Below are 56218 nucleotides of genomic sequence, written 5' to 3' on the forward strand. Positions count from 1 at the left end.
TCGTGCAGCGCGAGCGCGAGATCGAGACGTTCAAGGCGCAGGAATACTGGTCTGTTGCCGCGCGCATGGAGCATGACGGCACGCCGTTCTTGGCGCGGCTGGTCAAGTTCGATGGCAACAAGCTGGATCGCCTCTCGCTGGGCGACGAAGGCAGCGCCATGGCCGCCAAGGCCGTGGTGGAAGCGGGCAATTTCCGCGTTGAGGAAGTGGATGTGCGGCCCACGCGGCGCAATCCCTCGCCCCCGTTCACCACCTCCACCCTGCAGCAGGAAGCCGCGCGCAAGCTGGGCTTTTCGGCCAGCCACACCATGCGCGTGGCGCAGACGCTCTATGAAGCGGGCGCCATCACTTATATGCGTACCGACGGCGTGCAGATGGACCCGAGCGCCATCGACGCCGCGCGCCGGGCGATTTCCGATCGCTACAACGGCCATTTCCTGCCCGAAAAACCGCGCATTTATGAAACCAAGGCCAAGAACGCCCAGGAAGCGCACGAGGCCATCCGCCCGACCGATTTCACCCGCGACCACTATGGCAGCGGCGATGAGGCACGGCTGTACGACCTGATCTGGAAGCGCGCGCTGGCCAGCCAGATGGCATCCGCCGCGATCGAGCGCACCACGGTGACCCTGCGCGAAGGCACCGGCCGCCACGAGCTGCGCGCCACCGGCCAGGTGGTGAAGTTCCCCGGCTTCCTGGCAGTCTATGAAGAAGGGCGCGACCAGAAGCCCGATGCCGAGGATGACGACAGCAACCTGCTGCCGATCATGAACAAGGGCGATTGCCCGAAGAAGCACGGCGTCGATGCCACGCAGCACTTCACCCAGCCGCCGCCGCGCTATTCCGAAGCGAGCCTGGTCAAGCGCCTGGAAGAACTCGGCATCGGCCGGCCTTCCACTTATGCCGCCACGCTTCAGGTGCTGAAAGACCGCGCCTATGTGCGGATCGAGAAAAACCGCTTCTTTGCCGAGGAAAGCGGGCGCATGCTCACCGCGTTCCTCGAACGCTTCTTCGAGCGCTATGTCGCCTATGAATTCACCGCGGGCATGGAAGACGAGCTGGACGACGTTTCCGGCGGCCGCGCCGCGTGGAAGCAGGTGCTGGCCGAATTCTGGCGCGATTTCAAACCCAAGTCTGACGAGGTGATGGAGAAGAAGCCCAGCGAGGTGACCGCTGAGCTCGACGTCTTCCTGGAAGACTATCTCTTCCCGCCGCGTGCCGACGGGCACGATCCGCGCGAATGCCCCAAGTGCGGCAATGGCCGCCTGGCACTGCGCGGCGGCCGGTATGGCGCGTTCGTGGCGTGCTCCAACTATCCCGAGTGCAAGTTCACCCGCAAGTTCGCCCAGCCGGGCGGCGAGGGCGATGGCGGCGAGGGCGAGGATGCCGCGCTGGGCAAGGACCCCGAAACCGGGTTGGAAGTGACCCGGCGCACCGGGCGCTTTGGCCCCTATATCCAGCTTGGCGAGGGCAAGGAGGCCAAGCGCGCCTCCATCCCCAAGGACATTCCCGAACTCGACCTGGAATGGGCGCTCAAGCTGCTCAACCTGCCGCGCGAAGTGGGCGTGCACCCGGAAAGCGGCAAGCCGATCACCGCCTCGATTGGGCGCTATGGCCCCTATCTGGCGCACGATGGCAAGTATGCCCGCCTCAAGTCGACGGCAGAGGTGTTCGACACCGGCATGAACGCGGCGGTGGTGCGCCTGGCCGAGGCGGCCAGCGGCGCCGGCGCGCGGGGTTCGCGCGCGGCGGCCGAACCGCTCAAGACCTTTGGCCCGCACCCGACTTCGGGCGGGGAAATCAAGCTGATGGCCGGGCGCTATGGCCCCTATGTCACCGATGGCACGACCAACGCCACGCTGCCGCGCGACAAGCAGCCCGAAAGCCTGACGCCCGCCGAAGCGATCGCCCTGATCGACGAGCGCGCGGCAAAGGGGCCGGCCAAGGGCAAGAAGGCGCCGGCGAAAAAGGCAGCGCCCAAGAAGGCCGCTGCCGCGAAGAAGGAACCGGCGGCCAAGAAGGCGCCTGCTGCCAAGAAAGCGCCGGCCAAGAAGAAGGCCGCAGCGGAATGATCATGCGGTTGGCAGGCCTGCTGGTTTCAGCCGGCCTGCCAACCGATCAGCGCGGGCGGTAGAGGCCGTAGCGCTCGTTCCCCAATGTCATTTCGGCAAAGCGCACATAGTCGCGGGCCAGGGCCTGGTTCATGATCGTGCGCGTTTGCCTATTGGGCAGGTAAAGGTCTTCCTCGCTGGCTTCGGAAACCTGCACCACATCCGGGCGCGCGGCCATGATCCGCGCGACTTCGGTGGCCGGATCGGCACCGACCGCCGGAGCTTCGGTCCAGGTGTTGAGATGGTTGGGAAAGGCAAAGCGCGTGGGGATGCAGGCATCCACCCCGCGATACAGCGCCGGCGCGCCGTCGAACTGGAAATAGCAGCCGCCGTGCACATTGGCGCGCAGCAAGGCGATGGCGCGATGGTATTGGTCTGCCGTGCCATGGTTCTCCACCGCGCCAGCCATCACCACCAGGCCGCCGATCGCGCTGGCCAGCAGCAGGAACCGCCCGCTCCAGCGTGCCTGCCACGGCTTGCCGCCGCGCACCGCTGCCGCCAGCGACGGGGCCGCCAAGACGGCCAGCGGTGCGAGCAGGGGCCCGGCATAGTGATCGTACCAGGTGCCGAACGCGAGGAAGCCGAGCACTGCTGCCCCGGCCCAGCAGCCCAGCACGCGGCGCGCGCGCGACCGGATAAGATCGCCCCGCGCCGCACGGCGCAAGGGATCGAACGCGATGGCCAGCGCAAAGGGCGATAGCCCCGCCGAAAGCTTGAGCAGCCGGCGCCAACTGGGGGCGCCATCGGGCAGGCGTTCGAGCACGGAGGTGAAATTGGCGAACACGAAGGCGTGGGCCTGCCCCTGCAGGGCATAGGCAGCGAAAGCCGCCAGCGTCGGCGCGAGCGCAAGGCCGCACCACAGCAGCGCCGCGCCGGCCAGCCGGGGCAGGGGCCAACGTGCGTGCCAACCGCGGGCCAGCAGCAACACCCCCAGCGCCACGCCTTCGAACACCGCCGCATACTTGATCTGCAGGGCCAGGCCGATCAGCGTCATCGCCACGCCGCCCAGACGGAGCAGCGCCGCCGTGTCTTCCTGCTGCCAGCTGCGCAGCACCAGCAGGGCCGCCAGCGCGACCAGCGGGTTGTAGAACACCGGCGACTGCCCCAGGGCGCAGTTGAATGCCGGCATCGCGCAGACATAGACCATCCCGGCGAGCCAAGCCCCGCGTGGCGGTGCCAGTTCCAGCGCCAGCCGCCTGACCACCAGCGCCGCGGCCGCGGTGCTGGCAATGCCCGCCAATTGATAGGCGATCACCGGATCGCCTGGCAGCGCGTGGAACAGGCGATAGAGCGCAAACAGGCCCAGCGGCTTGCGGTCCCAGATGTCGATGAACGGCACGGCCCCATGCGCCCATCGATCGGCCACGAGGAGATAGAACTCTTCGTCAACGTGAACTAGCGGATTGCCAAGGAGAAGTAGGCGAAATATCAGCGCAATGCTGAAATACTCAAGAAAAAGTCTGAAATGATGAATATTCGCGCCGGCCAGCGATGGCTCTATGGCGAAAGATCTTTGCTGCGGCAGGTGTAGTTGTCTGCCTGCGAATTTGATCATTTTCATTTCCGACTTTTTCAGCGATAATTATTAGGCTAAATTGTCGGATTTGGCAGGGCAAGGGCTGTGGGCGTTATTATCGCATTATAACGTCATGCGGCGCGTTTGATGCAAATATCGCAGCCGTGTGGCAGCCGCTGCCCCGCCGGGGCTGCGCCATGGCGTATCAGCGCGCGGCGAAAAGGCCGAAAGAGCGCGTGCCGAGCTTCAGCGTGGTGACTCGGCGATAGTTGCGGGCCAGTGCATCGAGCACCACGGCGCGTGTGCGCAAGTTCGGAGCATAGGGACGGGGCGATTCGTCGATCACCACCGCACCAGGGCGGGCCGCCATGATGCGCTGCACTTCCGTGCGCGTATCGATGCCCAGCGCGTCTTCCTCGAACCGGGTGGACAAGTGCGCGGGGAAGGCAAAGCGCGTGGGCAGGCACGATCCCGTGGCGCTATAAAGCGCGCTGTCGCCTTCGTAGACATAGAGGCAATGGCCCGCGTCGATATGCGGCCGGATGATCGATGCCGCGCGATCCAGATCGTTGGTCGTGCCAAACTTGTGCGCCTGCACCGCCGTTGCACCCAGGCCCGCACCCAAGCCCACCACGAACAGGGCCCGCCGCAAAAAGCCTGTGGGCCGGCACGTGCCGTCAAGCACCGGCGCTGCCAGGATGGCCAGCGGCAAAAGCACCGGCGCGACATAGTGATCATACCAGGTGCCCGGCGCGAGGAAGCCGGCAACGGACAGCCCCAGCCACAGGCACAGGCCTCGCCGAGCCGCGGCACTGCCCGAACATTGCGGATCGATCCGCGAGCCCAGTGCGAGGGCGAGGTAAAAGGGAATGAGTGCCATGGCCACCTTGAACAGGCGGAATGACGCTTCTGCCCAGTCCTGGCCACGATTGAGCACCGACAGGAAATTGGCCGTAAAGAACGTCTGTCCCTGTCCGTCGGCGGCATAGGCGGCAAAGATGATCACCGTGGGCAGCAGGGCCAGGCCGATCCAGGCAAGCCCGGCCGCGGCGATGCGTGGCCAGCGCCACCCGGCCCGCCAGGCAGTCCACAGCAGCATCAGGCCAAAGCCCATGCCCTCGATCACCACGCTGGTCTTGATCTGCAGGGCAATGCCCACCAACGCCATGGCCAGGCAGCCGCGCCGCCACAGCGCCGGATCGGCCGGCGCCTGCCCCGGTTGCGGTGCGGGCGCGCACACGCTGGCCATCGCATCGATCACCATCAGCCCCGCCAGCATCATCGGCAGGTTGTAGAACACCGGGGCCTGGCCCATGCCGCAGTTGAACGCCATGAGGTAGATCAGATAGGCCATGCCCGACAGCATCGCGCCACGTGGCCCCGCCAGATGCCGCGCACAGCGTGCGATCACCACGGCCGTGGCGGCGGCCGCTGCGATGGCCATGATCTGGTAGGCCAGCACGCCGTTGCCCGGCAGCGCCCGCGCAGCGGCATAGATCAGGAACAGGCCCAGCGGCTTGCGATCCCACAGGTCCACATAAGGCAGGACACCGTGCCACAGTTGATCGCCCATCAGCAGGTAGAACTGTTCGTCGGCGTGAAACAGCGGATCGCCCAGCCATGGGGCACGCAACACCAACGCAACCAGGAAAAACACCGCAAAGGCCCGCATGTGCAACGCTTCCGTCAGGGGAGGGCCGCTGCCACGGTATCAAGTTCGCCCTGCGGGACCACGATGGCCCCAGCGCGTGGGCGATCGAGATCGAGCACGGTGACATAGGCTGCGCAAAGCAGCACGAAAAGCGCAAGGGCGGCTGCCGCATGGCGGCGGCTGGATGCGTCCGGGCCATAGCCCAGGATGCCTGCCCCGGCACAGCAATAGAGCGCCAACAGCATCAAGACTTCGGCCGGAAGACGCGCGCTGCGCTCGGCATGGCGGGCGGTGGCGATGTCCCCCAGGCTGTTCCAGGCCGAAACCAGCACCGGCCCGCGCGTGTCGGGCGGCATGGTCCGCAAGGTGCCGATCAGGTGGTCGCCGAACATGGTGCCCAGCGTTGCCGCCCGCCCGACGGCGGCTTCCCATTCGGCATCGTCGGGGACGCGCCCGGCCTCGGCGCGGGCACGCGCATATGTGCCCAGCAGCCGCGCCAGCGGGGCGCGCTGCGCCTCATCCAACAGGCCAAGGCGCGAGGCCATGGTGCCAAAGGCGTTGGCTTCGTCCAGCGCCAACTGGCGGCGATGTTCGTAACGGCCGATCGCCAGGCTGAAGGCAAACGCCATCAACAGCGCGAGCAGCCCGAAAACCCCTGAAAGAACAGCCCCCTGGTCGCTGCGCCGGATGCCCTGATCCGGTGCGGCGGTGCCTGGCGTGGCCGCTTCGGTCCGCTCCAGCCAGGCATGCAAACGCGCCCCGCCCAAATAGGCCAGGACCATGGCCACCAGCAGAGCCAGGCCCAAAGCGCCCAGCGGTGTCCGGTCAAACACGGTCATGGATCCCGTCAACATCCCTTCAGGCTGCGCCAGCCCAGGTGGCGGGTCAAGCGCCATTACTTCACCCAGTCGAGACCGATTTCCTCGTAGATTTCGCGGCTGTCGGCCCAGTTCTCTTCGACCTTAACGTGGAGGAAGAGATGAACCTTCGCACCCAAAAGATCGGACAACTCTTTTCTCGCGGCTTCGCCGATGGCCTTGAGCTTGGCGCCACCCTTGCCGAGCACGATCCCGCGCTGGCTGTCGCGCGCGATGACGATCTGCTGGTGAATTTCCACCGAGCCGTCGCGGCGGTGCTGATAGCTTTCGGGGCGCACCGCGCTGTCATAGGGAAGTTCGTCGTGCAACTGGCGATAGAGTTGCTCGCGCGTGATTTCGGCGGCGAGCAGGCGTTCCGAGGCGTCGGACACCTGGTCTTCGGGATAGTGCCAGGGGCCCTGCGGCATCAGACCGGCCAGCCGCGTCTTCAGTTCGGCTACGCCATCGCCGGTCAGCGCCGATACGAAGAACACTTCGTCGAACTGTCCGGCGCCGCTCAGTTCCTCGGCCATGACCAGCAGCGGTTCCTTGGGCGTGGCGTCCACCTTGTTGAGCACCAGGAACTTGCGTTCGGGCCGTCCGGCCAGCGAGGCGAGGATCGGTTCGAGGTATTCGCGCTTCTTCTTGCGCGCGTCCACCACCAGCAGGATGGCATCGGCCTCGCTTGCGCCTTCCCAGGCGGCGTTGACCATCGCGCGGTCGAGCCGGCGCTTGGGCTGGAACAGGCCGGGCGTGTCGGCCAGGATGATCTGCGCCGGGCCTTCCAGGGCAATGCCCATCAGGCGGGCGCGGGTGGTCTGCGCCTTGGCCGAAACGATCGCCACCTTCTGGCCGACTAAGGCATTGACGAGCGTGGACTTGCCGGCATTGGGCGCGCCGATCACGGCCACCAGGCCGCAGGATTGTTCGGATTCGGCGGGGTTGGAAACGATATCGATCATGGAAACAGGATGAACCTCATCGCGCCCGGCCGCAATGGCCGAGCGCAGGATATGGGAATTGGGCGTGTGGCTTTGTTCAGGCGAACTGCTTGAGAAAATCGCGGGCGGCTGCCGTTTCGGCTTCCTGCTTGCTGCTGCCGCGGGCCTGTGCTTCGCCCACGCCTTTCACTTCCACGCTCACCGTGAAAATCGCGGCATGGTCGGGCCCGTCGCGGCTGACCAGGGTATAGACCGGCGGCTTGCGGCGGTTGCCCGCCGCCCATTCCTGCAAGGCGGCCTTGGGATGCTTGCGCTGCCCGGCACCGGTCCGCATCGGCTTGTCCCAGCAGCGGCGCACGAAATCGCGCGCGGCGGGAAAGCCGCGTTCCAGGAACAGCGCGCCGATCAGGGCTTCCATCACGTCGCCCAGGATATTGTCGCTGTCGGCGCCGCCATCATCGCGCGCCTGCTTGCCCAGGCGGATATGTGTCGGCACGCCCAGCGTGCGGGCCACGTCGGCGCAGGTTTCACGGCTGACCAAGGCGTTGAGGCGTTGCGACAGCTTGCCTTCGGCAGCGTCGCTCGCTTCGTGCAGCCAATCGGCGATCGCCAGGCCCAGCACCCGGTCGCCCAGGAATTCCAGGCGCTGGTAATCGCGGCTTTCGCCGAGCGAACCGTGGGTGAGCGCTTCATGCCAAAGCGCCGGCTGTTGCACCGGCGCTTGGGTCAATTCCGCCAGGAAGGCGGCGGTCTCGGGGGACAGGGGCGTGCTCAGAACAGGCCCCCGATGCGGTTCCAGCGCAGCGCGGTAAACCACGTCCAGGGCAGGAACCAGTTAGCCGACCCGTCGGTGGACCACATCACGATGGTGGCGCGGCCGACCAGGTTGTCCTGCGGGACCAGGCCGATGCCGCCGCCTTCGATGGCGGGGAAGCGGCTATCCATGGAGTTGTCGCGATTGTCGCCCATCAGGAACAGCTTGCCTGCGGGCACGACGACCGGCGGCGTATCGTCCTGCGGGCGATAGCCCAGGTCGAGCACGTTGTAGGTCTTGCCGCCCGGCAGGGTTTCCTGGAACTGCGGATAGTGGCAGGTCTGCGTGCCATCGGCCTCGGTCACCGCGAAATCGGGCGAGATGCATTCGGTGTTGGCCGAAACCCGGATCACGAAATCGGCGATCTTCACCTTGGGCACGGCCTTGCCGTTCAGGTGCAGCACCCCGCCGATCATCTGCACGGTATCGCCCGGCACGCCGATGACGCGCTTGATATAGTCCACGTCGTTGCCCGGCGGAGCCTTGAAGATCACCACGTCACCGCGATTGGGCTGGCCGGCGAAAATGCGCTTGGGCAAGAGCGGCACGCTGAACGGCAGGGAATACTTGGAAAACCCATAGGGCCACTTGGCCGCCAGCAGGTAATCGCCGTTTTCCAGCCGGGGCAGCATCGATTCCGACGGGATGTTGAAAGGCGAGAAGAAGAAGCTGCGGAAGATCGCCACGATCAGCACCAGCTTCACCAGGAACACCGGGAAGCTGTCTTCCTTCTTCTGCTTCTTCGCCGGCGCGGCCGGAATGGGCTGCGGGGCCGTGGGCTGTTCCACCGTCGGGCTGGCGGGTTCGGGCGTGTCGTTCATCGGCTGGGTCATGTGGAGGGCAAAGGCATCCGTCAAGAAGGAATGCACCTGCCATAGTCCCAGGCAAATACGTTTGCACGATCCGTTCGTCGAGCCACGCGCCCGCTTGGAAGATTGTGTGCAAGCGGGCATGAGGGGCGCGACCCCGCAACCGTTAAAGGACACCAGGACAATGGCAGCACAGGACCAGGCCACGCTGTGGCACGCGCTGGAGACGCTGGAGGTGCCCACTCTTGCCGCGCTGTTTGACGATGCCGCGCGCTTGGATCGCTATGCCACCACGCTCGATCTGCCCGGTGGCCCGATTCGCTTTGACTGGGCCAAGACCCATCTTTCCGCGCCAGTCGAAGCCATTCTGGCCGATCTGGCCCAGGCCACCGATCTTGTCGGCAAGCGGGCGGAACTGCTTTCGGGCGCCAAGATCAACAACACCGAAGGCCGCGCGGCCGAACACACCGCCCAGCGCGGCGTGGGCGCCGAAGCCAGCGTGGAAGAAGCCCAGGCCCTGCATGCCCGCATGGCGCTGCTGGTCGACGCCATCCACGAAGGCGTGCTGGGCGAGGTGAAGAGCCTGATCCACATCGGCATCGGCGGTTCGGCGCTGGGCCCGGCCCTGGCGATCGATGCGCTGGCGCGCGAAGAGGCCAAGGTGGCCGTGCACGTGGTGTCCAACATCGATGGCTGCGCGCTGGAGCAGGCGATGTCGCGCTGCGATCCGGCGACCACCCTGGTTGCCGTCGCGTCCAAGACCTTCACCACCACCGAAACCATGACCAATGCCCACAGCGCGCTGGAATGGCTGCGCGAAGGCGGCGTCGCCGATCCCTATGGCCGCGTGATCGCGCTGACCGCCGCGCCGGAAAAGGCGGTGGAATGGGGCGTGGATGAAACCCGCATCCTGCCGTTTTCCGAAACCGTGGGCGGGCGCTATTCGCTGTGGTCCTCGATCGGGTTCCCGGTGGCGCTGGCGCTGGGCAACGAGGCGTTTGCCCAGTTCCTGGCGGGCGCCAAGGCGATCGACGAGCATTTCCGCGACGCCCCGATCGGTGAGAACGTTGTGGTGCGCGCCGCCTTTGCCGATCTGTTCTATACCCAGGCACGCGGTTGCCAGACCCGCGCGGTCTTTGCCTATGACGAGCGCCTGGCCCTGCTGCCCGATTATCTCCAGCAACTCGAGATGGAATCCAACGGCAAGCGCGTGCTGGCCGACGGATCGCCGCTGACGCGGCCCAGCGCCCCGGTCACCTGGGGGGGCGTCGGCACCGATGCGCAGCACGCCGTGTTCCAGTTGCTGCACCAGGGCACCCACCTGATCCCGGTGGATTTCCTTGCCGTCAAAGTGCCGGGCCACGATCTTGATCCGGTGCACCACAAGATCCTCTTGTCCAACTGCTTTGCGCAAGGCGCCGCGCTTATGGCGGGCCAGGCGAGCGAGGATGGCGCGCGCGCCTATCCGGGCAACCGCCCTTCGGCCACGATCCTGTGCGACGAACTCAACCCCGCCACGCTCGGCGCGCTGATCGCTTTCCACGAACACCGCGTGTTCGTTTCGGCGATGCTGCTGGGCATCAACCCATTCGACCAGTTCGGCGTCGAGCTGGGCAAGGCGATCGCCAAGAAGATCGATGCCGGCGGCGGCGAAGGGTTTGACGCCAGCACCGAAGCGCTGCTGGCCGAAGCCGGGATCGGCGTGGATTGAAAGTTAGCTGACCTAATCAATTAATCGCCATGCAGGGACTGGCGCCGGAGGGGCATCGTTGCCATATCCGGCGCCAGTTTTCGATTCAGCAAGACGAGGCCCTGCCATGACCGATCCCGCTTACGACTATGACCTGTTCGTGATCGGGGCCGGATCGGGCGGGGTGCGCGCCAGCCGCATCGCCGCCGGCTATGGCGCGCGCGTTGCCGTGGCCGAGGAATATCGCGTGGGCGGCACTTGCGTGATCCGCGGCTGCGTGCCCAAGAAGCTGCTGGTCTACGGCTCGCACTTTGCCGAGGAATTGCAGGACGCGGCCAATTACGGCTGGACCGTGGAAAAGATGACGTTCGATTGGCCCACGCTGCGCGATGCCGTGGCCAAGGACGTGGATCGGCTGAACGCGGCCTACACCAACACGCTCAATTCCAACAAGGTCGAGCATTTCCTGGAACGCGCCACGATCACCGGGCCCAACAGCGTCAAGCTGGCCAGTGGCCGCGAGATCACCGCGAAATACATCCTGGTGGCCGTGGGCGCCTGGCCGGTGATGCCCGAGATCGAGGGCGTGGAGCATTGCATCACCTCGAACGAGGTGTTTCATCTCGAAAGCCTGCCGCGCCGCGTGGTGATTGCCGGCGCTGGTTATATCGCGCTGGAATTTGCCGGCATCTTCAATGCCCTGGGCAGCCACGTCACGGTGGTGAACCGCAGCGAGACAATCCTGCGCGGCTACGACGCCGCGCTGCGCGATCGCCTGCTGCAGATTACCATGGCGCGCGGCATCGAATACAAGTTCAACTGCGGGTTCGAACGCGTGGAAAAGCAGGAGGATGGCAGCCTGCTGGTCTTCATGAAGGGCCAGCCCGATCCGCTTCACGCCGATGCCGTGCTGGTGGCCACCGGCCGCCGCCCCAAGACCGATGGCCTGGGGCTGGAAAACGCCGGGATCGCGCTTGGCGCGCACGGTGAGATCGTGGTGGACGAGGGCGCGCAAACGTCGTGCCCCAGCATCTTTGCGGTGGGCGACGTCACCAATCGCGTGCAACTGACGCCGATCGCCATCCGCGAAGGCCATGCCTTTGCCGATCGCGTGTTCGGCGGCAAGGACACGCGCGTATCCTATGATTGCATTCCCAGCGCCGTGTTCTCGCAGCCCCCGCTTGCCAGCGTGGGCCTTAACGAAGCGCAGGCCCGCGAAAAGCTGGGCAGCAACGTCAAGATCTTCACCTCGGATTTCCGCCCGATGAAGAACATTTTCGGCCATCGCCCCGAACGCGGGCTCTACAAGCTGGTCGTCGATGCCCAGACCGACAAGGTGCTGGGCGTGCACCTCATCGGCCCCGATGCGCCCGAAGTGCTGCAGGCGGCCGCCATCGCGGTGAAGGCCGGGCTGACCAAGGCCGATTTCGACGCCACCGTGGCGCTGCACCCATCGATGGCCGAAGAGCTTGTGCTGATGCGATAAACCGGTAACTGCCGCGTTAACCCAACTTGGCCGTTGAACTGTGGCGCAGGTGCGGTAGGCTGTGCGCGAAGATGGGTTGGGGGCAGGAACCATGGAAGATGTCGGCGGGACCGTGCTCGTCACGGGCGGGTCTGGCTACATTGCCGGATACATCATCCGCGCGCTGCTGGACGATGGCTGGACCGTCAATACCACGGTCCGCGATCTGGGCCGCGAGGCGCAGTTGCGCGCCCAGCTGGGCGGCAGCTATGCCTCGCTGCGGTTCTTCCAGGCAGACCTGATGGCCGATGCGGGCTGGCGCGCGGCACTGCACGGATGCAGCCACGTCTGCCACGTCGCGTCACCGTTGCACGTCAATGCCCCGCGCCACGAAGACGAACTGGTGGTGCCGGCGCGTGAAGGGGTGCTGCGCGCCTTGCGCTTTGCCCACGCGGCCGGGGTGAAGCGCTTTGTGCAAACCTCGTCGGTGGCGGCGATCGCCTATGGCCATGGCAAGGGCATCCGCCGCTATACCGAGGCCGACTGGACCGACCTAGATGGCCCCGGTGTCCACGCCTATGCCAAGTCCAAGACCGTGGCCGAACGCGCCGCGCGCGAATGGATCGCGCAGTATGGCCAGGGCATGGAATTCGTCTCGGTCAATCCCTCGGTCGTGCTCGGCCCGGTGTGGAGCCGGGACTATTCCGCCTCGATCGAACTGGTGCGGCAATTGCTGGCCGGCACCGTGCCGGGCTGTCCGGACCTGGGCTTTGGCGTGGTGGACGTGCGCGATGTGGCTGCCTTGCACCTGCGCGCGCTGACCGAGCCCGGCATCGACGGCGAGCGCTTCATCGCCTCCGGCCCGTTCCTCAAGATGATCGACGTGGCGCGCATCCTGCGCCAGGAACTGGGCCGCGGGGCACGCCGCGTGCCGATGCACCGGGTGCCCGACTGGATGGTCCACGCCATGGGCCTAGTCAGCCCGATGATCCGCCAGGTCACCAGCGAACTGGGCAATGTGCGCGATACCGACGCCGGCCATGCCCGCACCCGCCTGGGCTGGGCCACGCGGCCGGTGGAACAGACCATCGCCGATTGCGCAAGCAGCCTGATCGAAACGCGCGTGGTGGCGGCCTGACTCTGCGTCAGATCCCCGCCCACCATTGGTAGCCGGAGTGGTCTTCCCAATAGCCGCCCTTGCCGCCGTAAAGCCCGGCGAGCGTAGCGACGAGCTCCACCCGCATGACGTATTTCGCCTGCTTGTAGCCAAGCTGCCGTTCCACGCGCAGGCGCAGCGGCGCGCCGTGGCCCACTGACAGCGGCTGGCCGTTCATGGTGTGGGCCAGGATCGTCTGCGGATGCAGCGCTTCGGCCAGGTCGATCGATTCGTAATAGGGCGTGCCGGAAAAATCGTCGGCACAGTGGAACACGGCGTAGCGTGCCTGGGGCAGGGCGCCGGCGCCGTGGAGCAGCAAGCCCAGTGGCAACCCGGTCCACTGGCCGATCGCGCTCCACCCTTCCACGCAATCGTGCCGGGTGATCTGGGTGCGCTGGGGTAAGGCCCGCAATTGCGCCATCGTCAGGTCCATGGGCCGCGCCACCAGGCCGTCAACACGCAGGCGCCAATCGGCAAAGCCACGCTCCAGCTGCGCGAGATACGCCGCCGCCGTCGGGCGGGTGTTGCCGTTGACGCGGAACACCGGGGAAATGTCTGCGGCGGAAAATTCCGGGGCCAGGGCATTGCCGGCCACCAGTCGCTGCGCGCTGCGGCTGGCCTTTTCGCCCAGCGAAAGCACGCTTTTTGCCGTGGGCGAGGCAACGATGCGGTCGCAGCCCGACAGCAAAAGGCCGCCCGATCCGGCCAGCAGCGCACGGCGGGAAAAACCGCTCATGGCGTGCGCTCCGGCGGCAGGCGATACCAGCCGGTGATCATCGCGCGCAACTCGTTGATCGGCCCGGCGAGCACCACCATGACGAGGTGTACCAGGATGAACAGCGCCAGGCCGGCCGCGCACAGGAAATGCAGCGAGCGCGCCGATTGCCGCCCGCCCAGCACATCGAGCAGCCAGGGCAGCGCGGCATTCATGGTGGGCGACATCGCCAGGCCCGTCGCCACCATCATCGGCAGTAGTACGAAAATGACGGAGAGATAGGCGATCTTCTGCAGCGGGTTGTAGCGCCGGGCCGCTTCGCCACGTGGCAGGCGGCCACGCAGATGTTCGGTCACGTCATGCCACAGCGCACGCGGGCGCCGTTCTTCGCGCGACAAGCCCAGATCGCGGCGCAAGTGCCCGGAAACCAGTGCATAGACCAGGAACCCAGCCAGGCTCGCCACCAACACCCACGCGCCCAGGAAATGCCACCCGCGCGCCAGCGAGAGGTTGTAATGCCCCGGCAGCGTGACCAGCGGCGGAAAGGCCAGTGCGGTACTCTGGGCATAGCCGACCAGGCCGGTGCTGGGAATCTCGTGCCCGCCCAGGGCCACGAAACCGTGCGTCCCATGATTGCCGATTTCCAACCAGGCGGGATCGAAATTCGCCCCGTCCTTGCCCCAATAGAGCCGCGGATGCGCGTTGAAGATCATCATTCCGCTCATCAGCATGATGAAAATGGTCAAGGCATTGATCCAATGCCACAGGCGCACGGGCCAGCGAATGCGCAGGATGAGGGGTGAGCGGTTCACGGACCGGGTCATGCCATGAAGCGGGCCTGGCGTCATCCCGTGTTCGACGAACGCCCAGCGAGGCGTGGGTTCAGCCCCAGGGCTTGGCCTCTGCCAGCGCAATCAGGCTTTTGCGCGTGTGCCGGCGCGCCTGGGCACCGCGGTGGCAACTGGCGGGCACGGGGCGCAGCGCCCGCCAGCCGGCGCGGCCGATCCAGGCGAGCTTGGCCTTGGCCGAAACCACGGTGCGGCTGTGCCACGCCTTGTCCCCGCGCGCGGCCACCTTGCGGGCAATGTCGCCATAGATCCCGGCCGCCGCCAGGATCGCCCAGCGCTGGCGCGCGCGCAACCGCCCGGCGCCAACGCGCGCCGAACATTCGTGCGCCTGTGCCATGTCACACAGCCGGCGGGCCAGGCCAGCGAGCGTCTCGCGGTATTGCGGTTTCAACTGCTCGCCGGGCGGCAGATCTGCTTCGGCCAGCCATTCGGCCGGCAGATAGCAACGCCCGGCGGCATCGTCTTCGGCCAGATCGCGCGCAATATTGGCCAGCTGGAACGCCAGCCCCAGGTCTGCCGCGCGGTCCAGCGTGTCTTCGTCATCGGGCGAAACGCCCATGACCACGGCCATCATTACCCCCACCGCGCCTGCCACGTGCCAGCAATAGCGCATGAGGTCTGCCTCGGTGCGTGGCTGCCAATCGGCTGCGTCGAGCGCGAAACCGCCGATCACCGCCTCGGCCATGGCCATGGTCAAACCCGTTTCGCGCGCCACCAGGCCCAGCGCGTCGAACGCAGGGTTACCCGTGGCTTGCCCGGCCATGGCCTGCGCGGTCAGCCGCCGCACCAGGGCAAGCCGCTCGGCCGCGCCGGATTGGTCCCCCAGCGCGCCGCCCATGTCCTGCGCATCGACAATATCGTCGCAGGCGCGGCACCAGGCATAGAGCAGCCACACCCGCTCGCGCGTGACGCGATCGAACAGGCTGGAGGCAGCCGCGAAACTCTTGGAGCCGCGCCGGATCGTGTCGCGCGCGGCGGCGACCAGCGCGGCGCGATCGGGGATGGCGGAAACCATGGGGTTTACAGGTCCGAAGCCTGCATCGCGATGATCGGGCGGTGCGGCTCGTGCGCGGTCATCCGCGCCAGCAGCAGGTCAAGATCGTGTTCGGCCACCATGATCCCGGCATGGGCCGGACGGATGAAGCCCACTTCGATCATGTGGCGGTTGAACGCGAGCAGGTGATCGTAAAAGCCAAAGGCATTGAGCACGCCCACCGGCTTGGTGTGATAGCCCAGCTGCGCCCAGCTGATCGCTTCCCACAGCTCGTCCATCGTGCCAACGCCGCCCGGCAGCGTGAGAAACCCATCGGCCAGATCCACGAAAGCCTGCTTGCGCGCGTGCATGCCCGGCACCACGTCAAGCCGGGTCAGGCCATGGTGCGCCACTTCCGCGCCGACCAGGGCCTGCGGGATCACGCCGATCACTTCGCCGCCGGCGGCCAGGGCGCCGTCGGCCACCGCACCCATCAGGCCCAAGCGGCCACCGCCATAGACCACGCCGATGCCGCGTTCGGCCAGTTGCCGGCCGACATCTGCTGCGAGCGCCACATAGCGCGGATCGGTGGGACTGGCCGAGCCGCAGTAAACCGCAATGCGTTTCATCGCAGATCCTCCAGCATCAACTTGGCTGTGGCCTTGGCGCTGCCCACCACGCCGGGGATGCCGGCGCCGGGATGGGTGCCGGCGCCCACCAGGTAGAAATTGGCAATGTCGTCGTCGCGGTTGTGCGCACGGAACCAGGCGCTTTGCGTCAACAGCGGTTCCAGGCTGAACGCCGCGCCCTGATAGGCCGAAAGGTCGGCCGCGAAATCGGTGGGCGCATAGTGGAACTTGGTCACGATGCGGCTGTGGATGTCGGGGATCAGGCGGCGGCCCACTTCATCGAGGATGCGCTTTTCCAGAAGCGGCCCCACTTCGGCCCAATCCACCGGCAGCTTGCCCATGTTGGCCACGGGCACCAGGGCATAGAACGTGCTCATCCCCTCGGGCGCCATGCCTGGATCGGTGACGGTGGGATGGTGCAGGTAGATCGAGAAATCCTGCGGCAGCACGCCGTGCTGATAGATATCCTCGAGCAGTCCCTTATACCGCGGGCCGAACAGGATCATGTGGTGCGGGATGCCCGGCCAGGTGCCTTCGATGCCGAAGTGCACCACGAACAGGCTGGGCGAAAATTTCTTGCGCTTGAGCGCGCGGGCCCGCTTCTTGCCGGTGGCGCTATCGCCCAGCAGGTCGCGATAGGTGTGCATGATATCGCCGTTGGAGGCGACGGCATCGAAATTGCCGTGCCAGCCGCTGGCGGTGTGTACGCCGGTTACGCGGTTGCCCAGGGTTTCGACGCGCACCACCGGGTCGCCCATGCGCACTTCGCCGCCGATCCGCTGGAATTGCGTAACCATGCCGGCGATCAGGCGGTTGGTGCCACCCTTGGCCCACCACACGCCGCCATCCTTTTCCAGCTTGTGGATCAGGGCATAGATCGCGCTGGTGCTCATCGGGTTGCCACCCACCAGCAGGGTGTGGAAGCTGAACGCTTCGCGCAGCTTTTCGCTTTCGATGAATTTCGACACCATCGAATAGACCGAGCGCCAGGCCTGGTACTTGGCCAGGGCAGGGGCGGCTTTGAGCATGCTGGCAAAGTCAAGGAACGGCACCGCGCCCAACTTGACATAGCCTTCCTCGAACACGCCGGCGGAATAGTGCAGGAATTCCTCGTACCCGGCCACGTCACGCGGGGAAATCTTGGCAATCTCGGCGCGCAGCGAGGTTTCGTCGTTGGAATAGTCGAAGTTGGTGCCATCGGCCCAGTTGAGCCGATAGAACGGCATGACCGGCATGAGTTCGACATCGTCGGACAGCTTGTGCGCCGTCAGGCCCCACAGTTCCTGCAGGCAGGCCGGATCGGTGATCACCGTGGGCCCGGCATCGAACGTGAAGCCATCGCGCTGCCAGTGATAGGCACGGCCGCCCGGCTTGTCGCGCGCTTCGATCAGGGTGGTCTGGATGCCGCCCGCCTGCAGGCGGATGGCCAGGGCCAGGCCGCCGAAACCGGCGCCGATCACGCATGCTCGTTTCATCTACTTGCGCATCCCTGCCAGAGTAAGAGGCCGTGGGCGCGGCCCCGAACCGGCCAGCACCGCCAGGGCGCGGGAAACCGGAACCGGGGGACGGCCCAGGAAAATACGGGCACGATCCAGCACGGTGCTGCGCCCGGCATAGAACCGTTCGATCAACGCCGTGTCGAGACGATAGAAATGTTCCATCATGCGATAACGCGACAGTGGCTCTGCCGCCTGGAACAGCATGGCCGACAGCAGGCGGCCAAACCCGCTGCGTTGCCAATGGCGCCGTGACCAGGTTTCGCTGAACGCCGCGAGCGCCGCGTGGCTCAGGTCCGGCTGCTGGGCCAGGGCCAGGGCAAAGCGCACCGCTTCGGGCACGGAATAGCTGGTGACGGGATGGAACAGGCCAGCGCGAGTGCCGGCGCGGGCGATCTGCCCGCCCGATGAACGCCAGAAGGCGTCCCAATCGCCTGCTGCCACCACCGGCAAGACCCCTTGCTCTTCGTGCAGCACGCTGGCGACCGTCCAGCCCTGGCTGCGGGCATAGGCGCCGATCCGTCCGGCCAGCGCGGGCTGGTCGATGGTCGGACTGTCGGAATAATAGGTGTCTTCGATGAAGATTTCGTCCGGCCCGAACGGCAGGCAATAGACGAAGCGATAGCCATCGACCTGCTCGACCGTGGCATCCATCACGATCGGTTTGGCCAGGCCATGCGGCTCTGCCAGCTTGACCCGCTGGCCCAGGAATTTCTGCCACCCGCCCGAAAGCTGGCCCTGCAGGCGGATGCCGCGCGCATCGATCACCGCGCCACATTCGATCCGCGTGCCGTCGGCAAGGGTGACCGCGCCAGTGCCCGCGGCCAGCACGCGCGCGCCGGTCAGGATGGCATCGGCCGGCAGCGCGGCGCGGATGGCCGCGTCAAAACGGGCCGACGTCATCGAATAATAGCTGGTGGCAAGATCGCGCCGATACTTGGGAAAGCGCACGCTGTAACCTGACCATGCGCCATCGACCATGGCGGCCAGCAGGTCTCGCCCGGCCTTGCCCACGTCCGATCCAAAGAACGACCACACGTGGTTGCCGCCCAGGACATGGTCCTGTTCAACCAGGACGAGTTGGCAATCGGGACGGGCCTTGCGCAGGGCAAGCGCGATCAATCCCCCGGCAAGGCCCCCGCCCAGGATCGCGATGTCGGCATGGCGTATGCTCATCACCATGGCGTTAAGCCAGGCGGGCCGCCCATGCAACCGCCCCAAAGGGCCTTGCTGTGGAGCGGGCCGTTTTTCTGGCCTAAGCCGATGCATTCATGCCGGAAGCGGGCGCCGCGCGGTCTTGAACTTGCGCCCGGCGCGCGCCGATCGCTTGCGCAGCCAGATCAGCACGCCGGTGACCGACAATATCGTGGTGCCAAAGCCGATCACGGTCACCGCAATGCGCCAGGCCAGCCCGCCCACCTGCGCCATGTGCAGTGCCACGATCCAGGTGGTGAAGGTATCGGCGCCGTTGGCACCGGTGGGCAGCGATACCGCCCGCAGGGCGCCGGTTTGGCCATCGAACACGATGCGGGTGCCGCCGCCGTCGCGCGTTATGTCGGCACTCGATTTGACACCATAGATATAGAGGCCAGAGGTCGGCACGTACCACAACCAGGCGCGTCCATCGCCGGGCAGGGCCAGGCCGCGCCGGGCGGCTTCCTGCTGCGCCAGATCCGCGCCGCGCCGCGCGGCTGCCGAAAAATCCAACGCCGGGGTCCAGCGCGGGGTGGGCAACACGGCCTGTTCGACCAGCGCCTCGGCGTCTTGCGCACCCAGCAGGTCCATGACCGGGCGATAGACCTGCGGCAGGTTGAACGACACGCTCGACAGCGCAAAGACCAGCAGGATCGGCCAGAGCCACAGGCCACCCGCGCGATGCAGGTCGAACGTCAGCTTGTAGCCCGTGGTGGGGCGGCGCACTTTCCAGCTCGGCCGCCAGCGCCGCCAGAACCCTGCCGCTTTCAGCGCGCCGGGCGGAAGCGTCAGGTAGAAACCCACGAAGCAATCGACCGTCCACACCAACGCTGCCAAGCCCATCGCGAACAGGCCCCAGGGTCCCAGCGCCAGCGAATAGTGCAGGCGATAGAGAAACGGCATGAGGTTCACGAGGCCCTGTTCGATCGCGCCGTTGCGGCGATGGCCTTGTTCCTCGCCCGTCCAGGGATTGATGAACACGTCGTCCCAGTCGGGGCGGTCGGCGCGTTCCAGGCCGGTCTGCGGGTCGATCCAGGTGGCATAGAGCCGGTCGGCCCGCCCTTCCTCGCGCGTGAGATAGAGGAAATCGACGCGCGCGGAAGGATGCCGGGCGAGCATGGCAGAGCGCACTACCAGCGGATCCATCGCTGCCAGGCCCGGCTGAGGCGGCGCGGCGTTTTGCATGGCAGGGGCCATCGCCGCGTCGAGTTCCGAAAACCACGGCAGCAGGGAGCCGGTCAGCCCCGCCACCGCCAGGAACAGGGCCAGTGTCAGCCCCGCCCAGCGATGGACGATGACCCAGAACGGACGGCCGGGCAGCGCCATGGCGATCAGAACGTCACGCGCACAGAGCCGGTCACGTTGCGCGGCGCGGCGTAATAGGCCTGGGTCCAATAGAGGCTGGTCAGGTACTTGTGGTTGGTCACGTTGGCCACGTTCAGATTGAACTGAACGTTCTCGTTCAATTTATACCCTGCCTGCAACTGCAGCGTGGCATAATCGCCCTGGCGCACCGTGCCCGAATAGATCGTGTCCTGCCACTTGACCGCCGCACCGAGCTGCAGCGGCTCGACCGGGTTCCAGCGCAGCGCCAGGTTGGCGGTGTTGCGCGGCACATAGGTGCGCACTTGCGTGCCCGCGCCATCGTCCATCTTGAGCGTGGTGGCGCCGGCCTGGATGGTGAGGGTGGAGGTGATCTTGCCGCCCACTTCGGCTTCCACCCCGCGGCTCACCGCGCGGATGCCGTTGTAGAGAGTCTGGCCTGTGGCGGTGTCATAGCTGCCGGCGTCGGCCAGGTTGCTTTGTTCCGCGCGGAACCAGGCGACCGAGCCGAACAGGCCGCCGCCGGGCGTCTGCGCCTTGATGCCGGCTTCATAGCTCTTGCCCTTGGCCGCGCCCAAGGGCTTGCGATCCAGGTCGAGATTGGCCTGGGGGGCGAAGATGCTGGAATAGCTGGCATAGAGATTGACGCCGGGCAGGGCCTTGTAGGTCACGCCGACGAAGGGGCTCAGCGCCTTTTCATTCTTGTCGGTGCTGACGCCGAAGCTGATGCCCCGCGTCTTTTCCACCAGGTAGTTGGCACCCAGCAGCACGCTGAGTTGGCCGGTCAGCGCCACATCCGTGGCCCCGCGCAGGCGCCATTGGCGATCTTCGGTATGTTCCTGCTGCACCAGGGCACCAAAGGAGGGCAGGGCCACTTCGCTGCCGGTCCAACTGCCGGGCAGGCCGGGGATTTCGCCCCAGGACGGATCGCTGGTATCGGCCGGGCGGCCATAATATTCATAGGTGCCCACGGTGCGCTGCACGCCCAGGGTCAGCTGCTGGTCGCGGCCGAACAGGCGATAATGGCCCTGCACGCTGCCGTCATAGATCCAGCCCTTGGCAACCGGCGCATAATAGCCGGGATAGCCGTAGAGCCCGCCCCACGCACCGGTCTGGCTATCCTGCGTGGGGGTGCCATAGACATAGAACAGGCGGGAGTCTTCGGAATGGTATTTGCGCGTGACATGCGCGCGCGCGCTCCAGCCGGGCGCAAAGTCCCAGGTCAACTGACCATAGGCGGTCTGGTCGTGGGTGGTCCAATAGGTCCAGTCCATCGTCGTGGAGGCGCTGCTGTCGAATTCCAGCTGGTTGCCGTTGCTGTCTTGCAGCGGCAGGGCGCCCCACATCACGCCGGTGGACTTGCCATCCTGGCGCATGTAGCCGGCCGAAAGGTGCAGGTTGGGCGTGATTTCCCCATCAAGCACGCCCGAAATCGCGGTGCGGCGATGGTGGTAGCTGCGCAGGTAGGAATCGCCATCCTGCGCCGCGCCGGTCACCCGCACGGCCCACTTGCCATCGGCGGTGAGCGGCAGGTCGAGATCGAATTCGGCGCGCTTCTTGTTCCACGAGCCATACGACAGTTCGGCCGACATGTGGCGCTCACCGGTGGGATGCCGGCGGTGGTAGTTGATCGTGCCCGAAGGGTTGCCCGCCCCGGTCAGCAGCGCGTTGGCGCCGCGCACCACTTCCACATTGTCCCACATCACCGAATCCTGGGCGCCGATCGTCGGGCCCCAGATATTGGGCAGGCTGATGCCGTCGATCATGGCGTCGATGATGTCGAACCCGCGCGCGTTGTAATAGGTGCGTTCGGTTTCGACCTGGTCGACGTTGACGCCGGTGACATAGCGCAAAAGCTGGTTCGTTTCGTCGAGGGCGAAGTCATCGAGGAACTTGCGGTCGACGACGCTGACCGATTGCGGCGTATCCATGATGGTAAGTGCCAGGCCCGTGGCACCGGTGGCCACGGTCTGGCCGGTCTGGCCGTTGACCACGATGGTGCGGTCCTTGGCCGCGTCCGCTTCGGCAGCGCTTTCGGCGCCTTCTGCGCGGGCCGGGCTGGTAGCGAGCACTGCCATCGACACGCCGCAAGCAAGCGCTGCGCGCCGAAATTGCGAGGGGGCCATCATGTTTATCCTTCCTGAACAACGATCCGTGAAGGCCCGCTAATGCGAATGGTTATCACGTGTCAAGGCGAGTGATAATCATTTTCAATAAATGTCAGCGGAAACGCGCAGGTCGTCCCGGGCAGGGCGGTGGGCTTGCAGGGCGCCATGCTTGGCCCTAGAATGGCTGCACCCCGGGGAGCCAGTGGCCGGGCGGTGCGCAAGCATTGCCAGGTTGATCGATAGGCTGAGAGGGGCTGGTCACGCAGCCCGACCCGTTGAACCTGAACCCGTTAGCACGGGCGGAGGGAGGGCCGGCCGACGCGTTTTCGCCCAGTGCCACAAGCCTTTCGTTCGTCCACACGAAAGGAACCTCGTGTATGGCCGATCTCAATTCCCCCCTCGAAATTGGCGTCACCACCGGCCCGATCCGCGGCAGCCGCAAGATCCATGTGGAATCGCCGCGCTTTCCCGGCCTGACCGTGGCGATGCGCGAAATCGCGCTGGAGCCTGACTGCGGCGAGCCACCGCTGCGTGTCTATGATACCTCAGGTCCCTACAGCGATCCGCGCATCGCGATCGACATTCGCGCCGGCTTGCCGCGCCTGCGCCACGATTGGATCGTGGGCCGGGGTGACGTGGAAACGTATGCAGCGCGCGAAGTGAAGCCAGAGGACAATGGCCTGAAAGGGCCCGACCGTTCGGGCGGCGTGCCGGCGTTCCCCAACGTGAACACGGCTCCGTTGCGCGCCAAGGCCGGCGGCAACGTGACGCAGATGCACTATGCCCGCAAAGGCATCGTCACGCCCGAGATGGAATACGTGGCGATCCGGGAGAACCTGGGTCGCAAGCAGTTGAAGGAAGCGCTGGTGCGTGACGGGCAGGACTGGGGCGCCAGCATTCCCGATTACGTCACCGCCGAATTCGTGCGCGACGAAGTGGCCCGTGGCCGTGCGATCATTCCCAGCAACATCAACCACCCGGAAAGCGAACCGATGGCGATCGGCCGCAATTTCCTGGTCAAGATCAACGCCAATATCGGCAATTCGGCGGTGGCATCCGATGTCGCGGCCGAAGTGGACAAGATGGTCTGGTCGATCCGCTGGGGCGCGGACACGGTGATGGACCTTTCCACCGGGCGCAACATCCACGACACGCGCGAATGGATCCTGCGCAACAGCCCCGTCCCGATCGGCACCGTGCCGATCTACCAGGCGCTGGAAAAGGTGGGCGGCATCGCCGAAGACCTGACCTGGGACATTTTCCGCGACACGCTGATCGAGCAGGCCGAGCAGGGGGTTGACTACTTCACCATCCACGCCGGGGTACGCCTGCCGTTCATCCCGATGACCGCCAAGCGGGTCACCGGGATCGTCAGCCGGGGCGGCTCGATCATGGCCAAGTGGTGCCTCGCGCACCACCGTGAGAGCTTCCTCTACGAGCATTTCGACGAGATTACCGAGATCATGAAGGCCTATGACATCGCCTATTCGCTGGGCGATGGCCTGCGTCCGGGCAGCGTGGCCGATGCCAACGACGAAGCGCAGTTTGCCGAGCTTTATACCCTGGGCGAACTGACCAAGCGCGCCTGGGCGCACGACGTGCAGGTGATGATCGAGGGGCCGGGCCATGTGCCGATGCACAAGGTCAAGGAAAACATGGACAAGCAATTGGCCGCTTGCGGCGAAGCGCCGTTCTACACGCTCGGGCCGCTCGTCACCGACATTGCGCCCGGCTATGACCATATCACCAGCGGCATCGGCGCAGCCATGATCGGCTGGTTCGGCACGGCAATGCTTTGCTATGTCACGCCCAAGGAGCATCTGGGCCTGCCCGATCGCGACGACGTGAAGGTTGGCGTGGTCACCTACAAGCTGGCCGCCCATGCGGCGGACCTGGCCAAGGGGCATCCGGCGGCCAAGCTGCGCGACGATGCACTGAGCCGCGCCCGCTTTGAGTTCCGCTGGCGCGACCAGTTCAACCTCAGCCTCGATCCCGAAACGGCCGAGCAGTACCACGACCAGACCCTGCCCGCCGAAGGGGCCAAGACCGCGCATTTCTGCTCGATGTGCGGGCCCAAGTTCTGCTCGATGAAGATCACGCAGGAAGTGCGCGAATTCGCCTCAAAGCAGAACCAGGCCGCCGACGCGTTCTTGGCCGCTGACGAGGCCGAAGCCGGCATGCAGGCGATGAGCGAGAAGTACCGCGAGGCGGGCAGCGAACTCTATTTGCCGGCGGCCGAATAAGCCCGGCGAATAACGAACCGCGGCAGGAACCGCTACGGTTTCCGATCATTGCCTGTCCATAAGGAAGGCGTGCTGCCTGCCCGGCGCACGCCTCATTCCTGTCAATGGAGATCAAGCCATGAAGAAGGCTTTGCTGGCAATGGCGCTTGCCGCATCGGGGCTGACTGCCGCCTGCACCGATGACTATGCCTATGGTGGCCGCCCTGGATACGACAACGGCCATCACGGTGGTCGCCATCGTGGCGGTTATGGCGGGGTTGAAGGCGGCTGGGCCTATCGCGACGACGGCTATTACCGCCAATATGGCAACTATGACTACAACCGTCCCGACCCGAGCTATGGCGGCTATTACGCCGATCGCTATTACCGCGAAGACCCGCGCTATGGCGAACACCGCGTTTCGATGGACGAACGCGTCTATCGCGGGCGTGACGGCCGCTATTACTGCCGCCGTTCCGACGGCTCGACCGGCCTGATCGTGGGCGGTGTTTCTGGCGCGCTTCTGGGCTCGGTCATTGCCGAAGGCGATTCCCGGCCGCTCGGCGCGATCATCGGTGCGATCGGTGGTGCAGCTGCTGGCGCTGCAATCGACAGCAACAACGTGCGCTGCCGCTAAGCGCGTTCGACGTTCCAAGCCGATCGGAAAAGGCCCTTTCGCGCATCCGCGAAAGGGCCTTGAAGCATATCGGGTGCGGCAAGAGGTGCGCCTCTTGCCCGATCCGCCAATTACTTGGCGGCGTCGACGTTGATGCCGAGCTTCTTCACGTCGTTGAGCGTGAAGCTGACCGGACGATCGTTGAAGGTGCCTTCCACCGACTTCTTGCGGATGTGCAGCTCGAACGGCACCTTGCCGGCATAGGCCGTGCCACGGACGATCTTTTCTTCGCCCTTGGTTTCGGTGGTGTAGGAATAGCTCACGCCCTTGTAGGCGAAGCTGTCGGCCTGGTTTTCAGCGGCGGCGACGGCGGGAGCGGCAAGCACGAGCGAAGCAGCGGCGGTGGCAATGAAAGAACGAAGCATGGCAATTTCCCCTGATGAAAAAGGTGAGATTGCCTTCGGACACCCGTCTATTGTGTTCTTGTTGCAGCGCGTTTCGCGCATGCTGCGCCTGCGAGCAATTGCTTAGGTTGCGGGCTTGGTTGCGCGAAACGCAACTGCATTCTCGCCTTTGGGCAAAAGCCTTCGTTTTCAATCGCCCCGTGCTGCGCCGGGCTGCCAGCAAGGCCGCCCGGCGCATACGAAAGCGCCAGAAATGGCGCAATAGCTCAGGATTCGAGCGTACGTTCGAGCGTCACTTCGCAGTTCAGCAGCTTGGAAATCGGGCAATTGGCCTTCGCCTCGTCGGCGATGCGGGCAAAGTCCGATTCGGAGATACCGGGCACTTGAGCCTTGAGTGCAAGTGCGCTGCGCGTGACCTTGAACCCGTCGCCATCGGCGTCCAGCGTCACTTTGGCCGTGGTATCGAGCGTGCCATCGGCAAAGCCGGCTTTGGCCAGGGCAAAGCTGGTGGCCATGGTAAAGCATGCGGCGTGCGCGGCGGCGATCAGTTCTTCCGGGTTGGTGCCCGGCTGGCCTTCGAAGCGCGTGCCAAAGCCATAGGGCTGGTTCTTGAGCACGCCCGAAGCCGTGCTGATCGATCCCTTGCCGGGCTTGCCGAAGCCCTGGTAGCGGGCGGAAGCGGTGCTGGTGGGCATTGGAGGCGTCTCCTTGAATTGGGTTCGCCCGTGCAACGCCCCGGCCAGCCGCCCGTTCCGTTCAACGCTTGCGCACGAACTCTGCGCGCAGCACCAGCCCCTTGATGCCATCGAACTTGCAGTCGATTTCCTGCGCGTCACCGGTGAGCCGGATCGACTTGATCAGCGTGCCACGCTTGAGCGTCTGGCCCGCGCCCTTGACGTCGAGATCCTTGATCAGGGTGACCTGGTCACCATCGTGCAGCACGTTGCCGACCGCGTCGCGCACTTCCACGCTGTTTTCCGCAGCACGGCGGGTGGCCAGTTCTGCAGCCGTCATCCATTCGCCGCTGTCTTCATCGTAGACGTAATCGTCGTCGCTCATGTCCCGTCCTTGCCTTGGCGTTCCCGGTTGATCCCGGGGCGGCCATGACAGGTTGCGGGCAGCGACGCCAGCCCTTGCCGGGCCGGATCACCACACGGCGGGAAAGAGTTCAACCGCGCCGCCGTCACGCGGTTTCCACGGCATCTGCGCCAGCACGTCGTTGCTTTCGCGGGGGCTGCGCCCTTCTGCCAGCGACCAGGTGATGTGCCAGGTGCCGCCATCGGGACGGTTGGTGCTGCCATCAAGCGCCACGACCAGCGCTTCTACCCCCGATCCATCGTCGACATGGCCCACCACGCGGGCATGGCGGATCAGGGGTGGCAAGGGTTCGCGAGGGCCAGCGCGCACGTTGCGCGTGACATGGCTGGCCACGATCTGGGCATAGCGCGGCGGAAACAGCGCCAGAAGGCGATCGCGGCACTCGGGTTCCAGTTTCCAGCCGCTGGGCATAGCGATCGTCCCGTCAGGAAGAGGGGGTGGCCTGTCCGCTCACCACGCCGTTCTGGTCGGGCTGAGCACTGTTCAGGGCACCCGTGATCCAGATGGCGGACAGCGCGAGGATGGCCAGCACGAGGCTGATCAGCAAGACCCAGCGCACGACGTTGAGGCCGGTACCGCCGCGGGCTTCTTCGGTAGACAGATGCGCCGAGGGCGGTTGCCCCGGGGTATGGTCGTTCTGCATGGCGACGTCTCCTGCGTCTGATCCGGTTGGGGCGTGCGCCTGGCACGCCCCTTTGCCCGATTCTACGCGCGGAGAGGCCGCGTGTTCCGCGCCCGGTCGCGCAGCGCTGTCGAACTTGATCGCGCAGCGCTGTCGAACTTGATCGCGCAGCGCTGTCAGACTTAGTCGCGCAGCAATTCGTTGATGCCGGTCTTGCTGCGGGTCTGCGCGTCCACCGTCTTGACGATCACGGCGCAATAGAGCGAGGGGCCGGGGGTGCCATCGGGCAGCGGCTTGCCCGGCAGCGCGCCGGGCACGACCACGGCGTAGGGCGGCACGCGGCCGATGTGCACTTCGCCGGTGGCGCGATCGACGATCTTGGTGCTGGCGCCCAGGAACACGCCCATTGACAGCACCGCGCCTTCGCCCACGATCACGCCTTCGGCCACTTCGGAACGGGCGCCGATGAACGCGCCATCCTCGATGATCACCGGTCCGGCCTGCAGCGGTTCGAGCACGCCGCCGATGCCGGCGCCGCCCGAAATGTGCACGTTCTTGCCGATCTGTGCGCACGAACCCACGGTCGCCCAGGTATCGACCATCGTGCCTTCATCGACGAACGCGCCGATGTTGACGAAGCTGGGCATCAGCACCACGCCCTTGCCGATGTGTGCGCCACGGCGCGCCACGGCGCCGGGCACCACGCGGAACCCGGCCTTGCGGAACGCGGCATCGTCCCAGCCGGCAAACTTGCTCGGCACCTTGTCGAACGCCGGCGCGCCGCCGCTGCCGTTGTCGATCACCACGTTGTCGTTGAGGCGGAACGAGAGCAGCACGGCCTTTTTCAGCCACTGGTTCACGTGCCATGCGCCGTCCACCTTTTCGGCAACGCGAGCCTCGCCGGAATCGAGCAGCGCGAGGGCCTGTTCCACCACCACGCGCACATCATCGCTGGCCGGCGTCACGTCCGCGCGGTTTTCCCAGGCGGCTTCGATGGCGGCTGCAAGCTGTGCGGTCATGGGTAGGTCTCCAGGCAATACGGTCTCTATCGGCTGGCCGCCTAGCCGAGGTGGCCGCCCTCGGCAAGCGCATCGAGCCAGGCGGCAAGGTCGTCGATCGTCTCGTCGATCGCGGCCTCGTCCTTGGCGCGCGCACCCCAGTCGGTGCCGAAATCGAGCCACACCGTCTGCATGCCCATGGCTTTCGCCGGGGTGAGATTGCGGGCCGAATCCTCGAAGAACACCGATCGTTCCGGCGCAACGCCAAAGGCCGAGACGAAGCCGCGATAGGCCGATGGCTCTGGCTTGGGCTTGTATTCCATGGCGTGGATGTCCCACAGCCCTTCGAAGCAGTGGGTGATGCCAAGCGCATCAAGCACGCGGGTGGCATAGGCCGCGTCACCATTGGTGAACACCAGGCGGCGGCCGGGCAACCGCATCAGCCGTTCTTCCAGGCGCGGCGCGCGTGCCAGTGGCGCCATGTCGACATCGTGGACATAGCCCAGGAATTCATAGGGATCGACGCCATGGAAGTGCATCAGGCCGGCCAGCGTGGTGCCATGATCGTGGAAATACATCTTCTGCACACGCCGCGCTTCGGCATGGTCGCAACCCAGCAGATCGGCGATGTAGGCGCCCATGCGCACATCGATCTGGTCGAACAGGCAGGTCTCGGCCGGGTAGAGCGTGTTGTCCAGATCGAAGATCCAGCAATCGACACGCGTCGGGTCAAAAGGCATCCGTCATCCTTGCAAGGCCATCGTGTTGCTGCGGCCTGCCTTGGCGCCTGCCCGCAAATTCAGCGCGGGGCAAGCCTCCTTAGCCGGGCGTTTTCGCCGTCTTCCAGGATCCATAGCGTACCATCGCCCGCTTCGCGAATCTCGCGAATGCGCGTGCCCAAGTCGATGCGTTCAAGTTCCTTGCCCACGGGCCGCCCGCCGGGGCCGGCTTCCAGACCCACGCGCACGATGCCGGCCGCGCCCAGCGCCGCGATGAGTGCTTGCCCGCGCCATTGCGGAAAGGCCTTGCCCGAATAGAAGATGAAATCGCCCGGCGCGATCACCGGGTTCCAGCTGATCACCGGCGCGGCGAAATCGGGCCGCGTGGCATGGCGCGGGATTGGCGTACCATCATAATTGTCGCCATCCGAAACCACGGGCCAGCCATAGTTCTTGCCCGGTTCCAGCAGGTTGAGTTCGTCGCCGCCGGCCGGGCCATGTTCCAGGTCCCAGAGCCGCCCTTGCGCATCGAATTGCAGGCCGAGCGGATTGCGATGGCCCAGCGTCCAAACTTGCGCGGCAACGCCGCCCTGCGCGGCAAACGGATTGCCCGGCGCGGGCTGCCCATCGAGCGTGAGGTGCAGGATCTTGCCCAGGTTCGTGCCCATGTCCTGCGCCGGGGTGAACTTCTGCCGCTCTCCCGACGACAGGAACAGGCTCTTGCCATCTGGCGCAAAGGCAATGCGGTGGCCGAAATGGCCGCGCCCGGGAACCTTGGGCGTCTGGCGCCAGATCACTTGCAAGCCTTCCAGGCGGGGTGCCCCGGCATCGAGCACCAGCCGGGCGCGGCCCAGCGCTGCGCCGCGCGTGTCGCCAGGGCCCGCCTCGGCCCAGGTCAGATAGATCAGCCCGCTCTGCGCAAAATCGGGAGCTGGGGCCACGTCGCCCAGCCCACCCTGGCCGCCGGCATCGACTTTGGGCGTGCCGCCCACCACCTGCGCCTTGCCGCCTTCGCGCCACAGCTTGAGCGCGCCGGTGCGCTCGGTCACCAGCATGTCAGGCCGGCCGGGCAGGAACGCCAGCGCCCAGGGATCATCGAAGCGCGCCAGGTCGGTGATGGTAAAACCGTCGCGTTGCTCGGCCCCAGCGGCAGGGCCGGGCGTGCCGTTATCGGCCTGGGCCGAAGATCCGCAGCTTGCAGCCAGGAACGCGAGAGGCGATAGAGCCAGGAGGATCGCTTTTGTCATGACCGCTACAATGCCTGAAATCGCCCGACGTGCCACCAAAATTGCTCGCGTTTCCGGGCATGTGATCGGCGTGGATGAAGCCGGGCGCGGCCCATTGGCCGGCCCCGTGGTGGCCGCCGCCGTGGTGCTGTGCCGCCGCCCGCCCGAGGGGTTGGCCGATTCCAAGAAGCTTTCGGCCAAGCGCCGCGCCGTGCTGGAAGAACAGATCAAGGCGCGCTGCCGCTGGTCCGTGGGCGTGGTGGAGCCCGAGGATATCGACCGGCTCAACATCTTTGGTGCCACCATGCTGGCGATGACGTTGGCCGTGAAAGGCCTGGTTGCCTCGCTGAGCGATGCCGTGGGCGAAGTGCGCGTGGACGGCAACCTGACGCCGCATGGCCGCCATGCCGACTGGTGCTGGCCGGCGCGCGCGATCGTGGGCGGCGACGCGATCGAACCCTGTATTTCGGCCGCCTCGATCATCGCCAAGGAGCATCGCGACCGCCTGATGCGCGCGGCAGCCGAAGAGCATCCGCATTACGGGTGGGAACGCAACGCCGGCTATGGCACGGCCGAACATCTCGCGGCGCTGCGCACCCATGGCCCCACGCCGCTGCACCGCCGCAGCTTTGCCCCGGTGGCGCAACTGGTGTTGATCTGAAGCGCGGTTTGACGCGACTCGGCGCAAGCCCGGCAAATAAATTTTCCACAGTTGCGTACACCATATCTAGAGTCAGGGGTGCCGGTGCAGACTCAAGATGTGGTTTGCGGACTCGTTCCGTTCCGCTTTCCTGGCGACGCGACTCGGCGCAAATCCGCGAGTCGCGCCTTGACCTGCGAGTCCCGATGATTCAGATTCCAGGCCAACAGAGCAGTTGGAAGGAATGATCATGGTTACGGCAGTGAAAACGCGCACCCGCGCCTTGCGGGCCAAGATGCCCACCAAGGTCCAGGCGCCCGCGCTGCCCGTCAACCGCATTCTCAAGGGCGATTGCATCGAACTGATGCGGTCCTTGCCCACCGGTTCGATCGACATGATCTTTGCCGATCCCCCTTATAACCTGCAACTGGGCGGCGATCTGGCCCGCCCCGATGGCAGCCATGTCGACGCCGTGACGGACCATTGGGACAAGTTCGACAGCTTTGCCGTCTATGATCGCTTTACCCGCGAATGGCTGAACGAAGCCTATCGCCTGCTCAAGCCCAACGGCTCGATCTGGGTGATCGGCAGCTATCACAACATCTTCCGCCTCGGCACGATGTTGCAGGACATGGGCTTCTGGATCCTCAACGACATCATCTGGCGCAAGACCAACCCGATGCCCAATTTCAAGGGCACGCGGTTCACCAATGCCCACGAAACCCTGATCTGGGCGGCCAAGAGCGAAAAGGCGAAGTACACCTTCAACTATCGCGCGATGAAGACGCTCAACGACGAACTCCAGATGCGGTCCGACTGGGTCCTGCCGATCTGCTCGGGCAAGGAACGCCTCAAGCGCAACGGCACCAAGGCGCACCCCACGCAAAAGCCGGAATCGCTACTCTATCGTGTGATCCTGGCCACCACCAACAAGGGTGACGTGGTGCTCGATCCGTTCTTCGGCACCGGCACGACCGGCGCCGTGGCCAAGCGGCTGGGCCGCAACTGGATCGGCTGCGAGCGCGAGGACGACTATATCGAAGTGGCGCAGGAGCGTATCGACCTGGCCCTGCCGCTCGACGAAAGCGCGCTCAAGACCATGCAGTCCAAGCGCGCCGCGCCCAAGGTACCGTTCGGTTCGCTGGTGGAAAGCGGCTGGCTGGCACCGGGCACCGTGCTGGCCGACAAAAAGCGCCGCTGGCAAGCCGTGGTGCGCGCCGATGGCAGCGTCGCCGTGGGTGAAGACAGTGGCTCGATCCACGGCATGGGCACCAAGGTGCAGAACGCGGCCTCGTGCAACGGCTGGACGTTCTGGCACTTCATGGACAAGGGCGAGATGAAGCCGATCGACGTGCTGCGCCAGCGCTACCTGCTGGCCGTGGAAGACTGATTTCGCTAGGGGCGCGGGATGAACGAGACGGTTTACCTGCGCCCCATCGCGCTCACTGAAAGTCCGCAGGCGGATGATCCAGCCGCCGTGCGCCTGGCCGGTGGCCTGGCCTGCGCCAGCCGCTTTGCCCTGTTGGTGCGCAAGGATGGCAGGATCGTTTCGCGCCAGGTGGTTGGCGCCGGTGACATGCCGGAGGCGATTGCGCGTCTGCCCGATGCGCTAGTCGAAGAAGCCCGCGCGCAGTGGGTGAACCTGCGCAAGAGCCACGCGCCCATCGGCTGCGGGGAGCGCGTGCTGCGCCTGGACCAGCCCTTGGTCATGGGCATTCTCAACGTCACGCCCGACAGTTTTTCCGATGGCGGCCAATTCCTCGATAAGCCGGAAACCGCCCTGGACCATGCCGCGGCGATGCTGGCGGCGGGCGCGGCCGTGATCGACGTGGGTGGGGAATCCACCCGGCCCAATGCCGCCGCCGTGTGGGAAGGGGACGAGGTCAAGCGCGTGGTGCCGGTGATCGAGCGGCTCGCCGCCACCGGCGCGGCCATTTCCATCGACAGCCGCCGGTCGAGCGTCATCGCCGCCGCGCTGGCGGCCGGCGCGCATATCGTCAACGACGTCTCCGCCCTGCGCCACGATCCGCGCAGCCTGGAAATCGTCGCTGCCAGCGGCGCACCGGTCGTGCTGATGCATGCGCCGGGCGGGGCAGACGATCTGCACGCCGACGGCCATTACCAGGACGTGGTGCTCGACGTGTTCGACGACCTGCGCGCGCGCCGGGATGCCGCGTTGGCTGCGGGTATCGCCGCGGAAAAGATCCTGCTCGATCCCGGCATCGGCTTTGGCAAGACGCTGGCCGACAACCTTGCGCTGATCAACGCCTTGCCGTTGTTCCATGCACTGGGCCAGCCCGTCCTGTTTGCCGCCAGCCGCAAGCGCATGATCGGCGCGCTTTCGAACGAGGCGCCCGCGCACCAGCGGCTGGGCGGTTCGATCACGCTGGCGGTCAAGGCATTCGAGGCCGGTTGCCACATGGTGCGCGTGCACGACGTGGCCGATACCGTGCAAGCCATGCGCGTGTGGCGCGGGTTGCGCGATGCGGCGCTGACCGACTTTTCGCAGTTGGCGTGAGGCTGTCCAAGCCCCTTTCCCGCGCAAGCCCTCAAGCCGCGTTGTCGATGCCCAGTTCCGACAGCTTGCGATAGAGCGTGGATCGGCCGATGCCCAGCCGCCGTGCCACTTCGGTCATGCGCCCGCGATAGTGGCCAATCGCCAGGCGGATGACGTCGGCCTCGATTTCCTCCAGCGGACGCAAGTTGCCATCGGCGGTGAACAGCATCACCCCGGCACCATCACTGATCGGGGCGGCGGTACGCGGCGTTTCACCCACCATCGTCGAAAGGTTGGGAAAATCCTGCGCGGTCAGGGTTTCGGCGTCGCAAAAGACCGCTGCGCGGAACAGCGTTGCCTGCAACTGCCGGACGTTGCCCGGCCAATCATAGGCCTTGAGCAGTGCCAGCGCGCCATCGGTGACGCCCAATGGTCGCAGTCCCGGCTGTTCGCCAATCCGCGCCAGGAAATAGCGGGCAAGGGCGGCAATATCGCCCGCCCGCTCGCGCAGGGCCGGCAGGTGCACGTGCACCACGGTCAGCGCGTCGACCAGCGGCGCGTGATAGAGGCCGGCGTCGGCGAGATCGCGCAAGGGGGCGTTGCTGCAGGCAAACAGGCGTACGTCGATGCGGAAGGAATGGCGCGCGCCGATCGGCTGCACGTCGCCGCGCGTCAGGAACTGAGCCAGGCGTTCCTGCACATGGGTGGGCAGGCGGTCCACCTCGTCGATCACCAGGGTGCCGCCATCGGCGTGCTGCAGGGCGCCGATGTGCCGGTCGAACGCGCCGGGAAACGCGCCCTTTTCGTGGCCGAACAGCACGCTTTCGATCTGGTTGGCGGGAATGCCACCGGCGTTGACGATGCGCAGGGGCGCCTTGGCGCGCGGGCTGGCGGCATGCATCGCGCGCACCAGCATTTCCTTGCCGGTGCCGCTTTCGCCTTCGATCAGCACGGTCTGCTGGGTGCGGGCGGCCTTGGCGGCAACGGCAAGCGCGGCACGAAAGGCAGGGGCGGCGCCGATCATCGAATCGAAATCGAGCGTCGTGCCGATCTTTTCGGTGAGCGGTTGCAACTCGGCGACCGGCGCTTCGCGCAAGGTAGCGCTGCGCAGCGCCTGGAGCAGGCGATCGGGCGCCACCGGCTTGATCAGGTAATCGGTGGCCCCGGCGCGCATTGCCTCCACCGCCAGCAGAGGCGACGCGCTCGTCGTGAGCATCAGGATCGGCAGGGCCGGTCGGCGGGCCTTGAGTTCGGCAATCAGGGCGCAGGCGTCGTCACCCGGAACCCATTGATCGAGAATGATCGCGCCCAGTTGCATGCCCTGGCGCGTGCCGAGCGTGGCAATCGCGGTTTCGGAATCGCGCGCCACGATGGTGCGCCAGCCCTCGCGCGCGGCGAGCGCCGTGATCAGCCGGCATTGGGCAGGCTCATCATCGATCAGCATCAGCAGGCGGTCGTCGGCGTCGGCCATGGTTTTCCCGTCATTGCAACACCCCCGGCTTAGGCTTTTCTGGTAAAAACCTGATTAAACAATCAGGCCGTTCAATCGCCCTTGAGGCACGCCGTGCTGCGGGATAAGGTGCCCGACAAGATAATGACGAGGGATGAGTGAGCATGACGTCTGCCAACGACTTGAAGGCCGCACGCGAAACCTATGAAGGCTTTCTTTCCCTGATCAAGGTGGCCGTACCGGTGATCGCGTTGATCGTCGCCTTCGTGATCCTGATCATCCAATAAGGAATGTCACATAATATAACGATCGCCGTTCTTGCCGAACGCGCGACGGGAGAGAGCCGCGTTGCCGCAACGCCCGAAACGGTGCGCAAGCTGGCGGCGTTGGGGGCAAGACTGGTGGTGGAAAGCGGCGCAGGGAAGGGCGCCGGCATTTCCGACAATGACTATGCAGCCGCGGGGGCAGAGATCGCCAGTTCCGATGCTGCCGCCGGCGCTCAGATCGTGCTGGGCGTGCAAGGGCCCGATCCAGCCGCGGTGGCGTCTGCGGCGCCGGGGGCCTGGATCGTCGCTTCGCTCGATCCCTTTGGGCAGCGTGCGCGGGTGGATGCCTATGCGGCGGCGGGGCTGGAAGCGCTGGCGATGGAATTCATGCCGCGCATCACCCGCGCGCAATCGATGGATATCCTTTCGTCCCAGGCGAACCTTGCCGGGTACAAGGCCGTGCTCGTGGCGGCCAACCTCTATGGACGCGCCTTTCCGATGATGATGACGGCGGCCGGCACGGTGAGTGCGGCCAAGGCCTTCATCATGGGGGTGGGCGTGGCGGGGCTTCAGGCCATCGCCACGGCCCGGCGCCTGGGCGCGCAGGTTTCGGCCACCGACGTGCGCTCTGCCACCAAGGAGCAGATCCAGTCGCTCGGCGCCAAGCCGATCTTCGTGGAAAACGTGGCAGGCATCGAGGGTGAGGGCGCCGGCGGTTATGCCACCGAGATGAGTCCGGAATACCAGAAGGCCCAGGCCGAACTGGTTTCCAGCCACATCGCCAAGCAGGACATCGTGATCACCACCGCGCTGATCCCGGGCCGCGCCGCGCCCCGCCTGATTACCGATGCGCAGATTGCCACGATGCGGCCCGGCTCGGTGATCTATGACTTGGCGGTGGCGCAAGGTGGGAACGTGGAAGGCAGCGTGCCCGACCAAGTGGTGGAACGCCACGGGGTAAAGATCGTAGGCTACGCCAACACGCCCGCACTGCTTCCGGCCGACGCTTCTGCGCTGTTTGCGCGCAACTTGTTCAATTTCCTCTCTGCGTTCTGGGACAAGGACCAGGGCCGCCCGGTGCTGGACGAGGAAATCGGCAATGCCATCCGCCTGACGCAAGGCGGCCAGGTGGTGCACGAAAGGCTGAAGGGGTGAGTGTGTTTCCTCCCCGGCACGGGGAGGGGGACCGCCCGCAGGGCGGTGGAGGGGACTCGCGGCCAATACCACGCCGCGAAGTCATACTCGCCCGAAAACTGCGCCGCACCATGAGCGTGCCCGAGCGTTTGCTGTGGCGGCAATTGCGGCAAAGGCCCTATGGCCTGAAGTTTCGCCGCCAGCATCCAATCGGGCCCTATGTGGCCGATTTCTGCTGCCTGTCACACCGCCTCGTGGTCGAGGTGGACGGCATGGCCCATGACAACAAGGATTGCGCAGCCCGCGATGAAACGAGGCGGCGCTTCATGAACGAGAACGGGTTCAGGGTGTTGAGGGTTTCTGCAAGGCGCGTGCTGGCCGATGCCGTGGGAACGGCAGAAGCGATCGTCGCGCGCGCGGCCAGTCCCCTCCACCGTCCTGCGGACGGTCCCCCTCCCCGTTCCGGGGAGGAAACCTGATGGACTTCATATCGATCCTGAGCATTTTCGTGCTCGCCTGCTTTGTCGGGTATTACGTGGTCTGGTCGGTCACGCCGGCGCTGCACACGCCGTTGATGGCGGTGACCAACGCGATTTCCTCGGTGATCATCGTGGGGGCGCTGGTCGCTTCGGCGGCGGCGGGGTCGCCTTTGGCCAAGTTCCTGGGGCTGGGCGCGGTGGTCTTGGCTTCGGTCAATATCTTCGGTGGCTTTGCCGTCACCCAGCGCATGCTCGCGATGTACAAGAAGAAGGAGAAGAAGTGATGGAACATGTCACCTCTTCCCCCTGGGTGGGCCTGGCCTATCTGGTTGCCGGCGTGCTGTTCATCATGGCGCTGCGTGGCCTCTCGTCGCCGGGTACGAGCCGGGCGGGCAACCGCTATGGCATGATCGGCATGACCATTGCCGTGGCGACGACGCTGGTCACCCATTCCATCGCCAGCCTGCCGGAAATCGCCGTGGCCATCGCCATCGGCGGCGGCATCGGCTTCGTGATCGCCCGGCGCATCCAGATGACGGCGATGCCGCAACTGGTTGCCGCGTTCCACTCGCTGGTGGGTCTTGCCGCCGTGCTGGTGGGGCTGGCGGCCTATGCCAATCCCGAGGCATTCGGCATTCTCAACGCCGAGGGGCTGATCGAGCCGCAGAGCCGCATCGAGATGGGCCTGGGCATTGCCATCGGCGCGATCACCTTCTCCGGTTCGATCATCGCCTTCCTGAAACTGGCCGGCAAGATGAGCGGCGCGGCGATCCTGCTGCCGGGGCGGCACGTGCTCAACCTGGGCACGCTGATCGCCATCCTTGGGCTGGTGGCCTGGTTCACGCAGGATCAAAGCGCCTGGGTCATCGCCGCGATCACCGCGCTGTCGTTTGCCATCGGCTTCCTGCTGATCATCCCCATCGGTGGGGCAGACATGCCGGTGGTGGTCTCGATGCTCAACAGCTATTCCGGCTGGGCGGCAGCGGCGATGGGTTTCACGCTGCACAACACCGCGATGATCGTGACCGGCGCGCTGGTCGGCTCTTCGGGCGCGATCCTGTCCTACATCATGTGCAAGGCGATGAACCGCTCGTTCCTGTCGGTGATCGCCGGCGGCTTTGGCGCCGAGGCAGCGGCCAGTGACGGCGCGGCCAAGGAGCAGCGCCCGTGGAAGCGCGGCTCGGCCGAAGACGCCGCCTTCCTGATGAAGGAAGCCGAAACCGTCATCATCATCCCGGGCTATGGCATGGCCGTCAGCCAGGCGCAGCACGCGCTGCGCGAGATGGGCGATGTGCTGAAAGCCAATGGCGTCAGCGTGAAATACGCGATCCACCCGGTGGCGGGGCGCATGCCGGGGCACATGAACGTGCTCTTGGCCGAAGCCAACGTGCCCTATGATGAAGTGTTCGAGCTGGAAGACATCAACAGCGAGTTCGCGCAGGCCGATGTCGCTTTCGTGATCGGCGCCAACGACGTGGTCAACCCGGCGGCCAAGACCGACAAGTCCAGCCCGATCTATGGCATGCCGGTGTTCGACGTGGACAAGGCCAAGACGATCTTCTTCGTCAAGCGCTCGATGGGCGGGGTTGGCTATTCCGGCGTCGACAATGACGTGTTCTACATGGACCAGACCATGATGCTCCTGGCCGATGCCAAGAAGATGGTCGAAGACATCGTCAAGGCGCTGCAGCACTGACGTTGACAGACCCGGTGCGCCGGGGCGAGAAGGCGGGCATGAAGCCCATTGCCCTTTTCGCCCCCACGCGCCTGGTCTTGATCGCGCTGGCCCTGTCGTCCTCCGCTTGCGTATCCAAGCTGGCCGAGGGCCGCGTGCGCAGCGCGCTGGTCGATGCCGGCGTTTCCCCGTCCAACGCGGCCTGCATGGCAGAGCGGATGACCGACCGGCTTTCCATCGGCCAGTTGCGCCGGCTGGAGGCCTTGCGGGCGCCCAAGCGCAGCCTGAGCGACTATGTCTGGACGGTAAAGCGGCTGGATGATCCGCAACTGGTGGATGTGACGGTCAGTGCCGCGGCCCTGTGCGCGATGGGATTGGCCCCGGAAAAGCGGTGAACCGTGCGCGCGGGCGGGGCGGATTGCCGCCTGCGCCCGCTGGACCTGGGATCGGGCCTTGCCTAAGGCTTGGGGAACGGGAATGGCCGGAATGGGACTGGCCGGCAGGAGAGACACGTTTTGCGCAAGATCGGCCTTATCGGCGGCATGAGCTGGGTTTCGACCCGCACGTATTATGAGCATATCAACAAGCTGGTCCAGGCGCGCACGAGCACGCTGTCCAGTGCGCCCTTGATTATCGAAAGCCTTGATTTTGCAGGGCTGGCACGGCTTTCCTCGGCTGAGGAATGGAACCGCGCGGCGCAAGTGCTGGTAGAGAGCGCCAAGCGCCTGGAGCAGGCTGGGGCCACGGCGATCCTGATCGGCGCCAATTCGATGCACAAGGTCTATGACCAGATTGCCGCGTCGGTGGGCGTGCCGGTGATCCACATTGCCGATGCCGTGGGCGCGCGGATGCAGGCCAACGGCGTGAAGACCGCCGCGCTGATCGGTTCGCGCAATGTCATGGTCGAAAGTTTTTACCGCAAGCGGCTGGTGGCCCATGGCGTCACGCTGCTGCCGCCGGTGATGGACAATGTCGATGAAATCGACCGCATCATCTACGAAGAACTGATGCAGGGCCGCGCCACGCGCTCGGCCGAGCGCACGTTCAAGACGCTGCTGACCACGATGGGCCAGGCCGGGGCAGAAGGCGTGGTGCTGGGCTGCACCGAACTGGACATGGTGATCGATGTCGACGCCAATGTGCTGCCGATCTATGACGGCACGCGCATCCATGCCGAGGCGGCCGTCAACTGGATCCTGGACGAAGGGTGACAGCCATGCGCGCGCCCTGGGCCTGCGATCCGGCCGCTTCGCGCGGGCGGGAATTCGCGCTGGAGCAGGGCGGTGTGCGCGGGCCACGCAGCGAATTCCAGCGCGACCGCGATCGCATTATCCATTCGATCGCGTTCCGCCGGCTGCGCCACAAGACGCAGGTGTTCATCGCCCCCGATGGTGACCACTATCGCGTGCGGCTGACGCACAGCCTGGAAGTGGCGCAGATCGGCCGGGTGATTGCCCGCGCGCTGGGGGCCGACGAAGACCTGACCGAGGCGTTGTGCCTGGCCCACGATATCGGCCATCCGCCGTTCGGCCATGCCGGGGAGGATGCGCTGCAATCCGCGCTCGCCGATGCCGGCGGGTTTGATCATAACGCCAACACCTTGCGCGTGCTGATGCGGCTGGAAAGCCCCTATGTGGAGCACGATGGCCTGAACTTGAGCTGGGAAATGCTCGAAGGGCTGGCCAAGCACAATGGCCCGGTGAAAAAGCCCACCTGGGCCTTGGCCGAACTCGATGCGGTGTTCCCGCTCGATCTGGCCAGCCACGCTTCGATAGAGGCGCAGATTGCGGCGATTTCCGACGATATTGCCTATGACAACCATGACATCGACGATGGCCTGCGCGGCCGCTTCCTGACGCTGGACGACCTGCTGGAGCTGCCGTTCGTGGCCGAGCAGTGGTATGCGATCGAAGCGCGCCATCCCCGCGCCCCGCGCGAACGGCTGTTGCGCGAATTGGTGCGCGGGCAGATTGGCCGTATGGTCAACGACGTGATCGGCGAAACGCAGGCTCGCCTGGCGAGCAGTGGCGTGGACAGCGTGGCAGCCGTGCGCGCGGCTGGCCGTGCGCTCTGCGGCTTTTCGGAAGCCGTGCGGCGCGAGGAGCGCACGCTCAAGCAGTTCATGTATACCCGGCTCTACCTGCATCCCGAACAGGTCGCCGCCGCCGACCGCGCCCGCGCGGTGATCGAAACGCTGTTTGCCGCCTATCGCGCCGATGCCGCGCTGATGCCGCCCACCTGGCATGCCCGCTTACCATTGGACGAACCGGCACGCAGCCGCGCGATTGCCGATTTCATCGCCGGCATGACCGATCGCTATGCCATCGACAACTACGTGAAGATCACTGGGCAAGTACCTGAAGGACTTAGCAATGTCTGATCCGGTCCGGGTCCTGCTGATCGGCGCGACCGGGCTGGTGGGGCAGGGCGTACTAGCAGCGGCGGTGGATCGCCCTGCCCTGCGCCTTGTTGCCCTGGGCCGCCGCGCAGCACCCCTGCCGCCGGGAGCGCGGATGGAGCAGCTGGTGATCGAGCCGGCGCAATGGCCCGATGCGATCGCGGCAGCGCGTCCCGGCGTGATCTTGCTGGCGCTTGGCACGACGATTGCGGCCGTCGGGGGTGATCGCGCGGCGTTTCGGGCGGTCGACCATGACCTAACGCTGCGCTGCGCGGCGGCGGCGCGCCAGGCCGGCGTGGCCCATGCCATCCTCGTCTCCTCGGTGGGCGCCGATCCAGACGCGCGCGCCTTTTACCTTGCGACGAAGGGCGAGGTGGAACGTGACGTGGCGGCGCTGGGCTTTGCCCGGCTTGACGTGCTGCGCCCCGGGCTGCTGCTGGGCCGCCGCCAAGGCCCGCCGCGCCCGGCGGAGCGGCTCGGCATGGCGTTGGCGCCGTGGCTGGATTGGGTGCTGGCGGGCAGCGTTTCGCGCTATCGCTCGATCCCGGCTGCCACTGTCGGCCGGGCGATTGCAAGCCTGGCGCAAGCCCAAGAGACCGGGCATTTCGTGCACCACTTTCGCGAAATCCACAGTGCCGCGCTCGGCAGGCCTGGCGGAACCGGTTGACTTGCATGGCTGCCTTGCGCGAAAGGGCAGGCCTGTCGCTGACCCGCGCGGGAGAGTTCGCTGCCGATTCGCATATGTGAAATGGTAGTGGCGCCGAAGGAGCAACCGCCCCGGAATCTCTCAGGCCAAAGGACCGCACGGGGTCTATAGCGACACTCTGGAAAGTGCTGCCACTCCCGCAGAGGAGAGGAGCCGCCGAAGGGGTAACCCCATGATGCGCCGCAGGAGGGCGTGGGGGAAAGCTCTCAGGTTTCCGTGACAGAGGGGGCACCGTTGGGTGCACCTCTGTGCGGAGTTGAAACTTGTGAGTGACACATACGATCTCGCCCGTTCTGCGGGCGAAAAGCCGCCTGTCCTAGCGCTCCCCCTCGATGCCTGGCACCGTGCACGCGGCGGCCGCATGGTCGAATTCGCCGGCTATCACATGCCCGTGCAATACGAAGGCATTCTGGCCGAACACCTATGGACCCGCGCCCATGCCGGGCTGTTCGATGTGTCGCACATGGGCCAATTGGTCTTGCGCGGCGCCAATGCGGCGCAAGCGCTGGAAAGCCTGTTGCCCGGCGCCTTTGCCACGCTCAAGCCGGGCAAGCAGCGCTATTCGCTGCTCATGGGCGACGATGGCGGTATCCTCGATGATCTGATCGTCACCAACCGCGGCGATCACTTCTATGTGGTGGTCAACGGCGCGACCAAGCATGCCGACATCGCGCATATCGCAACGCGCCTGCCCGCAGGCGTGACGCTGGAGCATCTGGAGCACCACGCGCTGCTGGCGCTGCAGGGGCCGGACGCGGCCCAGGCGCTGGCCGCGCTTGGCCTGGCGGTGGAAAGCCTGGCCTTCATGGAGGCCGCCGCGTTCGCGTGGAACGGGGTGGAACTGGGCGTCAGCCGCTCGGGCTATACCGGCGAGGATGGTTTCGAAATCTCGGTCCCGGCATCGCATGTCGAAGCCTTGGCCGATGCCCTGCTGGCGCAGCCGCAAGTCAGGCCGATTGGCCTAGGCGCGCGGGATTCGCTGCGCCTGGAAGCGGGCCTGCCGCTCTATGGCCATGATCTTTCGCTTGATATCGACCCGGTCGAGGCTGACCTCGGCTTTGCCATTCCCGCCCGCCGCCGCGTGGCCGATGCCGGCTATCCCGGCGCCGCGCAGCTGGCACAGGCTTTTGCCCAGGGCCCGGCGCGCCGCCGCGTGGGCCTGCTGATCGAAGGCCGCATGGCCGCGCGCGAAGGCGCCGAAGTCCTGGCCGATGGCCGCACGGTGGGCACCGTCACCTCGGGCGGTTTTGCTCCCAGCCTGGAACGCCCGATCGCCATGGCTTTCGTGGAAACCGCGCTGGCCGTGCCCGGTACCGCGCTGACTCTTTCGGTGCGCGGCAAGAGCCTTGCCGCCACCGTTACCCCGCTTCCCTTCATCCCCCACCGTTACGTGCGCAAAGGAGCCGCCTGATGACCCGCTATTTCACTGCCGACCACGAATGGCTTGCGGTTGAGGGCGACACCGCCACCGTTGGCATCACGGACTATGCGCAAAGCCAGTTGGGCGACATCACGTTCGTGGAACTGCCCGCCGTGGGCGCTGCTCTGGCCAAGGGTGACAGCGCCTCGGTGGTCGACTCGGTCAAGGCCGCGTCGGACGTCTATGCACCGGTTTCGGGCGCGGTCACCGAAGTGAACCCGGCGCTGGAAGAGGCGCCCGAACTGGTCAACTCCGCCCCCGAAGGCGAAGGCTGGCTGTGGAAGATGACGCTGTCCGACGCCGGCGAACTCGACGGGCTGATGGACGAGGCGGCCTATGCCGCCCATGTCGCGGGGCTGTGAACGCATGCGCTATCTTCCCTTGAGCGACCATGATCGTGGCGAGATGCTCGCCACGATCGGGGTTCCCGATGTGGACGCGCTGTTTGCCGATGTGCCGGCCGACGCGCGCCTGACCGGGCCGATTGCCGGCCTGCCCAGCCATGCCAGCGAAATGGCAGTGGAACGGCACATGGCGCGGCTTTCGGCCGAAAGCCTCACCGCCGGCCAAGTGCCGTTCTTCCTGGGGGCAGGGGCCTATCGCCACCACGTGCCCGCCACGGTCGATCACCTGATCCAGCGCGGCGAGTTCCTCACTGCCTACACTCCCTATCAGCCGGAAATCGCGCAGGGCACCTTGCAGGTGCTGTTCGAATTCCAGACCCAGGTGGCGCGCCTCTTCGGCACCAACGTGGCCAATGCCTCGCTCTACGATGGCTCCACCGCGTGCTGGGAAGCGATCGCCATGGCGGGCCGCATCACCCGCCGCAGCAAGGCCGTGCTTTCGGGCGGCCTCCACCCGCATTACGTGGGCACGGCGCAGACCATGGCGCGGTTCACCGGCGATACGCTGGTGACGGCCAAGCCGGAACTGACCGCCACGCCTGACGACAACGCGCTGATCGCCGCCATCGACGGCGAAACCTCGTGCGTGCTGGTGCAATACCCCGACGTGCTCGGCCGCATTCCGGATGTCGCCCGCATCGCCGCCGCCGCCCAGGCCAAGGGCGCGCTGCTGATCGCCGTGGTGACGGAGCCTGTGGCGCTGGGCCTGATCGAAAGCCCCGGCACGCTGGGTGCCGATATCGTGGTGGGCGAAGGGCAATCGCTGGGCGTGGGCCTGCAATTCGGCGGGCCGTACCTGGGCCTGTTCGGCTGCCGCGAAAAGTTCGTGCGGCAGATGCCGGGCCGCCTCTGTGGCGAAACCGTGGATGCCGATGGCAAGCGCGCCTTCGTGCTGACGCTGTCGACGCGCGAGCAGCATATCCGGCGCGAGAAGGCGACGAGCAATATCTGCACCAATTCAGGGCTTTGCGCCCTGGCGTTCAGCATTCACCTGAGCTTGCTGGGTGGGGAAGGGCTGGCCGGCATGGCCCGCGCCAGCCACTTGCGCGCGGTGCAGACCGCCCAGGCCCTGGCCGCCGTGCCGGGCGTGGCGCTGGTCAACGATACCTACGTCAACGAATTCACCGTCACGCTGCCGCGCCCGGCGGCCGAAGTGGTCGATGCCCTGGCCGCGCGCCGGGTGCTGGGCGGCGTGGCGCTCTCGCGCCTCGTGCCGGGCCAGGCAGACCTGGCCAATGCGCTGATCGTGGCGACCAGCGAGTTGACGAGCGAGGAAGACATCGCGGCCCTGGCGGCCGTGCTTGCGGAGGTATTGGCATGACCGTTCTCAATCCCTCGGGCTGGCGGCCCGAAATGGGCGAGCGCGTTGCCGCCGCCCTCGATGCGCCCGAAACCGTAACCGGCAACCGCGCGCTGCACCTGGAAGAGCCGCTCTTGTTCGAAGTGGGCCGCATGGACCACTGCGGCGTCGATTTCGACCAGGTGCCCGGATCGCCGCTGGCGGCCCTTGCCCTGCGCGCCGCGCCGGTGGACTTGCCGGGCCTGAGCGAGCCGGAAGCGGTGCGCCACTACACCCGCCTGTCGCGCCAGAACTATGCGATCGACCTGGGGTTGTTCCCGCTGGGCAGTTGCACGATGAAGCACAACCCGCGCCTGGACGAGAAAGTGGCGCGCATGCCCGGCTTTGCCGATGTGCACCCGTTGCAGCCGGTGGGCACGGTGCAGGGTGCGCTCAAGGTGATCGACCAACTGGCCGATTGGCTGGTCAAGCTGACCGGCATGGCCGCCGTGGCGATGACGCCCAAGGCCGGCGCCCATGGCGAGCTGTGCGGCTTGCTGGCAATCCGTGCCGCGCTGGGTGCACGGGGCGACAAGCGCGATGTGATCCTGGTGCCCGAAAGCGCCCATGGCACCAATCCCGCCACCGCCGCCTTTGCCGGGTTCAAGGTGGAATCGATCCCCGCCAGCGACGATGGCCGGGTGGACACCGCCGCTTTGATTGCCAAGCTGGGCACGCATGTGGCCGGCGTGATGATCACCAATCCCAACACCTGCGGGTTGTTCGAGCGCGATCTCAAGACCATTGCCGATGCCGTTCATGGCGTGGGTGGTTATGTCTATTGCGATGGCGCGAACTTCAACGCCATCGTCGGCCGGGTGCGGCCGGGCGACCTGGGCGTGGACGCCATGCACATCAACCTGCACAAGACCTTTTCCACGCCGCACGGCGGGGGCGGGCCAGGTGCTGGGCCGGTGGTCTTGTCGGAAGCGTTGGCGCCTTTTGCGCCTTTGCCCTTCGTGGTGGCGGGCGGCAACGGCATGCTGCGCCTGGTCGAGGAAGCCGAAGGGGCGGCCGAGGCACCTGAGGCCTTTGGCCGCATGTGCGCGTTCCATGGGCAGATGGGCATGTTCAGCCGCGCCTTGGCCTATATCCTCAGCCACGGCGCCGATGGCCTGGCCCAGGCTTCGGGCGACGCCGTGCTCAACGCCAACTATGTCTTGCGCCGGCTGGAGCATGTGCTCCACGCGCCGTTTGGCGCGGCCGGCCCCTGCATGCACGAAGCGCTGTTCAGCGATGACAACTTTGCCGAAGGCTTTGCCACGCTGGACCTGGCCAAGGGGCTGATCGACGAGGGCTACCACCCGATGACGGTCTATTTCCCGCTGGTGGTGCACGGGGCGATGCTGGTGGAGCCGACCGAAACCGAAAGCAAGGCGGGGCTGGACCAGTTCATCACCGCGATGGAAAGCCTGGGCGCCCGCGCCAAGGCGGGCGATCCGGCGCTCAAGACCGCGCCGCACTTCGCCCCGCGCCGCCGCGTCGACGAAACCCGCGCCGCACGCAAGCCGCGCCTGGTGTGGAGCGCGCAGGGCGCCTGAAGACCTGACGTAACGACGTGAAAAAGGCGCCGCAAGATGCTGATCTTGCGGCGCCTTTCCATTTCAGTCGAGAGCGCGATTACTTGCCGTTGATCGCGTCAGACCCGGCCTGGCCAACCGATTGCACGTCCTTGCCGGCGCCCTTGACGGTATTGCACGCTGCCGTGCCCAGCAGCAGGCCGCCCATGGCGGCGGCGATGATGATCTTGCGCATCATAAAAAGGCTCCCTTGCCTGTGGGACGAAAGGCCGATCGAGCCTTTCCGAACGCGCACAGAACGAGCCAGCCTGCTTGCGGTTCCTTGCCCTTTCAGGCGATCGACGGGGCCGGGGGCACCGGCGGCGCAGGAGCCATGCTGTTGCGGGCACGATGGCGCACGTGCTCGCGCCAGGCGATGATCAGGCCCGCGGCAATCACGACCGGCGCGCCCAGCCAGGTCGTGGGCGGGGGCAGGTGATCGAACACGATCCAGCCCCACAGCGTGGCCCAGCCAAACTGCGAATAGTCCATGACAATCACGCTCGATACCCGGCCAAAGCGCAGCGCTGCCGTCATCAACAGCTGTGCCGCCAGCCCGGTGACGCCGATGCCGACGAGCATGAGCCAACCCAGCGCGTCGTGGTGCACGCCGGTGTGCAGCAGGAATGGCGCCAGCACCGGCACGCTCATCGCTGAAAAATAGAACACGATGGTCAGGGGCTCCTCGGTCCGTCCCAGGTCGCGCAACTGGATCGATACGAGCGCGACCATGAACGCCGCGCCAATGCCCACGCACAGGCCGAGCACGGGCAGGTCGGCCTCGGCCGGACCCGCAATCACCACGATGCCCAGCAGGCCGATGGCCACCGCCGTCCAGCGCCAGGGCCCGACTTTTTCCTTGAGCAGGACCGCAGAAAGAATGACTGCAAAGACCGGTGCGGTGAAGCCCAGGACGGTGGCTTCGGCCAAGGGCAGGATCTGCACGACGCCCAGCGTAAGGAACATGCCGGCGGTGCCGATCATTGCGCGGCGGAAATGCACCCAGGGCCGCGCCGTGCGCAGCCGCCGCAATTCGCCGCGCGCACCCAGCCAGCCGAGCAGCATCAGTGCCGGGAAGGCCTGGCGCCAGAACATCGTTTCGGGCAAGGGCATGCCCCGCTCGCCCGTCAGCTTGACCAGCAGCAGCATCAGCGACAGCATCGCCATGGCCGCCAGGCGGAGCCCAAGGGCCAGGAACGGTCTTTCGTGCGCGCGCATGGCTCGCGCGCCTAGGGAGCAGCGGCGCTCTATGCAAGCCCATTGCACAGGCGCAGACATCGGCCCTCTTGCGCGGGCGCCGGACGGTCGCCATGGCGCAGCCATGATGGAACGTTGGCTTGCGATTGATTGGGAAGGGCTGTGGCAGCGGCTTTGGACGGGCCCGTGGCAGGGCACGGCCACGGTGGGCGGCGCGCTGCTGGCCATTGCATGCTGGGCTGGAATGGCGGAGCGCCGGCGCGCCAAGCGGCAGAACCTCGATCGCGTGGGCTGCATGCCCTGGACGATGATCTACGTGCTGTGCTTTTTCCTTGGCTGCGTGCTGGTGGGCGGTGCCTTGCACACCGCCCTGTCCGGCTGACGCTTAGAGGCAGGCCTCCAGGAATGCCTGGTCGAACCCGAACTGGCGGGCCTTTTCCAGGGTATAGGGGCGCAAGCCCGAAGGGCGGAACTCGCCGATGATCTTGCCCTCTTCGGTTTCGTCCAGGTATTCGAACTTGAACAGTTCCTGGGTCACGATCACATCGCCTTCCATCCCGATCACTTCGGTGATGTTGGTGGTGCGGCGCGAACCGTCGCGCAAGCGCTTGACCTGAACGATCAGATCGACCGATTCCGCAATCTGGCGGCTGATTGCTTCCTTGGGGATCTTGATGTCCCCCATGAGGATCATGTTTTCCATACGGCCCAGGCATTCGCGCGGAGAGTTGGCGTGGAGCGTACACATCGAGCCATCGTGGCCGGTGTTCATCGCGGCCAGCAGGTCAAAACATTCCGCGCCGCGAATTTCGCCCAGGATGATGCGGTCAGGGCGCATACGCAGCGCGTTCTTCACCAGGTCGCCGATGGTGATCGCGCCCTGGCCTTCCAGGTTCGGCGGGCGGGTTTCCAGCGGCAGCCAGTGCGGCTGTTGCAGGCGCAGTTCGGCCGCGTCTTCGATGGTCAGCACGCGCTCGCCCGGATCGATCATCTTGGACAGCGCGTTGAGCATCGTGGTTTTCCCCGACCCGGTACCGCCCGAGATGACGATGTTCATGCGGCAGGCCCCGGCGATTTTCAGCGCGGTGCACATCTTGTCGCTCATTGAACCGAAATCGCGCAGCATATCGAGCGTGATCGGCTTTTCGGAGAACTTACGAATGGAAATCGCGGTGCCGCGCAAGCTGAGCGGGGGCACGATCACGTTGACGCGGCTGCCGTCCTTCAGGCGGGCGTCGGCCAGCGGCGTCGTCTGGTCCACGCGGCGGCCCACCTGGTTGACGATGCGCTGCGCGATCTGGAACAGGTGGCTTTCATCGCGGAAGCGGATCGGGGCGAGTTGCAGCTTGCCCTTCTTTTCGATGTAGGTCTGTTCCGGCCCGTTGACCATGATGTCCGACACGTCGGGATCGTTGAGCAGCTCTTCCAGCGGGCCGAAGCCGAGCAGTTCGTCGATCAGCACCTTTTCGAGCGCGAACTGTTCGCGCCGGTTGAGCGTGACTTTCAGTTCCGCCAGCACTTCCATGATGATCGGGCGGAATTCCTCCGACAGTTCATCCTTGGTCAGCGTGGCGGCCGCTTCGGGATCGACACGTTCGAGCAGGCGCGGCAGCACCTGTTCCTTGATCTTGTGGACCGAGGCTTCGAAGCCTTCGGCCTGGTAGGTGTTGTCGACCACGCCGTTGATGCGTTCGGCCAGGCGGCTCATGGCGTCGGCGTGCTTGCCGCCCATGTCGTCGTTCGCACCGGGCAGCGGGCTGGGTTCGGGAATGCCCATCGGCACCGGAGCCGCCGTGTCACCGGCCTTCATCGGTCGCGCAACGCCGAACGAAGGGCGCGCGGCGGCGGTCCCACCCAAACCTGTCTTCCGGCCAAAAGCGCTCATGCGTCTTTTCCTGTCAACTCGTTCCATGGCGCCGTAGCCTGACAATGGTCAGGAACGGCTTGGTAGACGTAGTGAATACGGGGGAAACCTTCAGGATTTCCTAAAATAGCGGTGATCGGGTGACGCCGGCACGACTCCGGCGAGGCTGGGCCCGCCATCAGAACCGGCCGATCGGGCGCAGCACTGGGCCACACCAGGGCGCACGCGCCCGGCCTTCGGGCGCGTCGCTGCCGATTTCGTAAAAGTGAAAGTCGGATACGCCCAGGCCGCCGGGCACCATTCCCAGGTGGCGGATCAAGGGCGGGTGATCGGCGATCTTCATTTCCGACAGCAGATAGAAATGTCCGTTGGTGGCAACCGCTTCGCGGAGCAGCCGTGAAAAGGCGGCATCGCGCACGGGGGTTCGGTTGACCGGATTGTCCCAGCGCACCCATTGCTGCCCGCAGGGACGGCCAAGCCGTTCGAACACGATGCCGGTCTGCATGTGGATGCGCTGCCCGTTGCCGTCGGGGTAGGAGAACCAGCGAACCTGGGCGAGGCCATGGCTGCGAATGAGCGCGCCGGCTTCGGCAGAGCGATCGAACGGCACGGCCAGCGCGGCTGCGGCCCAGACCAGGCCGCAAGCCCCTGCCGCATAGGCCCAGGCGCGCAGGCCATAGGCGGGTGCAGGGCCGCCGCGCTGCCGCCGATGCCATAGCAGCAAGACCAGCAGCAGCACGCCAAGCATCAGGTGGCGCGGCGACAAGACATAGACCATGACGCCAAAGGCCATGGTGAGCAGCATGAAGCCGGCCATGATCCAGGCGTCCTGCGGCCGGCGGCGCAGTTCCATCGTGATGATGAAAGCAAACACGCATAGCGCCAGCGCCCCCAGCACGGGCGGTGGAGGGCTGTTCCAGTGCAAGCCACCGTCACGCCATTGCAGCGGCAGCGCCAAAGTGCCGATGTTGGCCAGCCAGGTGGCAAAGCCCGTCAAGGGGCCGAGCAGGGGCGCTGCCGGCACCATACCGGGCGCGGGCCGTACGGTCCAGGCGGCCAACATGCCCGATGCCGCAAACACGATCGACCAGGGCCACGACCAGCGGCGATCCTGCCAGCGCAGCCCGACCAGAACGAGGCCAATGACGCCGAACAGGAAATCGCATTGTGGCAACAGCACGAGGAACGGCCAGGCCCACTGTCCGCGCTGCCACAGCGCCATGGCCAGCAGCGCGCATGCCACGCCCAATGTCAGGCTGCGCGACAAGGTAAAGAATTCGAACAGGAAAAACGGGCTGATTGCGAGCGCAAGGCGCAGCGTTCGAGCAAACGGGGCGCGGGCAAGGATAGCCAGTTGCGCCGGCAGGGCGAGAAGCCCCGCTGCCAGCGGCAGCACCCAGCGCGGATCGGGCAGCACCGCCGCAAGAGCACGGAGCAGCGCATACCACAGCGCGGGATGCCCTTCATAGCGCAAGGTCGCCAGCAGGTCGCTCCAATCGGCCGATTGCGCGGCGATTTGCAGGGCCTGGGCTTCATCCAGCCAGGGGCGATGGGTGGCGATCAGCACGATCTGCAGGCAGAGCACGGCGGCCACTGCCACCGCCCAGGCTGCGTCGCGCGCCAGCCAACGCCCGCCCACTTGATCGATCCGCGCCACCGCTGCGCGCAACCGGCGGTCGGTAGCCAATAGGCGGGGGCCAACGCCCGGCAGATGCCTGCGCATCCAGCGGCGCAGCGCAAAGCGGCGCGACGCGTCGCAGCCCTGGCGCCTCTTGTCGCTGATGGTTGCTGCTGGCATCGTGGAATGCACTGCCCCGGCTGTTGATCGAGGCCGAGACCTAGGGCGGCTTGGTTCAAGGAATGGTTAATGCGCAGTGACCCGCGCGGGCGCAAGCAACGCATTCGGCCCGATGCGGAAGGCCCGGAAAACGGCAGCCCGCTATCGGCCGATGGAGCGTGCTGGCTGTGCCAGCGGCCGCTGGGCCGCAAGGTGGAATGGCATCATCCCGTGCCAAAAAGCCGGGGCGGGCGCGAGGTCGTGCCCTTGCATCCGATCTGCCATCGCACGGTTCACGCCTGTTTCGACAATGCGCAACTGGCAAGGCTTGGCTGGGACCGGGCTGCATTGTCGCAGGATGCAGCCCTTTCCCGGTTTCTTGCGTGGATCGCGAACAAGCCGCCCGATTTCCACGCGCGAACCGCACCGCGGCGCTGAGGGAGGCGCCGGGTGCGGGGAGTTCAGATGCGTGCCGCGAAAAGATAGCCTTCGCCGCGCACGGTGCGGATCAAGGCGCCGCCGCCGTGACGCACCAGCTTGGCGCGCAGGCGCGAAACCGCCACGTCGATCGCGCGATCGAACGCTTCGGCTTCGTCGCCATGAACCAGGCGCAGCAGCGCTTCGCGGCTGACGACCTGGCCCGCGTTGGTGGCGAGGGCGTGAAGCAGCTTGAATTCGCCGCTGGTCAGGTCAACGTCGCGGCCGGCCGCATCGCGCACCACGTAGAACGTGGGATCGAGCACCCAACCGGCAAAGGTGAGCACCGGCGTGGCGGCCGCGCGCGCGTTGGCGGCATGGCCACGGCGCAGCACCACGCGCAGGCGGGCCAGCAACTCGCGCGGGTTGAACGGCTTGGCCAGGTAGTCATCGGCACCCAGTTCGAGACCGACGATGCGATCGATGTCGCTTGCCACGGCAGACAGCAGCATGACCGGGGGCGTGCCGGGCTGTTCGGCCATTTCACGCAGCAGGCCGAGCGAATCTTCGCCACGCGCCATGACATCGAGGATCACCGCGTCGATCGGTTCTTGCGCCACCAGATGGCGCAGTTCGGTGCCGTTGGCGACGGAGATCACATGCATGCCCTGGCCTTCCAGGTATTCGCGCAGCATGTCGCGGGTCTGCTGGTCTTCGTCGAGCAGGGCTATGCGCGCGTCGTGCGTGCGGCGGGTTGCCGGCTCATAGCCGTTGGCCGCAGCCGAAGCGGGCATGGCCCCCTCGTTGCGGGCAAAGCGCAGGCCGGCGTGGTTGGGGTTGGGGTTTGGGCGGAATTCGGAGTGAGCAAGGGGCATTCGTCAGGGTCCATCAGTGGGAGGGAGGGATGAGGGACACCCGCTTAACGAGGGGGTCGGGAAAACCCTTCGCGGGAAATTTCTTATTCTTGCGGTTCGCGCTGCTTTCCTGCCGAAGATGTATGGTGGATGAATGCAATCGATTGTTGTAAGGCAAAGAACTCTGTGCCATGGTGCTTGCGAAGGGCCGGTGAAGCCCCTTGGGAGAGCGTCATGGAAATTGCCCACAATCCGGCCGAAACAGGGCCCAGCAGCGCCGGAGCCGGCATCGCGGGCCCGGTGCGGCCGCATCTGTCGTTGGCGCGGATTCTGGAAATGAACCTGGGTTTCCTGGGCTTGCAGTTCAGCTTTGGCCTGCAGCAAGGCAACATGGGGCCGATCTACAGCTATCTGGGCGCGAACGAGGCGCAATTGCCGTTGCTGGGCCTGGCCGGGCCGATCACCGGCCTGCTGGTGCAGCCGCTGATCGGCGCACTGTCGGATCGCACCGCCAGCCGCTGGGGCCGGCGCACGCCCTATTTCCTGATCGGCGCGGTGCTGTGCGCGCTGGGCCTGTTCCTGATGCCCCTGTCATCATCGGTGCTGATGGCGGCGTCGCTGTTGTGGCTGCTTGACGCGGGCAACAATATCACGATGGAGCCCTATCGGGCCTATGTCTCCGACCGGCTCAATCCCAAGCAGCGGCAGACCGGCTTCCTGTCGCAAAGCGCCTTTACCGGTCTTGCCCAAATGCTCGCGTTCCTGACGCCCTCGATCCTGGTGGGGCTGGGCATGAACCAGGACTGGGTCGATGCCCATGGCATTCCCTATACGGTGCGCGTGGTCTTCACGCTGGGCGCGGTGCTCTCGCTGGTCACTATCCTGTGGTCGGTGTGGCGCGTGCCGGAACTGCCCTTGACCGTGCAAGAGCGCGCGCAGATCGAAGCCGCGCCCAAGGGGTTTGGCGCGGCCCTGGCCGAAATTGCCGACGCCATCGCCACCATGCCGGTAGCCATGCGCAAGCTCGGGCTGATGAGCCTGTTCCAGTGGTCGGCCATGTCGGGCTATTGGCTCTACGTCACCTATTCCATCGCGCGCACGGTCTATCACACTGCCGACGCCCACAGTTCGGCGTTTCACAGCGCCGTTCTGACCAATGGCGAGATGGCTGCGTTCTATAACGGCATTTCGTTCGTCACCGCCTTTGCCATGGTGCCGCTGGTGCGCCGCATCGGGCCCGGGCCGCTGCACGCGTTGTGCCTGATGGCCGGCGGCCTTGGCATGCTGGCCCTGCCGCACGTGACCGACAAGGCGCTGCTGTTCGTGCCGGCCGTGGGCGTGGGCCTGGCCTGGGGCAGCATCATGGGCAATCCCTATGCCATCCTGACCAACTCCATCCCGCCGGCGCGCACCGGGGTTTACATGGGCATTTTCAACATGATGATCGTCATCCCCATGTTGCTGTTCGCCGTGGTGATGAGCGAGCTTGACCTGGGCTTCGTCAAGCTGGGCATGGGCGTCTATGCCCATGTCCTGGGCAGCGATCCGGGCAATATGCTTTCACTGTGCGGTGCCTTGCTGATCGCGGCGGCGTTTTCGGTGCTGTGGGTGCGCGAAGGGCGCCCGCAGGCGCTGCGCCTGGCAGAGGCAGCCGCGTGAGCCCGCTCTTGCTCAACCTGACCAGCGGCGCGGCGGCCATCGTGCTGGAGCCGCGCGCCGGCCGCGCACCTGCGTGGCGCCACTGGGGCGCGTTCGCCGATCCGGCCGGGCTTCCTTCGCTGGCCGACATGCGCGGGCCAGCCTCGTTCTCGCTGGATGAGGACGTTCCGCTCGATACCGCACCGCTGAATGGATTGGGCTGGTTCGGCCCTGCCGCGCTCAGCCTGCGCGATGGCGCGGGCAGGGGCATCGCCGTGGCCTGGACCGATTGCGATTGGGCGCGCACCAGCGACGGCGCGATGATCCGCCTGGAAGATGCGGCGCGCGGCGTGCGGCTGGTGCAGACGGTCATGGGCGATGGCCGGGGCGGATTTCGCCTGGCCGCCACGCTGACCAACACCGGCCCCGCGCCCGTCACGCTCGATTGGCTGGCAAGCGCGGTGCTGCCGCTGCCGGCCGATGCGACGCGGCTGGTATCCTGGCGCGGGCGCCACAATGCCGAACTCGTCGAGCAGGTAGAGCCGATGCCGGCGCAGGCGTGGGTGCGTGAAGGGCGGCGCGGGATTGCCGGCCACGGCGGGCCGCCGGGCCTGTTCGTGCTGGGGGAGGGCGCCGGCCACGCCACGGGCGCGGTTCATGGCCTGCAACTGTGCTGGTCGGGCGACAGCGTGATCCGCGTGGAGCGCGACGACGAAGGCTTTTTCGTGGCTCTCGCCGGGGCAAGGCTCGCGCCGGGCGAAGTGGTGCTGCACCCTGGCGAGAGCTGGTCAGCGCCCGAGGCGCTGGCCGTCTATTCTGACGAGGGGCGCAACGGCGCAACGGCGGTGTTTCACGCCGCCGTGCGCGCCATGGTGCGCTGGCCGGGTGGCGCCATGGCGCCGCGCAAGGTGCATCTCAATTCGTGGGAAGCCTGTTATTTCGATCACGACGAGGCGCGCATCCTGGCGCTGGCGCAAGCCGCCGCGCAGATCGGGATCGAACGTTTCGTGCTGGATGATGGCTGGTTCGTGGGGCGCGGAGACGATACCGCTGGCCTGGGCGACTGGACGCCAGACCCGGCCAAGTACCCACAAGGCCTGGCGCCGCTCGCCAACCAGATCACGGCCATGGGCATGGAATTCGGCCTGTGGGTTGAGCCGGAAATGGTCAATCCCGACAGCGCGCTGTATCGTGCGCATCCCGATTGGGCGCTGGCGCTGCCAGAGCGCGCGCGGCCCACGGCGCGCAACCAGCTCGTGCTCGACCTGTCCCTGGGCGCGGTGCGCGATTACCTGTTCGGCTGCCTCGATCGACTGCTGCGCGAGGTGCCGATCGGCTATCTGAAATGGGACCACAACCGCGACCTAGCCCCTGCCGGTGGAGCCGCCCAGGTGCGTGGGCTCTACGACCTGCTGGCCCGGCTACGCGCCGCCCATCCCAAAGTGGAGATCGAGGCTTGTGCGGGTGGCGGCGGACGCAGCGATGCCGGCATGGCGCCGTTCGTGCATCGCTATTGGACGAGCGATAATATCGACGCGGTCAGCCGTGTCGCTATCCAGCGCGGCTTCCTGGCGTTCCTGCCACCGGAAATGATGGGCAGCCACGTCGGCGCCAGCCCGGCCCATGCCACCGGGCGGGCCCAGGCGCTGGCGTTCCGCGCGGCCGTGGCCCTGCCGGGGCACTTTGGCGTGGAAATGGATCCGCGCACGCTCGCGCCTGCCGAGCGCGATGACCTTGCCGGCTGGATCGCGTTTCACCGTGAATGGCGCGATCTGCTGCATGGCGGCCAGGTCTGGTTGGGCGAGGGCAACGATGGCCTGGTTTGGCAGGCGCAAGGGACGCTGGACCGACAATTGCTGTTCGTGATCCGCCGTGCGCCAGCCCAAGACCGCCGGCCCCAGCCGCTGCGCCTGCCCCATCTGGCCGGGCAGGGCGTGCTGAACGTGCGGCTGCTGCGCCTGGCCGGCGGCACCGGCGGGCACGCTGCCCCCACCACGGCGCTGCACCGGGCGATGCATGATGCCCGGGTGGCGATGACCGGCAGTTGGCTGGCCCATGCCGGCCTGCCGCTGCCGCCGATGAATGCCCAGACCGTGGCGATCTTTGCCATCGAGGCCACGTGACAATGCCCCGATCCCCACGCCCCTTCTCTCCTTCCTTGCGCGCCTGACGCGCCAACCTGCACGAGGTCGCATGTCCGCCGATCCCCTTTCGTCCGTTTCCGATGCGCAATCGATTGCTCATATCTTGCGCCGTCAGCCCAGTCGGTGGGAGCCCCATGGCTATGACCCGGTCCCGGAAAT

55 protein-coding genes and 3 riboswitches (2 of these 58 running past the window's edge) are annotated in these 56218 nt (G+C 66.1%); of the genes, 27 read left to right on the forward strand and 28 right to left on the reverse strand.

Translation table 11 applies throughout. The features are described 5' to 3' along the window. Positions 1-2072: the 3' portion of a type I DNA topoisomerase gene (gene topA / locus FHW94_RS06385; RefSeq protein ID WP_168554850.1), read on the forward strand. The gene continues 526 nt to the left of window position 1, outside the view; 2072 of the gene's 2598 nt are visible here — the last part of the coding sequence; its start codon lies beyond the left edge, outside the window; its stop codon occupies positions 2070-2072. 46 nt (positions 2073-2118) lie between these two features. On the opposite strand, the gene FHW94_RS06390 is transcribed toward topA, so the two are convergent. The 6 genes from FHW94_RS06390 to lepB form a co-directional block, all read right to left on the reverse strand. After that, on the reverse strand, positions 2119-3477 hold the full coding sequence (locus FHW94_RS06390; RefSeq protein ID WP_349237449.1) for a glycosyltransferase family 39 protein: 1359 nt from the start codon (positions 3475-3477) through the stop codon (positions 2119-2121). 355 nt (positions 3478-3832) lie between these two features. Continuing rightward, positions 3833-5299 (reverse strand): hypothetical protein, encoded by a 1467-nt coding sequence (locus FHW94_RS06395; protein ID WP_168554852.1) that lies wholly within the window; start codon positions 5297-5299, stop codon positions 3833-3835. A gap of 14 nt (positions 5300-5313) precedes the next feature. Beyond that, a complete protein-coding gene (locus tag FHW94_RS06400; RefSeq protein WP_168554853.1) occupies positions 5314-6117 on the reverse strand; it encodes a hypothetical protein in 804 nt (267 codons plus the stop codon). Positions 6118-6173: 56 nt separating this feature from the next. Beyond that, the gene (era, locus tag FHW94_RS06405; protein WP_168554854.1) at positions 6174-7097 is read right to left on the reverse strand and encodes a GTPase Era; all 924 of its coding nucleotides are present in this window, start codon (positions 7095-7097) and stop codon (positions 6174-6176) included. A gap of 76 nt (positions 7098-7173) precedes the next feature. Continuing rightward, on the reverse strand, positions 7174-7815 hold the full coding sequence (gene rnc / locus FHW94_RS06410) for a ribonuclease III (RefSeq protein WP_246866012.1): 642 nt from the start codon (positions 7813-7815) through the stop codon (positions 7174-7176). Positions 7816-7847: 32 nt separating this feature from the next. Next, a complete protein-coding gene (gene lepB, locus FHW94_RS06415; protein WP_168555511.1) occupies positions 7848-8723 on the reverse strand; it encodes a signal peptidase I in 876 nt (291 codons plus the stop codon). 160 nt (positions 8724-8883) lie between these two features. On the opposite strand from lepB, the gene pgi reads away from it, so the two are divergent. The 3 genes from pgi (at position 8884) to FHW94_RS06430 (ending at position 12992) form a co-directional block, all read left to right on the forward strand. After that, a complete protein-coding gene (gene pgi, locus FHW94_RS06420) occupies positions 8884-10410 on the forward strand; it encodes a glucose-6-phosphate isomerase (protein ID WP_168554855.1) in 1527 nt (508 codons plus the stop codon). Positions 10411-10516: 106 nt separating this feature from the next. Continuing rightward, positions 10517-11875, forward strand: a complete 1359-nt coding sequence (gene gorA, locus FHW94_RS06425) for a glutathione-disulfide reductase (RefSeq protein ID WP_168554856.1) — start codon at positions 10517-10519, stop codon at positions 11873-11875. A gap of 91 nt (positions 11876-11966) precedes the next feature. Further along, positions 11967-12992, forward strand: coding sequence for an NAD-dependent epimerase/dehydratase family protein (locus FHW94_RS06430; protein WP_168554857.1), 1026 nt, complete (start codon positions 11967-11969; stop codon positions 12990-12992). A gap of 7 nt (positions 12993-12999) precedes the next feature. On the opposite strand, the gene FHW94_RS06435 is transcribed toward FHW94_RS06430, so the two are convergent. The 8 genes from FHW94_RS06435 to FHW94_RS06470 all read right to left on the reverse strand — a co-directional run bounded on the left by FHW94_RS06435 (position 13000) and on the right by FHW94_RS06470 (position 22266). Beyond that, positions 13000-13746, reverse strand: coding sequence for a molybdopterin-dependent oxidoreductase (locus FHW94_RS06435; RefSeq protein ID WP_168554858.1), 747 nt, complete (start codon positions 13744-13746; stop codon positions 13000-13002). Beyond that, positions 13743-14537, reverse strand: coding sequence for a cytochrome b/b6 domain-containing protein (locus tag FHW94_RS06440; RefSeq protein WP_349237450.1), 795 nt, complete (start codon positions 14535-14537; stop codon positions 13743-13745). The genes FHW94_RS06435 and FHW94_RS06440 overlap by 4 nt, the downstream gene beginning before the upstream one ends. 70 nt (positions 14538-14607) lie before the next feature. Continuing rightward, positions 14608-15588, reverse strand: coding sequence for a phytoene/squalene synthase family protein (locus tag FHW94_RS06445; RefSeq protein WP_210425462.1), 981 nt, complete (start codon positions 15586-15588; stop codon positions 14608-14610). Positions 15589-15593: 5 nt separating this feature from the next. Then, positions 15594-16175, reverse strand: coding sequence for a TIGR00730 family Rossman fold protein (locus FHW94_RS06450; protein ID WP_168554860.1), 582 nt, complete (start codon positions 16173-16175; stop codon positions 15594-15596). Then, the gene (locus tag FHW94_RS06455) at positions 16172-17650 is read right to left on the reverse strand and encodes a phytoene desaturase (RefSeq protein WP_168554861.1); all 1479 of its coding nucleotides are present in this window, start codon (positions 17648-17650) and stop codon (positions 16172-16174) included. Before FHW94_RS06455 ends, FHW94_RS06450 begins: the two co-directional genes overlap by 4 nt. Further along, the gene (crtY, locus tag FHW94_RS06460) at positions 17651-18847 is read right to left on the reverse strand and encodes a lycopene beta-cyclase CrtY (protein ID WP_168554862.1); all 1197 of its coding nucleotides are present in this window, start codon (positions 18845-18847) and stop codon (positions 17651-17653) included. 93 nt (positions 18848-18940) lie between these two features. Continuing rightward, entirely contained in the window at positions 18941-20191 is a 1251-nt protein-coding gene (locus tag FHW94_RS06465) for a PepSY-associated TM helix domain-containing protein (protein ID WP_168554863.1), read from the reverse strand. Between the two features lie 5 nt (positions 20192-20196). Then, entirely contained in the window at positions 20197-22266 is a 2070-nt protein-coding gene (locus FHW94_RS06470) for a TonB-dependent siderophore receptor (RefSeq protein ID WP_168554864.1), read from the reverse strand. Between the two features lie 212 nt (positions 22267-22478). Beyond that, positions 22479-22621, forward strand: a riboswitch (TPP riboswitch). 52 nt (positions 22622-22673) lie between these two features. On the opposite strand from FHW94_RS06470, the gene thiC reads away from it, so the two are divergent. Next, positions 22674-24539: a phosphomethylpyrimidine synthase ThiC gene (gene thiC, locus FHW94_RS06475; protein ID WP_168554865.1), complete on the forward strand. Its 1866-nt coding sequence runs from the start codon at positions 22674-22676 to the stop codon at positions 24537-24539. A 118-nt stretch (positions 24540-24657) separates the two neighbouring features. Then, entirely contained in the window at positions 24658-25155 is a 498-nt protein-coding gene (locus FHW94_RS06480) for a glycine zipper 2TM domain-containing protein (protein ID WP_246865904.1), read from the forward strand. 110 nt (positions 25156-25265) lie between these two features. Here FHW94_RS06480 and FHW94_RS06485 read toward each other — a convergent pair whose 3' ends face one another. The 8 genes from FHW94_RS06485 to FHW94_RS06520 all read right to left on the reverse strand — a co-directional run bounded on the left by FHW94_RS06485 (position 25266) and on the right by FHW94_RS06520 (position 30222). Continuing rightward, the gene (locus FHW94_RS06485) at positions 25266-25559 is read right to left on the reverse strand and encodes a hypothetical protein (RefSeq protein ID WP_168554866.1); all 294 of its coding nucleotides are present in this window, start codon (positions 25557-25559) and stop codon (positions 25266-25268) included. A gap of 245 nt (positions 25560-25804) precedes the next feature. Further along, positions 25805-26233: an OsmC family protein gene (locus FHW94_RS06490; protein ID WP_168554867.1), complete on the reverse strand. Its 429-nt coding sequence runs from the start codon at positions 26231-26233 to the stop codon at positions 25805-25807. Between the two features lie 61 nt (positions 26234-26294). Further along, positions 26295-26597, reverse strand: coding sequence for an alkylphosphonate utilization protein (locus tag FHW94_RS06495; RefSeq protein ID WP_168554868.1), 303 nt, complete (start codon positions 26595-26597; stop codon positions 26295-26297). Positions 26598-26684: 87 nt separating this feature from the next. After that, positions 26685-27047, reverse strand: coding sequence for a hypothetical protein (locus FHW94_RS06500; protein WP_168554869.1), 363 nt, complete (start codon positions 27045-27047; stop codon positions 26685-26687). Positions 27048-27060: 13 nt separating this feature from the next. Then, entirely contained in the window at positions 27061-27279 is a 219-nt protein-coding gene (locus FHW94_RS06505) for a hypothetical protein (protein WP_168554870.1), read from the reverse strand. A gap of 161 nt (positions 27280-27440) precedes the next feature. Continuing rightward, positions 27441-28277 (reverse strand): 2,3,4,5-tetrahydropyridine-2,6-dicarboxylate N-succinyltransferase, encoded by an 837-nt coding sequence (dapD, locus tag FHW94_RS06510; RefSeq protein ID WP_168554871.1) that lies wholly within the window; start codon positions 28275-28277, stop codon positions 27441-27443. A gap of 41 nt (positions 28278-28318) precedes the next feature. Next, complete coding sequence (locus tag FHW94_RS06515; RefSeq protein ID WP_168554872.1) at positions 28319-28996, reverse strand: pyrimidine 5'-nucleotidase; 678 nt, start codon at positions 28994-28996, stop codon at positions 28319-28321. Between the two features lie 59 nt (positions 28997-29055). Next, positions 29056-30222: a PQQ-dependent sugar dehydrogenase gene (locus FHW94_RS06520; protein ID WP_168554873.1), complete on the reverse strand. Its 1167-nt coding sequence runs from the start codon at positions 30220-30222 to the stop codon at positions 29056-29058. A gap of 10 nt (positions 30223-30232) precedes the next feature. Here FHW94_RS06520 and FHW94_RS06525 point away from each other — a divergent pair, with 10 nt between their 5' ends. The 3 genes from FHW94_RS06525 to folP all read left to right on the forward strand — a co-directional run bounded on the left by FHW94_RS06525 (position 30233) and on the right by folP (position 33359). Next, positions 30233-30862, forward strand: coding sequence for a ribonuclease HII (locus tag FHW94_RS06525; protein WP_179506462.1), 630 nt, complete (start codon positions 30233-30235; stop codon positions 30860-30862). 274 nt (positions 30863-31136) lie between these two features. Continuing rightward, complete coding sequence (locus tag FHW94_RS06530) at positions 31137-32231, forward strand: site-specific DNA-methyltransferase (protein WP_168555514.1); 1095 nt, start codon at positions 31137-31139, stop codon at positions 32229-32231. 18 nt (positions 32232-32249) lie between these two features. Beyond that, on the forward strand, positions 32250-33359 hold the full coding sequence (gene folP, locus FHW94_RS06535) for a dihydropteroate synthase (protein ID WP_168554875.1): 1110 nt from the start codon (positions 32250-32252) through the stop codon (positions 33357-33359). A 31-nt stretch (positions 33360-33390) separates the two neighbouring features. Here folP and FHW94_RS06540 read toward each other — a convergent pair whose 3' ends face one another. Further along, entirely contained in the window at positions 33391-34809 is a 1419-nt protein-coding gene (locus FHW94_RS06540; RefSeq protein WP_168554876.1) for a sigma-54 dependent transcriptional regulator, read from the reverse strand. Positions 34810-34952: 143 nt separating this feature from the next. On the opposite strand from FHW94_RS06540, the gene FHW94_RS06545 reads away from it, so the two are divergent. From FHW94_RS06545 to gcvPB, 13 genes are all read left to right on the forward strand, one after another. Then, a complete protein-coding gene (locus FHW94_RS06545) occupies positions 34953-35075 on the forward strand; it encodes an aa3-type cytochrome c oxidase subunit IV (protein WP_210425463.1) in 123 nt (40 codons plus the stop codon). Positions 35076-35090: 15 nt separating this feature from the next. Then, positions 35091-36209: an NAD(P) transhydrogenase subunit alpha gene (locus tag FHW94_RS06550; RefSeq protein WP_168555515.1), complete on the forward strand. Its 1119-nt coding sequence runs from the start codon at positions 35091-35093 to the stop codon at positions 36207-36209. An 83-nt stretch (positions 36210-36292) separates the two neighbouring features. Further along, a complete protein-coding gene (locus tag FHW94_RS23180; protein ID WP_349237481.1) occupies positions 36293-36667 on the forward strand; it encodes an endonuclease domain-containing protein in 375 nt (124 codons plus the stop codon). Beyond that, a complete protein-coding gene (locus FHW94_RS06560) occupies positions 36667-36951 on the forward strand; it encodes a proton-translocating transhydrogenase family protein (protein WP_110761118.1) in 285 nt (94 codons plus the stop codon). Before FHW94_RS23180 ends, FHW94_RS06560 begins: the two co-directional genes overlap by 1 nt. Next, positions 36951-38363: an NAD(P)(+) transhydrogenase (Re/Si-specific) subunit beta gene (locus FHW94_RS06565; protein ID WP_168554878.1), complete on the forward strand. Its 1413-nt coding sequence runs from the start codon at positions 36951-36953 to the stop codon at positions 38361-38363. Before FHW94_RS06560 ends, FHW94_RS06565 begins: the two co-directional genes overlap by 1 nt. 38 nt (positions 38364-38401) lie before the next feature. Then, positions 38402-38737: a hypothetical protein gene (locus FHW94_RS06570; RefSeq protein WP_168554879.1), complete on the forward strand. Its 336-nt coding sequence runs from the start codon at positions 38402-38404 to the stop codon at positions 38735-38737. Between the two features lie 120 nt (positions 38738-38857). Further along, positions 38858-39553, forward strand: coding sequence for an amino acid racemase (locus tag FHW94_RS06575; protein ID WP_168554880.1), 696 nt, complete (start codon positions 38858-38860; stop codon positions 39551-39553). A gap of 5 nt (positions 39554-39558) precedes the next feature. Further along, complete coding sequence (locus FHW94_RS06580) at positions 39559-40722, forward strand: deoxyguanosinetriphosphate triphosphohydrolase (protein ID WP_168554881.1); 1164 nt, start codon at positions 39559-39561, stop codon at positions 40720-40722. Continuing rightward, entirely contained in the window at positions 40715-41407 is a 693-nt protein-coding gene (locus FHW94_RS06585) for an NAD(P)H-binding protein (RefSeq protein WP_168554882.1), read from the forward strand. The genes FHW94_RS06580 and FHW94_RS06585 overlap by 8 nt, the downstream gene beginning before the upstream one ends. A 38-nt stretch (positions 41408-41445) precedes the next feature. Next, a riboswitch (glycine riboswitch) is annotated at positions 41446-41553 on the forward strand. A gap of 1 nt (position 41554) precedes the next feature. Beyond that, positions 41555-41679, forward strand: a riboswitch (glycine riboswitch). A gap of 32 nt (positions 41680-41711) precedes the next feature. Then, positions 41712-42857, forward strand: a complete 1146-nt coding sequence (gene gcvT / locus FHW94_RS06590; RefSeq protein WP_168554883.1) for a glycine cleavage system aminomethyltransferase GcvT — start codon at positions 41712-41714, stop codon at positions 42855-42857. Next, positions 42857-43228, forward strand: a complete 372-nt coding sequence (gcvH, locus tag FHW94_RS06595) for a glycine cleavage system protein GcvH (RefSeq protein WP_168554884.1) — start codon at positions 42857-42859, stop codon at positions 43226-43228. Before gcvT ends, gcvH begins: the two co-directional genes overlap by 1 nt. A 4-nt stretch (positions 43229-43232) precedes the next feature. Next, positions 43233-44591 carry an aminomethyl-transferring glycine dehydrogenase subunit GcvPA gene (gene gcvPA, locus FHW94_RS06600; RefSeq protein WP_168554885.1) on the forward strand — a complete coding sequence of 453 codons (1359 nt, stop codon included), beginning with the start codon at positions 43233-43235 and terminating at the stop codon, positions 44589-44591. Continuing rightward, entirely contained in the window at positions 44588-46150 is a 1563-nt protein-coding gene (gcvPB, locus tag FHW94_RS06605) for an aminomethyl-transferring glycine dehydrogenase subunit GcvPB (protein WP_168554886.1), read from the forward strand. Before gcvPA ends, gcvPB begins: the two co-directional genes overlap by 4 nt. A 79-nt stretch (positions 46151-46229) precedes the next feature. On the opposite strand, the gene FHW94_RS06610 is transcribed toward gcvPB, so the two are convergent. Together FHW94_RS06610 and FHW94_RS06615 are read right to left on the reverse strand one after the other, a co-directional pair. After that, positions 46230-46367: an entericidin A/B family lipoprotein gene (locus FHW94_RS06610; RefSeq protein WP_168554887.1), complete on the reverse strand. Its 138-nt coding sequence runs from the start codon at positions 46365-46367 to the stop codon at positions 46230-46232. Between the two features lie 92 nt (positions 46368-46459). Beyond that, entirely contained in the window at positions 46460-47386 is a 927-nt protein-coding gene (locus tag FHW94_RS06615; protein WP_168554888.1) for a DMT family transporter, read from the reverse strand. Between the two features lie 106 nt (positions 47387-47492). On the opposite strand from FHW94_RS06615, the gene FHW94_RS06620 reads away from it, so the two are divergent. After that, a complete protein-coding gene (locus FHW94_RS06620) occupies positions 47493-47747 on the forward strand; it encodes a hypothetical protein (protein WP_168554889.1) in 255 nt (84 codons plus the stop codon). A gap of 3 nt (positions 47748-47750) precedes the next feature. Here FHW94_RS06620 and FHW94_RS06625 read toward each other — a convergent pair whose 3' ends face one another. Next, the gene (locus FHW94_RS06625) at positions 47751-49250 is read right to left on the reverse strand and encodes a CpaF family protein (protein WP_168554890.1); all 1500 of its coding nucleotides are present in this window, start codon (positions 49248-49250) and stop codon (positions 47751-47753) included. A gap of 157 nt (positions 49251-49407) precedes the next feature. After that, entirely contained in the window at positions 49408-51027 is a 1620-nt protein-coding gene (locus FHW94_RS06630; RefSeq protein WP_168554891.1) for a DUF2339 domain-containing protein, read from the reverse strand. Positions 51028-51129: 102 nt separating this feature from the next. Here FHW94_RS06630 and FHW94_RS23185 point away from each other — a divergent pair, with 102 nt between their 5' ends. Continuing rightward, a complete protein-coding gene (locus tag FHW94_RS23185; RefSeq protein WP_168555517.1) occupies positions 51130-51444 on the forward strand; it encodes an HNH endonuclease in 315 nt (104 codons plus the stop codon). Between the two features lie 23 nt (positions 51445-51467). Here the strand turns inward: FHW94_RS23185 and FHW94_RS06640 are convergent, their stop codons facing one another. Further along, the gene (locus FHW94_RS06640) at positions 51468-52298 is read right to left on the reverse strand and encodes a response regulator transcription factor (protein ID WP_246865906.1); all 831 of its coding nucleotides are present in this window, start codon (positions 52296-52298) and stop codon (positions 51468-51470) included. Positions 52299-52613: 315 nt separating this feature from the next. Between FHW94_RS06640 and FHW94_RS06645 the strand changes: the two genes are divergently transcribed. From FHW94_RS06645 to FHW94_RS06655, 3 genes are all read left to right on the forward strand, one after another. After that, a complete protein-coding gene (locus FHW94_RS06645) occupies positions 52614-53936 on the forward strand; it encodes an MFS transporter (protein ID WP_168555519.1) in 1323 nt (440 codons plus the stop codon). After that, positions 53933-56038: an alpha-galactosidase gene (locus FHW94_RS06650; RefSeq protein WP_349237451.1), complete on the forward strand. Its 2106-nt coding sequence runs from the start codon at positions 53933-53935 to the stop codon at positions 56036-56038. Before FHW94_RS06645 ends, FHW94_RS06650 begins: the two co-directional genes overlap by 4 nt. Before the next feature lie 70 nt (positions 56039-56108). Continuing rightward, a protein-coding gene (locus FHW94_RS06655) for a glycoside hydrolase family 68 protein (protein WP_168554892.1) crosses the window boundary here: on the forward strand, positions 56109-56218 show its 5' end (the start). It continues 1051 nt past the right edge of the window; 110 of the gene's 1161 nt are visible here — the first part of the coding sequence; it begins with the start codon at positions 56109-56111; the stop codon falls past the right edge of the window.

The sequence above is a fragment of the Novosphingobium sp. SG720 genome (genome assembly GCF_012275365.1).
In the GTDB taxonomy this organism is placed as follows: Bacteria; Pseudomonadota; Alphaproteobacteria; order Sphingomonadales; family Sphingomonadaceae; genus Novosphingobium; species Novosphingobium rhizosphaerae.

Bases quoted from the DNA above. Each gene is read 5' to 3' on its own strand.
- FHW94_RS06395 (WP_168554852.1), bottom strand. From the start codon at position 5,299: ATGCGGGCCTTTGCGGTGTTTTTCCTGGTTGCGTTGGTGTTGCGTGCC.
- FHW94_RS06400 (WP_168554853.1), bottom strand. From the start codon at position 6,117: ATGACCGTGTTTGACCGGACACCGCTGGGCGCTTTGGGCCTGGCTCTG.
- era (WP_168554854.1), bottom strand. From the start codon at position 7,097: ATGATCGATATCGTTTCCAACCCCGCCGAATCCGAACAATCCTGCGGC.
- lepB (WP_168555511.1), bottom strand. From the start codon at position 8,723: ATGACCCAGCCGATGAACGACACGCCCGAACCCGCCAGCCCGACGGTG.
- pgi (WP_168554855.1), top strand. From the start codon at position 8,884: ATGGCAGCACAGGACCAGGCCACGCTGTGGCACGCGCTGGAGACGCTG.
- gorA (WP_168554856.1), top strand. From the start codon at position 10,517: ATGACCGATCCCGCTTACGACTATGACCTGTTCGTGATCGGGGCCGGA.
- FHW94_RS06430 (WP_168554857.1), top strand. From the start codon at position 11,967: ATGGAAGATGTCGGCGGGACCGTGCTCGTCACGGGCGGGTCTGGCTAC.
- FHW94_RS06435 (WP_168554858.1), bottom strand. From the start codon at position 13,746: ATGAGCGGTTTTTCCCGCCGTGCGCTGCTGGCCGGATCGGGCGGCCTT.
- FHW94_RS06445 (WP_210425462.1), bottom strand. From the start codon at position 15,588: ATGGTTTCCGCCATCCCCGATCGCGCCGCGCTGGTCGCCGCCGCGCGC.
- FHW94_RS06450 (WP_168554860.1), bottom strand. From the start codon at position 16,175: ATGAAACGCATTGCGGTTTACTGCGGCTCGGCCAGTCCCACCGATCCG.
- FHW94_RS06455 (WP_168554861.1), bottom strand. From the start codon at position 17,650: ATGAAACGAGCATGCGTGATCGGCGCCGGTTTCGGCGGCCTGGCCCTG.
- crtY (WP_168554862.1), bottom strand. From the start codon at position 18,847: ATGAGCATACGCCATGCCGACATCGCGATCCTGGGCGGGGGCCTTGCC.
- FHW94_RS06465 (WP_168554863.1), bottom strand. From the start codon at position 20,191: ATGGCGCTGCCCGGCCGTCCGTTCTGGGTCATCGTCCATCGCTGGGCG.
- FHW94_RS06470 (WP_168554864.1), bottom strand. From the start codon at position 22,266: ATGGCAGTGCTCGCTACCAGCCCGGCCCGCGCAGAAGGCGCCGAAAGC.
- thiC (WP_168554865.1), top strand. From the start codon at position 22,674: ATGGCCGATCTCAATTCCCCCCTCGAAATTGGCGTCACCACCGGCCCG.
- FHW94_RS06480 (WP_246865904.1), top strand. From the start codon at position 24,658: ATGAAGAAGGCTTTGCTGGCAATGGCGCTTGCCGCATCGGGGCTGACT.
- FHW94_RS06485 (WP_168554866.1), bottom strand. From the start codon at position 25,559: ATGCTTCGTTCTTTCATTGCCACCGCCGCTGCTTCGCTCGTGCTTGCC.
- FHW94_RS06490 (WP_168554867.1), bottom strand. From the start codon at position 26,233: ATGCCCACCAGCACCGCTTCCGCCCGCTACCAGGGCTTCGGCAAGCCC.
- FHW94_RS06495 (WP_168554868.1), bottom strand. From the start codon at position 26,597: ATGAGCGACGACGATTACGTCTACGATGAAGACAGCGGCGAATGGATG.
- FHW94_RS06500 (WP_168554869.1), bottom strand. From the start codon at position 27,047: ATGCCCAGCGGCTGGAAACTGGAACCCGAGTGCCGCGATCGCCTTCTG.
- FHW94_RS06505 (WP_168554870.1), bottom strand. From the start codon at position 27,279: ATGCAGAACGACCATACCCCGGGGCAACCGCCCTCGGCGCATCTGTCT.
- dapD (WP_168554871.1), bottom strand. From the start codon at position 28,277: ATGACCGCACAGCTTGCAGCCGCCATCGAAGCCGCCTGGGAAAACCGC.
- FHW94_RS06515 (WP_168554872.1), bottom strand. From the start codon at position 28,996: ATGCCTTTTGACCCGACGCGTGTCGATTGCTGGATCTTCGATCTGGAC.
- FHW94_RS06520 (WP_168554873.1), bottom strand. From the start codon at position 30,222: ATGACAAAAGCGATCCTCCTGGCTCTATCGCCTCTCGCGTTCCTGGCT.
- FHW94_RS06525 (WP_179506462.1), top strand. From the start codon at position 30,233: ATGCCTGAAATCGCCCGACGTGCCACCAAAATTGCTCGCGTTTCCGGG.
- FHW94_RS06530 (WP_168555514.1), top strand. From the start codon at position 31,137: ATGCCCACCAAGGTCCAGGCGCCCGCGCTGCCCGTCAACCGCATTCTC.
- folP (WP_168554875.1), top strand. From the start codon at position 32,250: ATGAACGAGACGGTTTACCTGCGCCCCATCGCGCTCACTGAAAGTCCG.
- FHW94_RS06540 (WP_168554876.1), bottom strand. From the start codon at position 34,809: ATGGCCGACGCCGACGACCGCCTGCTGATGCTGATCGATGATGAGCCT.
- FHW94_RS06545 (WP_210425463.1), top strand. From the start codon at position 34,953: ATGACGTCTGCCAACGACTTGAAGGCCGCACGCGAAACCTATGAAGGC.
- FHW94_RS06560 (WP_110761118.1), top strand. From the start codon at position 36,667: ATGGACTTCATATCGATCCTGAGCATTTTCGTGCTCGCCTGCTTTGTC.
- FHW94_RS06565 (WP_168554878.1), top strand. From the start codon at position 36,951: ATGGAACATGTCACCTCTTCCCCCTGGGTGGGCCTGGCCTATCTGGTT.
- FHW94_RS06570 (WP_168554879.1), top strand. From the start codon at position 38,402: ATGAAGCCCATTGCCCTTTTCGCCCCCACGCGCCTGGTCTTGATCGCG.
- FHW94_RS06580 (WP_168554881.1), top strand. From the start codon at position 39,559: ATGCGCGCGCCCTGGGCCTGCGATCCGGCCGCTTCGCGCGGGCGGGAA.
- FHW94_RS06585 (WP_168554882.1), top strand. From the start codon at position 40,715: ATGTCTGATCCGGTCCGGGTCCTGCTGATCGGCGCGACCGGGCTGGTG.
- gcvH (WP_168554884.1), top strand. From the start codon at position 42,857: ATGACCCGCTATTTCACTGCCGACCACGAATGGCTTGCGGTTGAGGGC.
- gcvPA (WP_168554885.1), top strand. From the start codon at position 43,233: ATGCGCTATCTTCCCTTGAGCGACCATGATCGTGGCGAGATGCTCGCC.
- gcvPB (WP_168554886.1), top strand. From the start codon at position 44,588: ATGACCGTTCTCAATCCCTCGGGCTGGCGGCCCGAAATGGGCGAGCGC.
- FHW94_RS06610 (WP_168554887.1), bottom strand. From the start codon at position 46,367: ATGATGCGCAAGATCATCATCGCCGCCGCCATGGGCGGCCTGCTGCTG.
- FHW94_RS06615 (WP_168554888.1), bottom strand. From the start codon at position 47,386: ATGCGCGCGCACGAAAGACCGTTCCTGGCCCTTGGGCTCCGCCTGGCG.
- FHW94_RS06620 (WP_168554889.1), top strand. From the start codon at position 47,493: ATGGAACGTTGGCTTGCGATTGATTGGGAAGGGCTGTGGCAGCGGCTT.
- FHW94_RS06625 (WP_168554890.1), bottom strand. From the start codon at position 49,250: ATGAGCGCTTTTGGCCGGAAGACAGGTTTGGGTGGGACCGCCGCCGCG.
- FHW94_RS06630 (WP_168554891.1), bottom strand. From the start codon at position 51,027: ATGCCAGCAGCAACCATCAGCGACAAGAGGCGCCAGGGCTGCGACGCG.
- FHW94_RS06640 (WP_246865906.1), bottom strand. From the start codon at position 52,298: ATGCCCCTTGCTCACTCCGAATTCCGCCCAAACCCCAACCCCAACCAC.
- FHW94_RS06645 (WP_168555519.1), top strand. From the start codon at position 52,614: ATGAACCTGGGTTTCCTGGGCTTGCAGTTCAGCTTTGGCCTGCAGCAA.